General features: G+C 59.8%; 46 protein-coding genes (2 of these 46 cut by a window edge). 24 read left to right on the top strand and 22 right to left on the bottom strand.

The genetic code is table 11. From position 1 onward, the window contains the following. On the top strand, positions 1 to 45 hold the 3' end of the coding sequence (gene pcsA / locus LLY24_RS14340; protein WP_345799654.1) for a phosphatidylcholine synthase. Its footprint begins 681 nt before the window's first position; 45 of the gene's 726 nt are visible here — the last part of the coding sequence; its start codon lies beyond the left edge, outside the window; its stop codon occupies positions 43 to 45. 35 nt (positions 46 to 80) lie between these two features. Beyond that, positions 81 to 773 carry a uracil-DNA glycosylase family protein gene (locus LLY24_RS14335; protein WP_259036976.1) on the top strand — a complete coding sequence of 231 codons (693 nt, stop codon included), beginning with the start codon at positions 81 to 83 and terminating at the stop codon, positions 771 to 773. A gap of 483 nt (positions 774 to 1,256) precedes the next feature. Here LLY24_RS14335 and LLY24_RS14330 read toward each other — a convergent pair whose 3' ends face one another. Further along, a complete protein-coding gene (locus tag LLY24_RS14330) occupies positions 1,257 to 2,690 on the bottom strand; it encodes an aminotransferase-like domain-containing protein (RefSeq protein WP_259036975.1) in 1,434 nt (477 codons plus the stop codon). 154 nt (positions 2,691 to 2,844) lie between these two features. Between LLY24_RS14330 and LLY24_RS14325 the strand changes: the two genes are divergently transcribed. After that, the gene (locus tag LLY24_RS14325) at positions 2,845 to 3,036 is read left to right on the top strand and encodes a DUF1127 domain-containing protein (protein ID WP_259036974.1); all 192 of its coding nucleotides are present in this window, start codon (positions 2,845 to 2,847) and stop codon (positions 3,034 to 3,036) included. 77 nt (positions 3,037 to 3,113) lie between these two features. Next, entirely contained in the window at positions 3,114 to 3,740 is a 627-nt protein-coding gene (locus LLY24_RS14320; RefSeq protein ID WP_259036973.1) for a LysE family translocator, read from the top strand. Between the two features lie 8 nt (positions 3,741 to 3,748). Here the strand turns inward: LLY24_RS14320 and LLY24_RS14315 are convergent, their stop codons facing one another. The 4 genes from LLY24_RS14315 to LLY24_RS14300 all read right to left on the bottom strand — a co-directional run bounded on the left by LLY24_RS14315 (position 3,749) and on the right by LLY24_RS14300 (position 12,790). Further along, positions 3,749 to 4,939: an MFS transporter gene (locus LLY24_RS14315; RefSeq protein WP_259036972.1), complete on the bottom strand. Its 1,191-nt coding sequence runs from the start codon at positions 4,937 to 4,939 to the stop codon at positions 3,749 to 3,751. Positions 4,940 to 5,075: 136 nt separating this feature from the next. Continuing rightward, positions 5,076 to 10,034, bottom strand: a complete 4,959-nt coding sequence (locus LLY24_RS14310; RefSeq protein WP_259036971.1) for a DNA repair ATPase — start codon at positions 10,032 to 10,034, stop codon at positions 5,076 to 5,078. Positions 10,035 to 10,132: 98 nt separating this feature from the next. Further along, entirely contained in the window at positions 10,133 to 12,082 is a 1,950-nt protein-coding gene (locus LLY24_RS14305) for a hypothetical protein (RefSeq protein ID WP_259036970.1), read from the bottom strand. Positions 12,083 to 12,160: 78 nt separating this feature from the next. Further along, positions 12,161 to 12,790 carry a hypothetical protein gene (locus LLY24_RS14300; protein WP_259036969.1) on the bottom strand — a complete coding sequence of 210 codons (630 nt, stop codon included), beginning with the start codon at positions 12,788 to 12,790 and terminating at the stop codon, positions 12,161 to 12,163. Here LLY24_RS14300 and LLY24_RS14295 point away from each other — a divergent pair. Continuing rightward, positions 12,771 to 13,073: a hypothetical protein gene (locus tag LLY24_RS14295; protein ID WP_259036968.1), complete on the top strand. Its 303-nt coding sequence runs from the start codon at positions 12,771 to 12,773 to the stop codon at positions 13,071 to 13,073. The two genes, LLY24_RS14300 and LLY24_RS14295, sit on opposite strands and share 20 nt — an antisense overlap. 27 nt (positions 13,074 to 13,100) lie before the next feature. Here the strand turns inward: LLY24_RS14295 and LLY24_RS14290 are convergent, their stop codons facing one another. Together LLY24_RS14290 and aptA are read right to left on the bottom strand one after the other, a co-directional pair. Then, a complete protein-coding gene (locus LLY24_RS14290) occupies positions 13,101 to 14,597 on the bottom strand; it encodes a CoA-acylating methylmalonate-semialdehyde dehydrogenase (RefSeq protein ID WP_259036967.1) in 1,497 nt (498 codons plus the stop codon). Positions 14,598 to 14,615: 18 nt separating this feature from the next. Beyond that, positions 14,616 to 15,968 (bottom strand): omega-aminotransferase AptA, encoded by a 1,353-nt coding sequence (gene aptA, locus LLY24_RS14285; RefSeq protein WP_282563402.1) that lies wholly within the window; start codon positions 15,966 to 15,968, stop codon positions 14,616 to 14,618. 290 nt (positions 15,969 to 16,258) lie between these two features. Between aptA and LLY24_RS14280 the strand changes: the two genes are divergently transcribed. From LLY24_RS14280 to LLY24_RS14260, 5 genes are read left to right on the top strand one after another with little or no spacing between them, the layout of a single operon-like run. Beyond that, positions 16,259 to 16,507, top strand: a complete 249-nt coding sequence (locus LLY24_RS14280) for a hypothetical protein (protein WP_259036966.1) — start codon at positions 16,259 to 16,261, stop codon at positions 16,505 to 16,507. Beyond that, a complete protein-coding gene (locus LLY24_RS14275) occupies positions 16,504 to 18,015 on the top strand; it encodes a sodium:solute symporter family protein (protein WP_259036965.1) in 1,512 nt (503 codons plus the stop codon). The genes LLY24_RS14280 and LLY24_RS14275 overlap by 4 nt, the downstream gene beginning before the upstream one ends. Before the next feature lie 8 nt (positions 18,016 to 18,023). After that, a complete protein-coding gene (locus LLY24_RS14270; RefSeq protein WP_259036964.1) occupies positions 18,024 to 18,887 on the top strand; it encodes a FadR/GntR family transcriptional regulator in 864 nt (287 codons plus the stop codon). Continuing rightward, entirely contained in the window at positions 18,871 to 20,160 is a 1,290-nt protein-coding gene (locus tag LLY24_RS14265) for a Zn-dependent hydrolase (RefSeq protein WP_259036963.1), read from the top strand. Before LLY24_RS14270 ends, LLY24_RS14265 begins: the two co-directional genes overlap by 17 nt. Beyond that, positions 20,157 to 21,545, top strand: a complete 1,389-nt coding sequence (locus tag LLY24_RS14260) for an amidase (protein ID WP_259036962.1) — start codon at positions 20,157 to 20,159, stop codon at positions 21,543 to 21,545. Before LLY24_RS14265 ends, LLY24_RS14260 begins: the two co-directional genes overlap by 4 nt. A 105-nt stretch (positions 21,546 to 21,650) precedes the next feature. Here the strand turns inward: LLY24_RS14260 and hmuQ are convergent, their stop codons facing one another. The 7 genes from hmuQ to LLY24_RS14225 all read right to left on the bottom strand — a co-directional run bounded on the left by hmuQ (position 21,651) and on the right by LLY24_RS14225 (position 30,416). Next, the gene (gene hmuQ / locus LLY24_RS14255) at positions 21,651 to 21,953 is read right to left on the bottom strand and encodes a heme-degrading protein HmuQ (RefSeq protein WP_259036961.1); all 303 of its coding nucleotides are present in this window, start codon (positions 21,951 to 21,953) and stop codon (positions 21,651 to 21,653) included. Positions 21,954 to 22,087: 134 nt separating this feature from the next. Beyond that, a complete protein-coding gene (locus LLY24_RS14250; RefSeq protein ID WP_259036960.1) occupies positions 22,088 to 22,912 on the bottom strand; it encodes a peptidylprolyl isomerase in 825 nt (274 codons plus the stop codon). A 48-nt stretch (positions 22,913 to 22,960) separates the two neighbouring features. Beyond that, a complete protein-coding gene (narI, locus tag LLY24_RS14245; protein WP_259036959.1) occupies positions 22,961 to 23,653 on the bottom strand; it encodes a respiratory nitrate reductase subunit gamma in 693 nt (230 codons plus the stop codon). Positions 23,654 to 23,666: 13 nt separating this feature from the next. Next, positions 23,667 to 24,464 (bottom strand): nitrate reductase molybdenum cofactor assembly chaperone, encoded by a 798-nt coding sequence (gene narJ, locus LLY24_RS14240; RefSeq protein WP_259036958.1) that lies wholly within the window; start codon positions 24,462 to 24,464, stop codon positions 23,667 to 23,669. After that, positions 24,457 to 26,013 (bottom strand): nitrate reductase subunit beta, encoded by a 1,557-nt coding sequence (narH, locus tag LLY24_RS14235; protein ID WP_259036957.1) that lies wholly within the window; start codon positions 26,011 to 26,013, stop codon positions 24,457 to 24,459. The genes narJ and narH overlap by 8 nt, the downstream gene beginning before the upstream one ends. Beyond that, a complete protein-coding gene (locus LLY24_RS14230; protein ID WP_259036956.1) occupies positions 26,010 to 29,792 on the bottom strand; it encodes a nitrate reductase subunit alpha in 3,783 nt (1,260 codons plus the stop codon). The genes narH and LLY24_RS14230 overlap by 4 nt, the downstream gene beginning before the upstream one ends. A 207-nt stretch (positions 29,793 to 29,999) precedes the next feature. Beyond that, positions 30,000 to 30,416: a MarR family transcriptional regulator gene (locus LLY24_RS14225; protein ID WP_259037005.1), complete on the bottom strand. Its 417-nt coding sequence runs from the start codon at positions 30,414 to 30,416 to the stop codon at positions 30,000 to 30,002. A gap of 129 nt (positions 30,417 to 30,545) precedes the next feature. Between LLY24_RS14225 and LLY24_RS14220 the strand changes: the two genes are divergently transcribed. The 7 genes from LLY24_RS14220 to LLY24_RS14190 all read left to right on the top strand — a co-directional run bounded on the left by LLY24_RS14220 (position 30,546) and on the right by LLY24_RS14190 (position 38,071). Next, positions 30,546 to 31,112, top strand: a complete 567-nt coding sequence (locus LLY24_RS14220) for a YIP1 family protein (RefSeq protein WP_259036955.1) — start codon at positions 30,546 to 30,548, stop codon at positions 31,110 to 31,112. 15 nt (positions 31,113 to 31,127) lie between these two features. Continuing rightward, positions 31,128 to 31,478, top strand: coding sequence for a DUF488 domain-containing protein (locus LLY24_RS14215; RefSeq protein WP_259036954.1), 351 nt, complete (start codon positions 31,128 to 31,130; stop codon positions 31,476 to 31,478). A gap of 124 nt (positions 31,479 to 31,602) precedes the next feature. Continuing rightward, positions 31,603 to 33,504, top strand: a complete 1,902-nt coding sequence (locus LLY24_RS14210; protein ID WP_259036953.1) for a histidine kinase — start codon at positions 31,603 to 31,605, stop codon at positions 33,502 to 33,504. Further along, positions 33,501 to 34,169 carry a two-component system response regulator NarL gene (narL, locus tag LLY24_RS14205; RefSeq protein WP_427854564.1) on the top strand — a complete coding sequence of 223 codons (669 nt, stop codon included), beginning with the start codon at positions 33,501 to 33,503 and terminating at the stop codon, positions 34,167 to 34,169. The genes LLY24_RS14210 and narL overlap by 4 nt, the downstream gene beginning before the upstream one ends. Before the next feature lie 238 nt (positions 34,170 to 34,407). Then, entirely contained in the window at positions 34,408 to 36,000 is a 1,593-nt protein-coding gene (locus LLY24_RS14200) for an MFS transporter (protein WP_259036952.1), read from the top strand. A 54-nt stretch (positions 36,001 to 36,054) separates the two neighbouring features. Beyond that, complete coding sequence (locus LLY24_RS14195) at positions 36,055 to 36,513, top strand: universal stress protein (RefSeq protein ID WP_259036951.1); 459 nt, start codon at positions 36,055 to 36,057, stop codon at positions 36,511 to 36,513. Positions 36,514 to 36,583: 70 nt separating this feature from the next. Beyond that, positions 36,584 to 38,071, top strand: coding sequence for an MFS transporter (locus tag LLY24_RS14190; protein ID WP_259036950.1), 1,488 nt, complete (start codon positions 36,584 to 36,586; stop codon positions 38,069 to 38,071). Between the two features lie 137 nt (positions 38,072 to 38,208). Here LLY24_RS14190 and gabT read toward each other — a convergent pair whose 3' ends face one another. From gabT to LLY24_RS14175, 3 genes are read right to left on the bottom strand one after another with little or no spacing between them, the layout of a single operon-like run. After that, positions 38,209 to 39,480, bottom strand: coding sequence for a 4-aminobutyrate--2-oxoglutarate transaminase (gabT, locus tag LLY24_RS14185; RefSeq protein ID WP_259036949.1), 1,272 nt, complete (start codon positions 39,478 to 39,480; stop codon positions 38,209 to 38,211). Positions 39,481 to 39,492: 12 nt separating this feature from the next. Next, positions 39,493 to 40,944: an NAD-dependent succinate-semialdehyde dehydrogenase gene (locus LLY24_RS14180; RefSeq protein ID WP_259036948.1), complete on the bottom strand. Its 1,452-nt coding sequence runs from the start codon at positions 40,942 to 40,944 to the stop codon at positions 39,493 to 39,495. A gap of 29 nt (positions 40,945 to 40,973) precedes the next feature. After that, a complete protein-coding gene (locus LLY24_RS14175; protein ID WP_259036947.1) occupies positions 40,974 to 42,389 on the bottom strand; it encodes an APC family permease in 1,416 nt (471 codons plus the stop codon). 216 nt (positions 42,390 to 42,605) lie between these two features. On the opposite strand from LLY24_RS14175, the gene LLY24_RS14170 reads away from it, so the two are divergent. Genes LLY24_RS14170 through LLY24_RS14160 form a run of 3 tightly spaced genes read left to right on the top strand, consistent with a single transcriptional unit; the run spans position 42,606 to position 45,584 of the window. Then, entirely contained in the window at positions 42,606 to 44,069 is a 1,464-nt protein-coding gene (locus LLY24_RS14170) for an aminotransferase-like domain-containing protein (protein ID WP_259036946.1), read from the top strand. A 30-nt stretch (positions 44,070 to 44,099) separates the two neighbouring features. Beyond that, positions 44,100 to 44,816: a transglycosylase SLT domain-containing protein gene (locus tag LLY24_RS14165; RefSeq protein ID WP_259036945.1), complete on the top strand. Its 717-nt coding sequence runs from the start codon at positions 44,100 to 44,102 to the stop codon at positions 44,814 to 44,816. A gap of 27 nt (positions 44,817 to 44,843) precedes the next feature. Beyond that, on the top strand, positions 44,844 to 45,584 hold the full coding sequence (locus tag LLY24_RS14160; protein ID WP_259036944.1) for a sulfite exporter TauE/SafE family protein: 741 nt from the start codon (positions 44,844 to 44,846) through the stop codon (positions 45,582 to 45,584). A 67-nt stretch (positions 45,585 to 45,651) separates the two neighbouring features. Here the strand turns inward: LLY24_RS14160 and LLY24_RS14155 are convergent, their stop codons facing one another. Further along, on the bottom strand, positions 45,652 to 47,205 hold the full coding sequence (locus LLY24_RS14155) for a Fic family protein (RefSeq protein ID WP_259036943.1): 1,554 nt from the start codon (positions 47,203 to 47,205) through the stop codon (positions 45,652 to 45,654). Positions 47,206 to 47,595: 390 nt separating this feature from the next. Beyond that, entirely contained in the window at positions 47,596 to 48,303 is a 708-nt protein-coding gene (locus LLY24_RS14150; protein ID WP_259036942.1) for a metal-binding protein ZinT, read from the bottom strand. Positions 48,304 to 48,494: 191 nt separating this feature from the next. Here LLY24_RS14150 and LLY24_RS14145 point away from each other — a divergent pair, with 191 nt between their 5' ends. The 3 genes from LLY24_RS14145 to LLY24_RS14135 are packed head-to-tail and all read left to right on the top strand — an operon-like array spanning position 48,495 to position 51,068. Beyond that, positions 48,495 to 49,517 carry a CNNM domain-containing protein gene (locus tag LLY24_RS14145; RefSeq protein WP_259036941.1) on the top strand — a complete coding sequence of 341 codons (1,023 nt, stop codon included), beginning with the start codon at positions 48,495 to 48,497 and terminating at the stop codon, positions 49,515 to 49,517. Positions 49,518 to 49,547: 30 nt separating this feature from the next. Further along, complete coding sequence (locus LLY24_RS14140; protein ID WP_259036940.1) at positions 49,548 to 50,507, top strand: calcium/sodium antiporter; 960 nt, start codon at positions 49,548 to 49,550, stop codon at positions 50,505 to 50,507. Positions 50,508 to 50,516: 9 nt separating this feature from the next. Then, positions 50,517 to 51,068: a hypothetical protein gene (locus LLY24_RS14135; protein ID WP_259036939.1), complete on the top strand. Its 552-nt coding sequence runs from the start codon at positions 50,517 to 50,519 to the stop codon at positions 51,066 to 51,068. On the opposite strand, the gene LLY24_RS14130 is transcribed toward LLY24_RS14135, so the two are convergent. Together LLY24_RS14130 and LLY24_RS14125 are read right to left on the bottom strand one after the other, a co-directional pair. Next, complete coding sequence (locus LLY24_RS14130) at positions 51,065 to 52,855, bottom strand: TRAP transporter permease (RefSeq protein WP_259036938.1); 1,791 nt, start codon at positions 52,853 to 52,855, stop codon at positions 51,065 to 51,067. The two genes, LLY24_RS14135 and LLY24_RS14130, sit on opposite strands and share 4 nt — an antisense overlap. A 253-nt stretch (positions 52,856 to 53,108) precedes the next feature. After that, complete coding sequence (locus LLY24_RS14125; protein ID WP_259037003.1) at positions 53,109 to 54,056, bottom strand: TAXI family TRAP transporter solute-binding subunit; 948 nt, start codon at positions 54,054 to 54,056, stop codon at positions 53,109 to 53,111. Positions 54,057 to 54,540: 484 nt separating this feature from the next. On the opposite strand from LLY24_RS14125, the gene nhaD reads away from it, so the two are divergent. Continuing rightward, positions 54,541 to 56,049: a sodium:proton antiporter NhaD gene (gene nhaD / locus LLY24_RS14120; RefSeq protein WP_259036937.1), complete on the top strand. Its 1,509-nt coding sequence runs from the start codon at positions 54,541 to 54,543 to the stop codon at positions 56,047 to 56,049. Here the strand turns inward: nhaD and LLY24_RS14115 are convergent. Then, positions 56,046 to 57,671, bottom strand: partial view of a putative bifunctional diguanylate cyclase/phosphodiesterase gene (locus LLY24_RS14115; RefSeq protein WP_259036936.1) — the 3' portion only. Its footprint extends 600 nt past the window's final position; 1,626 of the gene's 2,226 nt are visible here — the last part of the coding sequence; the start codon falls outside the window, past its right edge; the stop codon is at positions 56,046 to 56,048. The genes nhaD and LLY24_RS14115 overlap by 4 nt on opposite strands.

Genomic DNA, 57,671 nt, shown 5'->3' with positions numbered 1-57,671 from the left:
GCGGGCATGTGCCTATGGCGCTCGGCACAGGAGTGGTTCGCCTAACAGGTAGCGATATTCATGGACGAAGGAGCAAGACGATGGCACTGACGCCAACGCAAGCCACACGCTTCAGAGAGCTTGCCGCCGAAACCGACGGCATCGATGTCGAGATCTACGCACGCTTCGAGCGCGACCCGCTTACCCCCATCATCGGGCTTGGGCGCCGCAACGTGCGCGTTGGCTTTTTTGGCCGCGACCCAGGCCGCGACGAAGTACGCTGGGGCGAGCCTTTCATCGGTGCAGGCGGCCAATTGGTACGCAAAGCGCTCTACCAACACCTTTACGGCGAAGAGATGCCAGACTTCGAAGCATCGAAAGCGGTAGGCGAGCACTTTTTCTGGATCAACACCGTGCCCTATAAGCCCATAGGCAACAAGGCGTGGTCAATGAAGGTCAAACGCCGCTTTCATGGGCTGATGAACGAGGTCCTGATCTCACACTGGGAGGGCCGCACACTGATTACTCTCGGACGCGAAGCCTTTCTATGGTTCGGCATCGATCGCCCAAAAGAGGAGCGCGACCGCCTTGAAGCATTCTGGAAGCGCGACGACCGCTTCGAAAGCCATATCGACGTCACTCTGGAAGACGACCAAGGCAAGGAGCAAACCTTCACGCTCTACCCACTCCCCCACCCCTCGCCGCTCAACCAAACGTGGTATGCCCGCTTTCCGGGGTTATTAAAGCAGCGTTTGGAGGAGCTGGATGTGCGGGAGGGGAATTTGATGCTTTGAGGGTGAGTGATGTACTAGCCCATCCAGATAATAGTGCCGATATGCATCAGAGGATGGCGCTGTTTGAATACTCGACGAATTTCTAACCTTGACGCCTAAAGCGAAAGGCATCCATGTCAGCCTCTAGCGTTACCTATCTACGGTTCATCCCCGCGCCTGCGGGGAACGGCATGGGCTAAGTAACCCCATAAGGCCGCCGAGCGGTTCATCCCCGCGCCTGCGGGGAACGGGTGGCCAGGCCGTCGAAGCTGATATCGCTCGACGGTTCATCCCCGCTGGCGCGGGGAACGGTCTAATTGTAGACGATTGATCTAGAAGGAAAAAATAGATGGCGTAAAAGCCACCAACGATTTAGATCATTTTTTGATCAGTTGCAAACTGTTAAAGAACAACGAAATCAGCACCTTACAAACAATCTTTAAAATGCCACCAACGTGATTTTATCGCCCGTATACACGCTGGTTTATATCCAGTTGGAGGCAATTACTCGAGCGGCTGCAAGGCCTCCTCGACCATCGTACCGGCGAGCGAGCCCACGCAGCGCACGGCCTCTTCAATGGCTGGTGTGAGCGTGAACGCGTAGTTCAGTCGCAAACATTGACGAAACTTGCCTGAGGCGGAAAACAGCGACCCAGGGGCCACGTGGATTCGATGCGCCGCGAGGCGTTCGTTGAGGCGTACGCAATCCACGGCGGCGGGCAACTCTACCCATAATAGAAAACCACCCTGGGGGTAGCTGATGCCAGTACTTTGTGGAAAGTAGCGCTGTACCCACTGGATCATGACATCGCGCTGCCGCTGGTACTGACGCGTCACGAAGCGCAGGTGGCGATCAAAATATCCTTTGGCAACGAACTCCGCCACCGCCAGTTGGGGCAGCGTGGCCGAGGCTCCAGTGGAGACGTACTTCATGTGCAGCGCCTGATCACGATAGCGGCCCGGCGCTAGCCAACCAACGCGAAGCCCTGGGCCCAACGTCTTGGAAAAACCACTGCACATCAACACTCGGCCATCGTCGTCAAAAGATTTTACAGTAGGGGGGCGGGGCGCGCTAAACGCCAGGTCGCCGTAGATATCGTCTTCGATGATTGCCACATCGAAGCGCTGCGCCAGTTGCACCAACGCACGCTTGCGCGCTGTCGGCATGGTATAGCCCAGTGGATTATTGAAGGTCGGGGTAATCTGTATCGCCCGAATCGGCCACTGCTCGAGGGCAAGTTCCAAAGCCTCCAGGCTAATACCGGTTTGGGGGTCGGTAGGTATTTCTAGCGCTTTCAGGCCATTAGCTTTGAGAATCTGCATGGTGCCGTAGAAGCTTGGCGAATCTACCGCGACCACGTCACCAGGCTGAGTCAGAGTGCGAAGCGCAATGGCCAAGGCTTCTTGGCAGCCCGTGGTAATCAGAATGTCATCCGGATGTAGCAGACAGTTGGAAGCCACCACCAACTTGGCCACCTGCTGACGAAGCTCAGGGCTTCCGCTGAGCTTGTCGTAGTTGAAGCCATTCAGTTCGGTTCGACGGTGCAGTCCAGCGAGAATTTTCGATAGCGGATTGAGCGTTGCATACTCCAGGTTAGGTATGCCTCGCCCCAACAGCAGTCGATGATCGTCGCGCTGAGTTGCCACCAATTCGAGTACCTGATCCCACTGGGAAACATCGAGCGGCCGTTGAGCTGGGCGCGATACCGAGGGCAGCACGCTTGGAGCGCCTCCCGAAAGCACGAAGTAACCCGACTTGGGCCTGGATTCGATAAGCGCAGCGTCCATCAACTGACGATACGCCGCCTGAGCCGTCGAGATCCCGACAGACATCTCCTGGCAAACGGCGCGGATGGAAGGTAGCCGATCTCCAGGGCGATAGAGACCGTGCTCGATACGTTCGCGCAATACAGCAGCCACTCGTTCATAGCGTGTCACGGCACGTTTTCTCCTTGGCCATACAGTTAGGCGTCAATGGCACCTTACAGCCCACTAAAATAGCGCAACTGTATCCTTAAAACACTTCTATCTATATCTGTATTGAAGCAGTGTCGCTGCGTAGCCTGAATGGACTTATCACGGAGGACTACCCATGCGCCCATTCAGCCTTTCTCGGCTTCTTTATCGACTGCGCGACTATCAGGAGCTTCGCCGTAGCCGCCGCCAGTTGCTGACTCTCAACGACCGACTCCTAAGAGACATCGGCATCAGCCGCGCCCAGGCTCACAAGGAGGGCCACAAACACTGTTGGCGCTCCACTTCTTTCGACAAAAGATGCCCATGACAAGCCCCAGTGGGCAGATCCTCACCCAATCGTTACAGTGAGGTGTAACGCTCAGAAATATTACTCAGGAGATGCTGATGCCCTTAACTACGTGGCTCGTTTTCATTGCGGCGGCGCTGGTGAGTATTCTAAGCCCTGGCCCGGCGTTTTTAGTGGCGGTGCGTAACGGGATGGCGGGAGGGTATCGGCGCGTGGCGCTGTCGTCGTTGGGCAATATCACGGGGCTTTTGCTGCTGGCGGGGGCGGCGGTACTGGGGCTTGGAGTGATGTTGAAGGCGTCGGAGGCGCTTTTCACGCTGCTCAAACTGGGCGGTGCGGGTTACTTGATCTATCTCGGTATTCGCCAATGGCGTAGCCGTTTGCCGCTGGTACCCACGAACGCTGAACGCGCGCCAGTTAGCGCCTGGCGCACGTTCAGCGAGGGGCTTTTGGTGGCGATGAGCAATCCCAAGGCCATCCTGTTTTTCACCGCGCTGTTTCCGCAGTTTCTCACTACCCAGCGCGCGCTGCTGCCGCAGTTCTCGATCATGGTCGGCACCTTCATGGCGCTCTCTTTTCTCACCTTGATGAGCTACGGCACGCTGGCAAAGCAGCTCGCCCGCTGGCTCGGCGCCGCGAGCCGCAGGCGGCTGGTCAATCGCGTGCTGGGCAGCGCCTTCATTGGGCTTGGGATGTCGCTACTTAAGCTGCGTCAGCCGGTGTAAACCTTTACTTACAGGCGACGTCCCTTGAGCAGAAGCCCCAACGCGATACAGCTAAGTAGCGCCACGATAAGAGCAAAGCTCAGCGCTGCGGTTTGCTGGCCTGCGATGCTACCCAGCAGGCCGATACCGACGACCGGCAGCGAAATGGCCACATAAGCGACGACGAAGAACGTCGATACCACGGCGGCGCGGTGGTTGCTCTCGCTGGCAGATGACACCGCCCCAAGGCCCGCACGAAAGCCGATGCCCTGCCCGATACCCGATACGATGGCCCCTAGCACGAAGCCCAAAAGCGCCTCGGCCACGATGCCCCAGGCAACGATCAAGACCCCCACCAACAGCACCGCACAGCCGATGGGCAAACGCTTGGCCTGAGGTAAGCGATCCTGCAGGATCTGCCCGACGGTCGAGGCAATGAACAAAAGCCCCACAACGAAGCCGATCAGCGCGTGGTTGGTGTAACCCAGCTCACCGCCCAGCATCGAAGGCGCCGAGGCGGTGAAGAAACCGCAGACCATAAAACCGGCAAAGGCAGCAATCGAAGCAGGCAAGAACACGGAACGCACTTCGGCTGGAATCCTCGGCGCCTGTATGCGCAGCCGAATCTTATCTGGGCGCTTAACCGTCTCCGGAGCGCGCCAAATACAGATCACGGCCACCAGGACGAGAACGAAGTGCACCGCAAAGGGCACCACCAGCGGCATAGGAAAGAGCGTGGCCAATACGCCAGCCACAATGGGTCCAAGGCCCAGTCCGCCCATGTTGGCAGCCGTCGCGATCAGGGTGCTGGCACGCCCCCAGGCAGGTGGCGCCAGCTCCATTACCGCAACCGTCGCGGTACCGGTGAAGATACCGGCGGAGAGCCCCGAAAGCACCCGTCCGGCTAGCAACATGCCGATTCCCTCGGCGTTCCAGAACACCACATCGCTGATCGCCGAGAGCGCGAGGCCAGCAAACAGCAGCGGTCGCCGCCCGAGCTGGTCGGACCAGCGGCCAGTCACCAGTAGTGCCGCGATGACGCCAGCGGCATAGACGGCGAAGATCACCGTCACCATCAGCTGTGAAAAGCCCATGGCGTCGCGGTAGATAGGATAGAGAGGCGTAGGCAGCGTGGTGCCCATCATGGTAGTCATGAAAGCGAGCGCGGCGCCTAGAAAGATGCTCGCCGAGCGCGCTTGCGTAGGCGGTGAAGTCGACATGAACGATCCTTTCCAAAAAACGACCCGCTGCCGGGGCAGCGGGTCATGAGTGCATGCATAGTGTAGCCTGAATTAGCAGACTAACTAGCCTGACATTATGGCGATTTCTAATAGCGCTCTTCCTATCGATGCGTACTCAATGCCCATCGCGCGCCACCGGCTCGACCGGGCGTAGATTACCCAGCCCCTCAGCAATCAAGCTCAGCTGGCGCACCACCAGCGCGCCGGTCTCCTCGTCGCCGCCGGTGAGCTGGCGGCGTTTGAACTCGCGCTTGATCGACTCCCAGCGGGCTTTCTCCTCGTCGTTTAGCGTGCCGCGAATCTCGCCTAGTTTGAGCAGGTTCTCCTCGGCGCCCTGGGTGAGAAGCTGCGCCTCGCCGACGTAGTGGTCGTCGATGATCGCTTCGAGCTCGGCGTCGCTCAGGATGGGCGAGATCTTCTCCGCCAGGCGGCTCATGTTGCGGTAGCTGCCCTGCAGGCGAAACGGCGGCTCAGTGCGGTAGCGATCGTCCTGGGCGCTAGAGGCGATGTACTGCTGGTTCACCTTGAGTACCACTTCGCGCACTTTGAACAGGTTGTTGAGCACGGCGATGATCTCTTCGCGCTCGGCGGCGCTGTAGTCGTGCTCGAAGTCGGTGCTGGGCACCTCGCGCCCTCGGGCAAGGTCGACGAAGCGGTAGAAATCGTCGAGCCCACGGGTGGCAAGCGGCGCCAACACCGTATTGGCGCTCATGGCGTTTTCGATATAGGAGAGCGCGAAGACCTCCTCCATGCCGCTGAGCACATCGCCCAGGTTGTAGACGTCGGCGCGGTTGGCGAGCATGTCCGGCACCTTGAAGACGTCGCCGCTTTCGGTATAGGGGTTGCCCGCCATGGCGATACAGAAGCGCTTGCCGCGCATGTCGTAGGTCTTGGTGCGCCCATTCCAGACGCCATCGATACGCCGACTGCCGTCGCACAGCGAGATGAATTTCTGCAAAAACTCCGGATGCGTGTGCTGGATATCGTCGAGATAGAGCATGACGTTGTTGCCCATCTCGAAGGCCAGGTTGAGCTTGACGAGCTCGGCGCGGGCGGTGGAGTGCGTGGCCGACTCCGGGTCCAGCGAGGTCACGTCATGCCCAAGGCTCGGGCAGTTGATCTTCATGAAGATCAGCCCCAGGCGGTTGGCGACGTACTCCATCAGCGTGGTCTTGCCGTAGCCAGGCGGCGAAATCATCATCAACAGCCCACTGTTGTCGCTGCGTCGCGTATCGCCCACGGTGCCCATCTGCTTGGCCAGGTTGTCGCCGATGATGGGTAAGTAGCTCTCGGTGATCAGCTTGTTGCGCACGAAGGAGTTCAAGGGTTTGGGCAGATACTCCTCGAGCCGCAGGCGTTCGCGCTGCTCGTTGAGCACCGTTTGCCGCCTCGCCTGGAGCGCCGACCAGTCACGGATGGCGATCTCTTCGTGCTGGCGCAAGCGCGCCTGGAAATCATCGAGCTGAAGCGCAAGCTGCTGCTGGTCGAGGCGCTCGTGCTGGCCCAAGAGCCCGCTCACAGTGAAGGCAAGCTCGACGCTGTGCGCGGATGTAAGTAAGCGATCACCTGCATTGAGCATGGCGATAGCCTCGGGCAGGTAGTGCAGCGCAGCCTGCTGACCAGCCTGATCAGCGTAGGCCTTGAGCCAGTGCGCGGTGATTGTCCAGCGGGCGCCGGGCTGCCCTTTCACCACGGCCAGCGCTTCTTTGAAGTGGGCGTAGTGCCCCTGGCGCTGCATGTGGGTGGTAAAGCCCTCGACCAGGCCGTAGGCGTACTGGGTCACCGGAAAAGCATCGCCCTCTTCGGCGAGCTGACGCGCGAGAAACTCGGCGGCGCTGGCCTCTTCGGTCGGCGTGCCCGGCAGGCCATGGACGGCGACGAAGGCGCTTAGCTGCGGACGGAGCTCGTCGATCAGCGCGTGCAATAGCTCCTCGCTTTGCATGATGCGGCATAAGATCCCCGCCGAAAGGCAGCGGGCGCGCAGGTTACGCGCCGCCTCATCGTCGCTTTTACGATCCGCCCAGAACAGCATGGCCAGCGCCCGCGACTGCGGCGCCACGGCCAGCAGCCCCGCGCTTTGGCGTGCAGGCCAGAGGGTGCGCACGATCAATGCGGCGTCATGATCATGAATGCCCTTCTCGTAGCCTTCGCGGTAGCGCGGCGAGGCAAAGGCGGCGATCTGACGCTGCAGCTCCTCCAGGTCTTCGACGTTGAGCGGCGTAGCACCCGGCCGTGAAAGTTCGGCCATGAACAGATAGGCCAGATATTCGGCGCGGTAGACGGTGCGGCTTTCGGACGGCAACGACATCGTCCAGTAGGGTTTCAACGCGCTCAGGCGCTCGTCATCGAGGGGCTCGAAGTACTGGGTGCCGGTCAGGTGCAGCATGATGCGCTCGTCGCGCGGCACCAGGGTCAAATCCAGATGCTGCTGGTTCACGCTGAAGCGGTGGCGCGGCCCCAGGCGAATGACATTACCGCCCTCTTCGTAGATATCGGCGCGGTCACGGACGCTGCGCAGGGCGGCGTCCTGAGCGGCGCGCAGCCGCCCGGCGATATCGTCGGCGTCGAGGTTGGCATTGATGCCGCGCAGCTCCTCCACCATGCTGCGCACCTTGCCCACCATGGCGTCGGCGGCGAAGAAGCTGTGCAACTCTTCTAGGGTGTCGAAGCGCTCGGTGCGTCGGGTGACGTTAGCCAGAATGCGTTGGCTTGCCTCGGTAAGCGTGGTGACACGGCGCTGGCGAGCATCTTGAAGTTGCTGGCGACGGCCTTCGATGCTTTCGTGGGCGCTCTCGCGCTGCTCTAGGATAGCGTTCAAAAACTCGTCGAACTCACCGAACTGGCTCTCCAGCTCCTGGAGCTGGTCGAGCATGCGCGTCATCAGCTGATCGCACTCCTCGGGCTCGTGCAGTGCGCCCACGCCGTTGGCCAAGCTCTGCTCGAACAGGCGCATCTGGGCGGCGAACTGCGCTTTGGCTTCGGCACTGCCCTGCTCGCGCAGGCGAATTTCAGCCTTCGAGCGCTGCTGGTTGATCGCCGCGTAGATGCTCGAGAGATTCTCGGTGATACGGGTCTGCTCGACGGCATCGCCTCCAGGCATGGAGGAGATCAGCCCTTGGATCATATCGAGCCCTGCGGTGAGTTCGCGGTAGCGCTCGACGCACGAAGCCAGCGCCTTGCGGTTCTCCGCCTCGCTCACCTGGGTCTGAATCTCTTGGATCGTCTCGCGGTAGCCCGCCAGGGCCTCGGGCTGGGCGAGGAAGCTAAACGTCTGCTCGGTGAGCGCGGCCTCGGCCTTGTCCAGCGCCGCTTGCAGCTCGGCCAAACGTGCCTGGTCGAGATAGCGGCGCTCACCCAGCGCCATCAGTCGGCCGCGATGATCGCGCAGCTTTTTAAGATAGGTAACGAACAGGTCCGGCGTTTTCCAACTGCTCGGCTTTAGCTCACGCAGTAGCGTCGCCTGGGCGCTGTCGACCTCATCGAGCGCCTGGGCGGTCTGGGCGCGAATGGCCTGGACTTTCTCGTACTCATCGAGCATCAGCTCGGCGGTGTGCTTGAGCTGTTCGAGGGCTTTCTGGATGGCGGCGAAGTCGTCCTCGCCCACCCAGTGGAACTGGTTCAGCGCGCGATCTACCCGGCGGATGATGGCGTTGAAGTGACGCTCGGTCGCCTCGCGCTCGGCGGCGAGCTGAACGATGCCGTTGAGCTCGGCGATGCCGCGCACGAGTTCTGGATTACCGATACGCCCAAGTGGGGTATCGTTGCGCACCGCCTCTTGGGCGTGGAAGCGCTCGGACATGAAGGGCGTGGCCCACACTTGAATCGGATGCACCAGCGTTGGCTCATCCTCGGCGTAGAAGATCGCCAGATGGCCATTTTCCAGCACCGCCGCGCCGTGGCCCACCATGGGCGTATCGACCTGCTTGCGAATCAGGTTGTAGCGATAGAGTACTACCTGCCCCGTGCTCACCGCATAGAAGGCGTAGAGCACGTCTTCGCCGTTGGGCGAGCGTATCATGCGCTTGAAACGCAGATCCTCCTCGGGCACGTCGAAGGTGGTTAGCTCACCGCTGTTGAGGTAGTAGCCGTTGGGGAAGATGAGGCCGTGGTTTTCGGGTAGCTCCACCACCGAACCCGCCATGGCGTCGAGGCGTTTGACGTGCTGCTCGCTGCGGTTGAACAGGTAGTAGCGCCAGATGGATTCGTTAAAAGGCAGAATACGCACCAGCACCACCGCACCGAGATCGGCGTACTCGAAGGTGGCGTCATCCAGCGACTGCGAGTCCGACTCGACCGGGTCGGTGAAGATACCCTCACCGCTTTTGGTGTTGTTCTCGATCTTGAAGGTGATGTTGCCGCCGAGGTTGTCGACGAACACCGTATCGAGAATATTGAGGTGCGGCGCCCGCCCCTGCACCTGTAGATCGCGCCCGGCGCTCTGCCAGGCGAAGGCGAAACGCTCCGGCAGCACCAGGTCGCGCTCGCCGCGGTTATCGATATAGCGCACCACCTCGCCCCGGCCGCTGAGCTCCCAGCGAAACACGCGCAGGTCGGTGAGCTTTTCACCAATCTGAAACGCCACCAAGAGTTTGCCGTTAAGCGTTACCAGCTGTGACAAGGTGGCGTGGCTGTAGTACTGCTGTAGCTCACGGAAATCGCGCAGGAACTGCTCGTCGGTGAGAAAGCTTCCCTCGAGCGACGCTTCGGTCAGTTCGAGCCCGTCGTCATCGTCTTTGAGGTGGTAGAGCGCAAAGACGTCGCTGGCCGCCAGCGCCTTGCGCAGGCCGAACTGGACGTTGAAGCCGAAGAGTATCTGCTCGCCGATGCGCACCATGTCGCGCGCTATGGCGTTGTTCTCAGTGCGCACCCGGGCGCGGCCCAAAAGCGCCATGTTGCTGGTGCCGAACACCTCGGCGCGCTCGGCGTTGAGCGTAGCCACCGCTGCCCCAAGCTCGCTGCCTTGGCTCGCCAGGCGCCGCTTGATGGTCTCGAACGCAGTACTCTCCTTGACCAGGTTCTCGACGTCTTGGGGCGTCGTATCGGAAGACTCGGCATTCGAGGATCGGGTATCCATCGATCTCGCATCCTTTGGCATCGTATCCGTCCTGAAAAGTGGAAGACCGCAAGCAACAACGCCTGCGGTCTTGGAAGGGAGCGTCTAAGCGGCCAGCATCACGCCGATTCCGACGGTGCGCCGTTAGTGGTCGAGCTGGTGGTGCTCAAGGCGCGCTCGGCAAGGCCGGCAAGCGTTGCTTGCAGCGCCGGTGACTGGTCGAGCACACCCTGGGCCATTTTGCCGTATCCAAGGCCGGAGGCGAACTTGTCGAAGATGCCACCGTCGCCGCCGATCAGCTCGAACTTGGCGTTCTGCAGTGCGGCAGCCATGACCTTGCCGTTCTCCAACATGCCGGTACGCTGGGCGTCGATCTGGGCTATGATCTGCTTCTCGCTGACTTCGAGGTTCATGCGGAACTCCTCGAAGCGGCGCGCCTCTTCGGACATGTTGTCGTAAGCGCGCAGCTTCTCGACCAAGCCGTTGGCTTCGGCCTTGGCCATCGCCTCGCGGGCCTGGGCGCGAGCGCTGCCCAGCTTCTCTTCGCCCATCGCTTCGGCTTCCAAACGCTGCTCGAGTACTCGTACCTCGGCCATGCCGGCCTCTTCGTCGGCCTTCGCCGTGGCGGTTTTGACCTCCGCCTGGGCCAGGCCTTCGCTACGCTGAGCGTGGGCGCGGGCTTCGAGCACCTGCGCTTCGGCCAAGCCATCGGCGGCGGCCAGGGCCTGGTGACCACGCGCCTGCTTCTCTTCGGCGGCGGCGCGCTTCTCGGCGGAGTCCAGCTCGGCCTGGGCGCGCAGCACGGTCTCTTCGGCTTCGAGCTTGGAGCGCTCGAACGCAGCCTCGGCGGCGCGCACTTCCTTGACCTTGCTCTCCTCGGCCTCGGCCTGAGCAGCGGTCAGGCGAGTGACCTTCTTGCGCTCGGCTTCGGCGCGGTTACGCACGTCGTTGATGTTCTCCTCTTCCTCAACGACGCTACGCTCCACCGCGATGCGCTGGCTGGTGATATCGGCAATCTCTTTGCGCTCCTCTTCCAGCGCTTTTTCCATACCGATGCGCTCGATTTCGACCGCCCGTTCGCGGTTGACGTCTTCGAGCTCCTTGGCTTGGCGGATACGCACGTCTTCGATCTGCACGGCACGCTCGCGGGCCTTGGTGGCCATCTCGATCTGACGCTGCTTGTTCTCTTCGGCAATGGCCAGCTCTTCGTCGGTTTTGATCCGCGCCGCTTCGCTTTTGGAGCGCTCTTGTTGGCGCACCTGCTCAGCTTCAGACTCCTCACGCGAGCGCAGGCTGTCGACCTCTCGCTTTTGACGCGCTTCGGCGTCGGCTTGGGTACGCTCGAGCTCGAGCGCCGCTTCCCGCGCAGAGACGTTCTTACGCTGGATTTCGAGCTCTTGATCGCGCTCGAGACGGTTGGTCTCGACATTGTGCGACGCCGTAATCTCGGTGATGCGCTTGATGCCCTCGGAGTCGAGGATGTTATTTGGGTCGAGCGAACTCTTGGGCGTCTGCTCCAGGTAGTCGATGGCGACGTCATCGAGTACGTAGCCGTTTAAGTCCTCACCGATGGTTTCGACGATGGCATCGCGAAACTTCTGGCGCTCATCGAAGAGCTGCATGAACTCCATCTTCTTACCGACGGTTTTCAACGCCTCGCTGAACTTGGCATTGAACAGCTCATTCACGGCTTGACGGTCGGAGGCACGCCCCGCACCCACCGATTTGGCCACGCGCAGCACGTCTTCGGTGGTGGCGTTGACGCGCAGGTAGAAGGTAACGCCAATGTCGGCGCGCAGGTTGTCACCGCAAATCAGCCCCTCTTTGCCCGTCCGGTTGAGCTCAAGGGTGATAACCGAGATCTGCATGGTCTCGGAGCGGTGGATGACCGGCAGCACCATCGCCCCGGTGAAGTACACCTTCGGCGTAGTGGAGAGATCGTTGACGATCAACGCCTGGCCTTGGTCGATCTTGCGATAGAACGCTTTGAACAGCGACAAAATCGCCAAAATGACGATGATGATGACGCCGATGCTCACCAGCACGGGCATGAGCCACGAAAAATCCATCTTTCTCTCCTTGTTTGCGGGCTATTTAGGGCGGTTGCTTAGAGACGATTACGTTAGGGGCGATGACGCTAAAAGCGCTCAGGCCGCCGGACCAGCCTGGAAATCATCCTCGGGGATGACCCAGTAGGCGTTCTCCTCGGCTAGGTAGTGAATCAAAATGGCGCGGTCGCCGCGGGCCAGCGGCTTGTCGCTACGCACTTGTAAAATCAGGTGATCGCCCTCGATGTGCGCATCGGCGCGGCCACGGGTGCGGTCGACGCTGCCCGAACGTACCGTGCACAGCGTGCCGGTCAGGCGTTTCTCGATGGGCAGGTGTTGGGCCGGCTTGAATAGCGGCCGCAGCGGGCGAATCAGCTGCGCCGTCACGATGACGCCAACGGCGAAACTCGCGATTAGCACTACGCCACCATAGAGCCAGTGCAAGAGCCCACCGCCCATATGGATACCCAGCAACAGTTCGGCGAAGTAGCTAAATAACCATCCACATAGCGCCACGAGCGTGATCGCCAGTGGCAGCGGCACGCCATGCAGCCCAAGTGTGGCTAAAAGACCACCCAGATCTGCCACGCCGTCGCTAAGATCGCCATCGGGAACGTCGCTATCGACCATCCCCGAGAGCGAAATCAACCAGTAAACGACAGCAACGCCGAGCAGAACGGTAAAGATGACCGTGGGAAAGGTGGTCACGATGGCAATAAATAGTGACATGAGCCCTCTATTCCTTGTGAATGCAGGCCTGAGCGGAGAGCGGGTAAAAGGTGCCACCAAAGAGAATGGCACGCATTTGAGAACCTATAAAAACTACAGACTTAGCCAGCAAAATCAAGACACCAAGGCCATTTTCCGAAATAGCTTACAAAAACTATGGCGAATGTCTTACATGGGAAAAGAAGTCGCTACTGAAAAAAACAAATCGGCACCGCTAAGAATTGATATCGCTAGTGATAAAAAAACACCACCGAGCACGGGCCCGGTGGTGTTAAGTCGATAATTGAGACGGTACTTACAGACCCTGTCGTCAACTCTGATTGGCAGGAAACGAGAACTCCGCGCGAGTGGCTTCGCTCACCGAGGGCCAGCGCTGGGAGACCGCTTTGCGGCGGGTATAGAAGCGCACGGAATCAGGCCCGTAGGCGTGCAAGTCGCCAAACAGCGAGCGCTTCCAACCGCCGAAGCTGTGATAGGCCACCGGCACAGGCAGCGGTACGTTGACGCCGACCATGCCAACCTCGATGCCATCGGTGAAGCGTCTGGCGGCCTCGCCGTCTCGGGTGAATAGGCAAGTACCGTTGCCGTACTCGTGGTCGTTGATCAGCGCCATGGCGTCATCCAAGCTGCCTACACGCACGATGCAGAGCACCGGGCCAAAGATCTCTTCCTGGTAGATACGCATATCGCGGGTGACGTGATCGAACAGGCAGCCGCCAACGAAAAATCCCTCCTCGTGCCCAGCGACCGAAAGGTCTCGCCCATCGGCCACCAGCTTGGCTCCGGCGCTAACGCCCTCCTCGATATAGCCCAGCACCTTGTCGCGATGTGCGGCGGTGACCAGCGGACCCATATCGAGTCCCTTATCAGTGCCGGGGCCAACCTTAAGCTCGGCGATCTTGGGCAGCAAGGTTTCGACCAAGCGGTCGGCGGTTTCGTCGCCCACGCACACCGCGACCGAGATCGCCATGCAGCGCTCACCGCAGCTGCCATAAGCGGCGCCCATCAGCGTATTGGCGGCGTTTTCAAGGTCGGCATCCGGTAGGACGACGGCGTGGTTTTTGGCTCCGCCCAAGGCTTGCACGCGCTTGCCGGTCGAGGCGCCGCGCTGATAGATCGTCTCGGCGATGGGGGTCGAGCCAACAAAAGAGATCGCTTTCACCTCCTTGGCATCCAGCAGCGTCTCGACCGCTTCGCGTCCGCCGTGCACCACGTTCATCACGCCCTTGGGCAAACCTGCTTCCTGCAGCAGCTCAGCAACGGCCAAGGCGGCGCTGGGGTCTTTCTCCGACGGCTTGAGAATGAAAGTGTTACCACAGGCGATGGCCATGGGGTACATCCATAGCGGCACCATGGCCGGGAAGTTGAACGGAGTAATACCCGCCACCACACCCAGCGGCTGAAAATTGGACCAGGCATCGATGCCAGACCCCGCGTTGTGGGAGTACTCACCTTTCAGCAGCTCCGGCACGCCGCAGGCGTATTCGACGTTCTCGATGCCGCGCTTGAGTTCGCCCAGTGCATCTTCGACGGTCTTGCCGTGCTCTTCGCTAACGAGCTGCACGATACGCTCGGCGTGCTCTTCGAGCAGTTGCTTGAAACGGAACATCACCTGGGCGCGCTTGGCTGGCGGCGTATCGCGCCAGGCAGGAAACGCGTCTTTGGCGGCGGCGATGGCGCGCTCGACATCGGCGGCGCTGGCATCGGCAACTTGACCCGTCACCTGCCCCGTAGAGGGGTTGGTGACCGCCAAGGTGCGCTGGCTGTTGACCGCTTCGCCGTTGATCAAATGGGCAATAGTACGCATAGAAGACTCCAAAACAGGTTACGCCAGGGCGTCGAGAGTGGTGGCGACCGCATCGAAGAGCCGTTCGAGCTCTGCCTCGGTGGTGCCGAAAGGAGGGCCAAACTGCAGGCTATCGCCGCCGTAGCGCACGTAGAATCCAGCCTCCCAAAGTGCGAGGTGGGCATCGCGCGGGCGTAGGCCCGGGTCACCATTGCGCGGGGCGAGCTGAATGGCACCCGCTAAGCCGTAGTTGCGAATATCGACGACGTGGGCACAGCGTTTGAGTGCATGCAGTTTTTCTTCGAAGACCGGCGCAATGGCGCGCACCTGTCCAGGAAAGTCTTCACGCTCGAGCAGATCCAGTGCGGCGATGCCCGCAGCACAGGCCACCGGGTGGGCGCTGTAGGTGTAGCCATGAGCGAACTCGATGGCGTGCGGCGCGCCCCCTTGGTGCATGAAGGTATCGAAGATCTCGCGCGAGGCGATGACCGCGCCCATAGGCACGATGCCATTGGTGATCTGTTTGGCGACGTTCATGATATCCGGCGTGACGCCGAAGGCCTCGGCACCGGTACGCGCGCCGCTGCGCCCGAAAGCGGTGATGACCTCATCGAAAATCAACAGGATGTCGTGGGCATGACAGATCTCGCGCAAGCGCTCGAGATAGCCCTTGGGCGGCACTACGACACCCGCCGACCCCGACATCGGCTCGACGATGACCGCCGCAATGGTCGAGGCGTCGTGTAGGGCGATTTGGTCGAGCAGCGCATCGGCAAGCTCGGCCCCGGTTTCGGCCTGACCGCGCGTGAAAGCGAGCTTGGGCTGCAGGGTATGCGGAAGATGACTTACGTCCATCAGCGGGCCGAAGTGCTTACGGTTGGGCCCGATGCCTCCTAGACTGGTGCCACCGATATTGACCCCGTGATACCCCTTGGCGCGGCCGATCAAACGGGTCTTTTCCGGCCGCCCTTTCAGGCGCCAATAGGCCTTGGCCATCTTCACCGAGGTGTCGGCGGCTTCGGAGCCTGAGTTGGTGAAGAACACGTGCTCGAGCCCTGTAGGCATGAGACTGGCTACTTTTTCGGCCAGCTGGAACGCTAGCGGATGACCGAGCTGAAAGCCGGGGGCGTAATCCAGCGTGCTCAACTGACGGGTGATCGCCTGGTTGATCTCGGCGCGATTGTGCCCAGCGCCGCAGGTCCAAAGCCCCGAGAGCGAATCGAAGAGCTTGCGCCCCTTGTCGTCGGTGAAATAGCGCCCATCCGCGCCGGTGATCATCCGCGGATGCTGACGAAAATCACGGTTGGCACTGAACGGCATCCAGTAGTGATGGTTGAGTACGGCCTCGGCAGGCACGCGTTCGGTAGGCGAAGGTTGTTGTAGTTCGAACATCGTAGGCTCCTATCAGGTGACCAGAACGCCCAGCATGCGCGCGCTTTCACGTTGATAAAATCTTATTTTTCTTTTCTTCAGGTTAGTAAATCTATACGTAAATAGGCGATATACCCACATGTTGGCTATTGACCGCCACGCTGAAACTCTTTATTGATTATATTTATACGAATAAATACAACTTCACATCGACATCATGGATTACGCCCTCACTGCGGTTTAAGCGCGTTTTTTTCGCCTTTAAGTCGTAATGACCAATAACACTAATAGCCACCATGAAGGGTCTTCTTATGTCCACGCATTCGTCTGGTCTCAAGGTGTTGGGTGCGTACCTAACACCCCGAAAACTCTCGCTCTACGTCAGTATGATGGTGTGTTTTGTCATGCTGGAAAGCCCGCTGATTCTTATCGCCAATAGTATCGAGCCGATGTTATTCGGCTTGCCGTTCTTTCTGGTCTGGAATCTCTTCTGGTGGTTCGTACTGACGATGACGTTCCTCGTCGCCTATCTCACCAACTGGGGGAGCCCTACACCATGAGCCTAACGATCATTGCGGCCTTCATGATCATTCCCTTGGTCGTGGGATTGATGTCGGCCCGGCAGTCCCAGGAGACCAGCGAGGACTTCTTCGTTCAAGGCCGCGCTATGGGAAGTATCGCCGTGTTCTTCACCGTTGCGGCTACCTGGTGGAGTGCATTTGCATTCCTCGGTTCCAACGCGACGTTCTATACCAATGGCCCGGTCTACCTTACCGCGCTGGCCTGGAACCTACTCTTCGGCTTCATGTATTACTGGATCGGTAAGCGCGTGTGGTACTTGGGCAAGCGTTTCAACTACCTGACGCCGTCGGATTTGCTCGGTGATTTTTATAATAGCGAGACGCTGCGGATCGTCGTGGCGGCGATTACACTGATCTTTACCGTTCCCTATTTGCAAATCCAGCTCACTGGCGGCGCCTATCTCATCGAAGTAGCCTCTAATGGCGCCATTCCCTTCTGGCTTGCCGCGCTGCTGTTCTACTTCGTGATCATCGTTTACGTCTGGGTGGGCGGCATACGTGCCATCGCCTGGACCGACGTCATCTACGGCGCCCTTCTGTTCTTCGGCATGATGTACGCCGGTTATTACATATCCACCCACGTCGGTGGGCCAACGGCACTCTTTGCCCAGCTACAAGAGAGCTCACCCGCTCATCTGACGCTACCTGGCCCCAATGGCACCATGGGGTATCCCATGTGGTTCTCGCTGTTCGTCATTACGGCTATCGGCGCGTTCATGGGGCCACAGATATGGCTGCGAATGTACTCGGTCAAAAGCGGTCGATTATTCAACCTGATGCCGTTTTTGCTCGGTTTGGCAGCCATTGCCTATATGGGCTCGGTGCTGTCGGGCTACTCTGGTGTGCTGCTCGAACCCGGCATCGCCAACGCCGATCAGATTTTGCCGGTCATGCTGATGAACTATGCCCCTTATCTGCTTGCGTCACTGATCATGGCAGCGGGCGCGGCGGCCGCCATGTCCACTGCCAACTCGCAGATTCATGCGGTCTCGACCGTAGTCACCATGGACATCTACCAGCGCTATGTGAATCCCAGCGCTACCCAAGCCCGTATCGTCTTCATTGGGCGACTGTCACTGGTCGGGTTCTCGTTGGCGGCTTACATCATGGCGCTGACGGTTCCGGGCGTATTGGTCACCATCGGCATTGCAGCGCTAGCCGGTACCGCACAGTTGGTAGTGCCAACCCTTGGCGCCATCACTTGGAAGCGAGCTCACCCCACGGCGGCACTCGCAGGGCTTTTGGGCGGTGTTGGCTGCGTTCTGCTGATGACGTTTGGGCCCTTGAGCGCCCCCTTAGGCTTTCATGCTGGAGTATGGGGGCTGCTGCTCAATACGCTGCTCTTCATTGGTTTGAGCCACGTACTCACGCGCGGCGACGCCGATGTAGTGGAACGCTTTGCCAAGGCGCGACGCGATTACGACGGCGAGTACCACCCTGAGCGTACCACCTGCGCGGCTTCCGCACCCGCTAGCCTCGGTCAGTAGACGTCATCATGCCCCGAGACCAGCCACGTCGCCCCAAGCTTGCCGAACTGATCAGCAGCGATATCAAACGCTGGATCGCTGCCGAATCACTTGGCGAAGGCGACCGCTTACCCAACGAGAAAGCATTGATCGCGCTCTACGGATGCGCCAAAGGTACCATTCGTGAAGCGCTCAAGATTCTCGAGGTCGAGGGGCTGATCACACTGAAAACCGGCCCCGGCGGCGGTGCCGTGATCAGCCAGCCCGGCATGGAGCCCGCTAGCCGAATGCTGCGTAACTTTCTCCACTTCCAGACGATCGACAGCCAGCAGGTCTATCAACTGCGTAAACTGCTGGAGGTGGAGCTTGCCGTATCGGTAGTGGGCCTGCTCAGCGACGCCGATTTCGCTGCACTCGAAGCCAACGTAGCGGCATGCCACTGCCATCACGATGACATCGACCAGCGGCGTCAGCGCTTCTTGGAGCTAGGCTTTCATCAGCTTTTGGCCCAGGCCTGCCCTAACCCACTACTCGCTTTCGTTTGCCATTTTCTCAACGACATGCTGCGTGACCTAGTGGTGGTCAAAAAGGCCTACCTTCCTGAACGCAAGCAGTTCGACCACGCCAACTGTACCTACCACCGCCAGCTCATCGACGCCTATCGCGCCGAAGATACCGCTCGTGTTCGTCACCTCATGCGCGAGCACATGGAAGATGCCGAACGGCATATGGCCGCGCTGGAAGCCGAAATGGCAGCCCAGATGTTGGTCAGCGATGACGTTGCTGCTCAAGCTACCTCTTCGCCGCTGGATGCACTGACCCACGCCGACAGGCTGGTGTCTTCCAACGCCCTTATCACCTCACGAGGAAGTGATCATGACCGTAACCAATGAGTCTCGCCCAAGTGAAGACGCCGCCACCGGGAGCGTCTTCGCGGCACTGCACACCGATAGTGACCGCTTGTGGCAAGCGTTGATGGAGATGGCCAAGATTGGCGCCACGCCAAAGGGTGGCGTCAACCGCCAAGCGCTGACCGAACTGGACCGCCAGGGCCGCGAGCTCTTCATTCAATGGTGTCGCGCCGAGGGCTGCACCATTCGCGTTGATCGTATCGGTAACGTTTTTGCCCGCCGCCCTGGGCGCGTGGATGGCCCAGCGGTGATGATGGGCAGCCATCTGGACAGTCAGCCCACCGGGGGCAAGTACGATGGCTGCTTTGGTGTACTCGCCGGCCTGGAAGTCATCCGCACGCTCAACGCCCATAACATCACGACCGATGCGCCGGTCGAGGTCGTCGCCTGGACCAATGAAGAGGGCTGCCGTTTCGCACCTTGCATGATGGGCTCGGGCGTATTTACGGGCGAGCTCGACTTCGACACCATGCTCGCCCGTACCGATGCCGAAGGCGCCAGTGCGGGCGAGGCGCTAGACGCCATTCACGCCCGTGGCAGTGACAACGTCAGCATCGATGAAATCAAAGCTTATTTCGAGCCGCACATCGAGCAAGGCCCCATCCTGGAAGATACCGATACCACCATTGGCGTGGTGATCGGCGCGCTCGGCCAGAAGTGGTTCGACCTCACGCTCACCGGGTTGGAAGCGCACGCAGGCCCCACGCCGATGCACCTACGTCGCGATGCGCTTCTGGGCGCGGCCGAGATCATTCAGGCGCTCAACCATATCGCCAGCGAGCACGCGCCCCATGGACGTGGCACGGTGGGTTGCATCACGGCGCATCCGGGGTCGCGCAACGTCATCCCTGGCGAGGTCACGATGACGTTGGATATGCGCCATTGGGAGCCCGAAGCGCTCGCCACCATGAGTCAGACCCTCGCCACGTCCATCGCCAACATCAGCGAACGCCATGGCCTCGACTACACGCTGACGCCAACCGCCGACTTCGCCCCAGAATTCTTCGACGAGCGCTGCGTCGAAGCCGTGCGCCGAGGCGCAGAGCGTCTTGGACTATCGCACCGAGAGATCATCAGTGGTGCCGGGCACGACGCCATTTTCATTGGTCGCGTGGCACCTGCAGCGATGATCTTCATTCCCTGCAAAGACGGCATCAGCCACAACGAAGCCGAGAGCGCCACCCCCGAACACGTCCACGCGGGCGCCAATGTCCTATTGCACGCAGTCCTCGACGCCGCCGGAGTTGCCGCATGAACCTCGCATCGATCACCGCGACCCAGGCGCTGGCACGCTTTCGTGAAGGCTCGCTCTCACCGGTCGAGTTAATCGACTCCTGCCTTACGCGCATCGAACACTACCAATCACTCAATGCCTTTAGTTGTATCAATGCCGCCCAGGCACGCCATCAAGCAGAGGCAGCGGCCAAGCGCTGGCAAGCGGGAACCCCATGCGGGCCACTCGATGGCATTCCCATCACCATCAAGGATTTAACACCCACCAAGGGGCTGCCAACGCGGATGGGGTCGACCTCGACCGATGCCGATGGGCCCTGGGACGTCGATGCGCCAGTTAGCGCACACCTGAAGGCCGCGGGTGCCATCGTCATTGGCAAGACTACCTCGCCGGAGTTTGGGTGGAAGGGGGTGACCGACAACCCGCTGCACGGCATCACGCGTAACCCCTGGAACCCTGCGCTAACTCCAGGCGGCTCTTCGGGGGGTGCAGGAGTGGCGGCAGCGCTCAACCTCGGGCTTTTGCATCAAGGCAGTGATGCGGGCGGCTCGATCCGCATTCCTGCGAGCTTTACCGGCACCTTTGGTATAAAACCAACCTTCGGCTGGGTCCCCCAATGGCCTGCCAGCGCCATGAGCACGCTTTCGCATCTGGGGCCAATGACACGTAGCGTGGCCGATAGCGCTTTGATGCTCAGCGTAATGGCCCAACCCGATGCGCGCGACGGCTACGCAGGCAACCCACAAGGCCCAAACTGGCAAACACCGCCACCCGCCGACCTGCGCGGCTGGCGCATCGCTTTCAGCGCCAACCTTGGCTATGTCGATGTAGCGCCGGATATCGCCCGATGTGTTGCCAAAGCAGTTGCCCAGCTGGAAGCGCTGGGCGCCACGGTGGAGCATATCGATCCTGGTTTCGACGACCCGCTGACCACGTTCAATACGCTCTGGTTCAGCGGCGCAACGCAGGTGCTCGAACGCTTAAGCGATGCCCAGCTAACGCATATCGACCCGGGGTTTGTCGATATCGCTCGACGAGGACAAGCGCTCGCGCTTGCAGATTACCTCGCGGCACGACGGCAGCGCAGCGAACTAACCGCCACCATGGCCGCGTTCCATCAGCGCTATGATCTACTCATCACGCCCATGATGCCCATCGCACCCTTTACTGCCGGGCACAACGTACCACCGGAGGGGCCTTACCATGATTGGATGGATTGGACGCCTTTCAGCTATCCCTTCAACCTCACCCAACAACCCGCCGCCTCGCTCCCCTGCGGCCTGGATGATCAGGGGCTGCCTGTAGGACTTCAGCTAGTGGCAGGTAAATATCAGGATATGAAGGTGTTGCATGCGGCGCAGTTGTTAGAGCGGGCGTTGCCAAGGCTAGCGCCGCCTATATTTTGAATACCCACGATGATGGAGCGCTTATCGGCTTTTCATAAAAGCCCAGTACAACCCTGCCGCTCGTAAGCGGCAGGGTTGTACTGAAGAATGGCAGGGGCTCAAACGTTAAAGCACCACGGCATATCCCTCGAACTTTGGTGGTCCGAGGTAGATGCCTTCCGGTGTTTTGGCGCCTGCGTGGGCTTTGCGAAAGGCATCGGATTTGGTCCAGGCGCGGAAAGCGTCTTCGCTTTCCCAGATGCTATGAGAAATGAACAGGGTGTGATCTTCCTGCTTTTCGCCCTGGAGCATTTTGAACTGCTGAAAGCCGGGGACGGAATCAAGGTGTGAGTCGCGGTTGCGCCACACCTCGAGAAAGTCCTCTTCCCGGCCCGGGGCGATACGAAAACGGTTCATAGCGATATACATGGCGCTCTCCTAAATGGTCGAGCTCCGAGCATAATTCACCCAGGCACCGGTTTCATCTCTCGGGCTCTTCCATCTTTATATCTGAAGTACTTGCCCCTACTCGTAGGCAACGCCAACGTGAATGAAAGTCGCGGTTACTGCATGAGGCTGGCGCTGGCATCGTCGTCTAGCGCGAACCCTTCGACGCCGAATTCGGCTTCCAAGGCGAGTAGATAGTGGCGCACGGCACGGCGTGACGACTGCTCGCGAAGGAGATGGCGCACGCTATCCGCCACCTGCTCGAAGGCTAGCACCTGCCCTTCCCGCCGCTCATCGATACGCACGACATGCCAGCCATAGCGCGACGCGAGCGGGCGGCCATGGAGCCCTAGGGGTAAATAGCGTAGCGCCCGGTCGAGCTCTTCCACGGTCTGCCCTGGCGCCAGCCAACCAAGATCGCCACCGCTCGTTTTGGAGGGGCAGGCAGAGTAACGGCTAGCCATTTCATCGAACCGCTCCGGTGCGAAGGTGAGCGTATCGATAAGATACTCGCCCTGCTGGTAGGCAGTATCGCGCTCTTGTGAATCATCTGGCGCGGCGGCAAGCAGAATATGATGAACCCGCATCACGTCAGGCTCACTAAAGCGCTCGGGGTGCGTGGCATAAAAACGTCGGCAATCGTCGTCATTGGGTTCGGGCACGGTGAGCTCCTGCTCTAACAAGGCCGTAATCGCCGATGTTTGCTCCTCCTCCGTGACAGCGTCACGCTCGGAAAGAAGGCCAAGTTGCTCGGCCCGCTGCGTCAGCAATGCCCGAATGACCAGAGCGCGCGCCGCCTGCTGCTGCGCCTCTTCAAGCGTTGGCGCCGTGTGGTGCTGCACTTCACGCGCCACGCTCTCTTCATCGATGGCGGTGCTCCCCACTCGGATCAAAGCCGCGTGAGCGCTCCCCGGGAGCTGTTCGATCTCTATTCGCTGCATGTCATGTCCTCTCGCTTTACACCTCGTGTTGAGTGGCTACCGCCGAACTCAACCACGGCGCCGAACCAGTTGATAGCGTCGGGTCAGGTAGCCCAGCGGTGCGCTCCACACGTGTACCAAGCGGGTAAAGGGGAAAAGCAGGATGATGGTCAGCCCAAGGAAGATATGCAGCCGATAGATCCAGGGCACTTCCTGCATGTAGTCGGCCGCGCCGCCGCCAAAGAAGACGATGGCTTGCGCCCAGCTCGAGAGCGTCAGCATCATTTCGCCATCCATGTGTCCTAGCGAGAACAGAATGGTGATCATCCCAAGGCCTGCCTGGGTGACCAGGATGGCCAGTATCAGGGTATCCATCAGGCTGGACGATTGCCGCACGCGCAGGTTGAAAAGGCGCCGATAGAGCAACATGGCGCCACCTACCAGGCACATGGCCCCGGCAATGCCACCTACCACGATGGCAAGCAATTGCTTGTTGGCTGCAGCGATGAAGGGCTCGTAAACCCAGTGTGGCGTCAACATGCCCACCAAATGGCCAAAGAAGATGGTGATGATGCCGATGTGGAAGAGATTGCTCGCCCAGCGCATGTGCTTGGTGGAAAGCATCTGGCTGGAGCCGGTTTTCCAGGTGTACTGGCCATGGTCGTAGCGAACCAGGCTACCGATCAAAAATACCGTGCCCGCCAGATAGGGGTAGTAGCCGTAAATCAAATGTGTGAGGTAGTGCGCGAAAGCGTCATACATGAGAGCTCTCCCGTTAGCGACCGGTGCGAGGGGTGGAGGAAATATCGGGCATGATGCGTACGACCTGGGCGTGCGTGGCGTGCTTGCGTTCAGCCAAGCGCCGCCCTTCTGCCGACTGCAAGGCACAGTCTTCATCGGAGGTGGCGGAGAAGCGCACGGCTTCCTCCTCCCACACCGCATCGAGTGCTTCGGGCGTGTCGTCGGGTTTCTCCTTCTCGACGTGCGAGCGATGCATGGCGACATCTGCCTCTGCACCGATCAGCGCCAGCAGCGCCAGAGGCGCCAACGCCTGGTCGGCGCTACGCTCTTCCAGGCGCGCCGTGAGCAGGGCCAAGATATGGCGTATTTCGCCTAGCCAACGGCCAATGGCCGCATCGCTGCATAGCGATAGATACTCCAGAAAGACCGGCAGGTAGTCAGGTAGCTCACGGGCATCCAGCTCGAAGCCGGCAGCGCTGTACTCGGCCAATAGATCCACCATGGCCTGGCCGCGATCACGCGATTCACCGTGCACGTGCTCGAACAGCAGAAGCGACGTGGCGCGCCCTTTATCGAACAGCGCGACGTAGTCGGCCTGTAGCTCGAGCAGCTCTTGGTCGTGAAGGCGCTGGCACCAGGCCATCAGGGCGGCTTTCATCTGGCGCGACCAGCGTGGCTCGGCATCGATGATCTCGATCATTTCGCCACAGGCTTGCTGCAGCGGCGCCGTGGGGTAATCGAGCAGTCTCGCCAGCACGCGTAAACTGCGCATACCGCTGGTGGCTACACGGCTTGACGCAACCGGCGGCGCATCGATGGTCTCGTTAGTCATGACGCATATCCTCGAGCTGGGGGTCGAACATACCGACCGGCTCGACCAGTACGCTGGTCTGTTTACGCCCGTTGAACAAATTAGGCTGACTCTCACCTTGGCAACCGTCGCCAAAACTGAAGCCGCAGCCGCCCCGTTCGGGGAAGGCGTCGATGGCGATTTCTCGATGGCTGGTGGGAATCACGAAGCGGTCTTCGTAGTTGGCGATGGCCAGATAGCGATACATCTCCTCTACCTGCACCCGACTCAGGCCCACTGCGTCGATCACGGTGTCGTCGATCACGCCGTCGACGTGCTTTCCGCGCATGTAGAGGCGCATGGCGAGCAAGCGTTTGAGCGCCAGCACTACCGGCGCTTCTTCCCCGGCAGTCAGCATGTTGGCGAGATACTTCACCGGGATGCGCAGCGATTCGATCTTCGGCAGCACGCCGTCAAACTCGATATGCCCTGCCTCGGCGGCAGACTGGATGGGCGAGAGCGGCGGCACGTACCAGACCATGGGTAGCGTGCGATACTCCGGATGCAGCGGTAGCGCCAGCCCCCAATCGATGGCCATTTTGTAGACTGGCGAGGCCTGGGCGGCTTTGATGACATTATCCTGCACGCCATCACGTTTGGCCTGAGCGATCACCTCAGGATCGTGAGGGTCGAGGAAGATATCGCGCTGACGGTGGTAGAGATCGCGCTCATCCGTGGTGCTGGCCACTTCTTCGATACGGTCGGCATCGTAGAGCAGCACGCCGAGATAGCGAATACGTCCCACACAGGTCTCGGAGCAGATGGTTGGCTGGCCGGATTCGATGCGCGGGTAGCAGAAAATGCACTTCTCCGATTTACCGCTTTTCCAGTTGTAGTAGATCTTTTTATACGGGCAGCCAGAGATGCACATCCGCCAGCCGCGGCACTTGTCCTGATCGATCAGTACGATACCGTCCTCTTCGCGCTTGTAGATCGCCCCGCTCGGGCACGAGGCCACACAGGTTGGGTTGAGGCAGTGCTCGCAGAGCCTTGGCAGATACATCATGAAGGTGTTTTCGAACTGGCCGTAGATATCGGCTTGCACCTTGTCGAAGTTGGCATCACGACGGCGCTTAGCGAATTCGGTACCAAGAATCTCTTCCCAGTTGGGGCCCCACTCGATCTTCTTCATGCGCTCGCCAGAAATCAGCGAACGTGGCCGCGCCACGGGCTGATGCTTGCCGATCTTGGCGGTATGCAAGTGCTGGTAGTCGAAAGTAAACGGCTCGTAGTAGTCGTCGATCTCGGGTAAATCGGGGTTGGCGAAGATATTCGCCAGCACACGCCACTTGCCACCGATGCGCGGCTCTATTTTGCCATCGGGGCGGCGCAGCCAACCGCCCTTCCATTTGGCCTGGTTCTCCCACTCTTTGGGATAACCAATGCCAGGCTTGGTCTCGACGTTGTTGAACCAGGCGTACTCGACGCCTTCACGACTGGTCCAAACGTTTTTGCAGGTCACCGAGCAGGTATGGCAACCAATGCACTTATCGAGATTCAAGACCATGCCAACCTGGGAGCGAATCTTCATTTCACGGCCTCCTGAACGCTGTCGTTATTCTCGCCATCGAGCCAGTCGACGTGTTTCATCTTGCGCACCAGCACGAATTCGTCGCGATTGGAGCCGACGGTGCCGTAGTAGTTGAAACCGTAAGAGAGCTGGGCGTAGCCGCCGATCATGTGGGTCGGCTTGGGGCACACGCGAGTCACCGAGTTGTGAATGCCGCCGCGGGTGCCGGTGATTTCCGAGCCAGGTACGTTCACCTGACGCTCCTGGGCGTGGTACATCATCACCATGCCATCCTTGACCCGCTGACTGACGACCGCTCGAGCGGCGATAGAGCCGTTGGCGTTGTACACCTCGATCCAGTCGTTGTCCTCGATGCCGATCTCACGCGCATCGTTTTCGGAGAGCCACACCACCGGGCCACCACGGTTGAGGGTGAGCATCAGTAGATTGTCGGAGTAAGTGGAGTGGATACCCCACTTCTGGTGCGGAGTAAGAAAGTTGAGCGCCTTACTCTTGAAACCATTGTCTTCGGGTAGAGTGAAGCCCTTGGCCGCTTTGGTGTCGATGGGCGGCCGGTAGACCAGCAGGCTCTCGCCAAAGGCGCGCATCCAGGCGTGATCCTGATAGAACTGCTGGCGACCGCTGACGGTACGCCAGGGGATCAGCTCATGCACGTTGGTATAGCAGGCGTTATAGGAGACGTGTTCGTCTTCCAATCCTGACCATGTGGGGCTCGAGATAATCTTGCGCGGCTGGGCAACGATATCGCGAAAGCGAATCTTCTCCTCATGCTTGGGCGTGGCGAGATGCGTATGATCGCGCCCGGTGATCTTCGACAGCGCCTCCCAAGCCTTCACCGCTACCTGGCCGTTGGTTTCCGGCGCGAGCGTCAAGATCATCTCGGCGGCATCGATAGCCGTATCGATCTTCGGGCGCCCGGCCATCGGCCCAGCTGTCTTGCGATGGTTGAGCTTGCCCAAAAGCTCGACCTCACTCTCGGTCTTCCAACTGATGCCTTTACCGCCGTTGCCGATGCTCTCCAGAAGCGGCCCTACCGAGGTGAAGCGTTCGAAGGTTTGCGGATAATCGCGGGTAACTTCGATCAGCGAGGGCATGGTTTTGCCAGGAATGGGCGCGCACTCGCCCTTTTTCCAGTCCAACACATCGGGCTGAGCGAGTTCCCCGGGAGAGTCGTGCTGCATGGGCAGCGTGACCAGGTCAGTCTCTTCCCCCAGGTGCCCTTCACAGGCCTTCGAAAACGCCTTGGCGATGCCTTTGTAGATTTCCCAGTCGCTGCGCGACTCCCAGGCGGGGTCGGTCGCGGCGGTCAGCGGGTGGATGAAGGGGTGCATATCCGAGGTATTGAGATCGTCCTTCTCGTACCAGGTCGCCGTGGGCAAGACGATGTCCGAATAGAGACAGGTGGTGGACATGCGAAAGTCCAGCGTGACCAGCAGATCGAGCTTGCCTTCCGGGGCGTCGTCGCGCCATACCACTTCTTCGGGTTTCGGCCCGCCGAAATCACCCAGATCCTTACCTTGGATACCGTGGCGAGTGCCGAGCAGGTACTTGAGCATGTACTCGTGGCCCTTGCCGGAACTGCCCAGCAGGTTCGAGCGCCAGATGAACATGTTGCGTGGGAAGTTTTCTGGCGCGTCCGGGTCTTCGGCAGCAAAGCGTAGGGCACCGCTTTTTAGCTGCTCGACGGCGTAGTCGGCCGTACTCATACCGGCGGCTTCGGCGCGGGCTTTCAGGCGCAGCGGGTTGGTATTGAGCTGCGGCGCCGAGGGTAGCCACCCCATGCGTTCGGCGCGCACGTTAAAGTCGATCAAACTGCCTGGGTAGTCGGCGACTTTGGCCAACGGCGAGAGGATCTCCTTGACCTCGAGCTTCTCGTAGCGCCATTGGGAAGAGTGATTATAGAAAAACGAGGTGGAGTTCATGTGACGCGGCGGGCGCTGCCAGTCCAGGCCAAAGGCCAGCGGCGTCCAGCCGGTCTGCGGACGCAGCTTTTCCTGACCCACGTAGTGCGACCAGCCACCACCGCTTTGCCCGATACAACCGCACATGATCAGCATGTTGATCAAACCGCGGTAGTTCATGTCCATGTGGTACCAGTGGTTCATTCCGGCACCCACGATGATCATGCTGCGCCCTTGCGTCTTGGCAGCGTTATCGGCGAATTCACGAGCAATGCGTGTGCACTGCTCGGCGGGCACGCCCGTGATCTTCTCCTGCCAGGCGGGGGTATAAGGGCGAACCTGATCGAAGGCCGTGGCGCCGTCATCAAAGCCGCTTTCGCCAAAGCCGCGGTCGATGCCGTAGTTGGCACACATCAAGTCGAATACCGTAACAGCGAGGATCTCGCCCCCATCGGCCCGCGCTAGCCGTTTCACGGGCAGATGGTGAAACAGCAGATCGTCGGCGGCGCCGATACCTTCACCTTTCACATGGTTGAAGTGCTCATGTTCGATGCCGCCAAAGTAGGGGAACGCGACCCGCGCCACGCTATCGTGGTGGTTTGCCAAGCTCAGTAGCGGTTTGATCTCGACGCCGTCGGCATCCAGCGGCTCGAGGTTCCATTTCCCGACGTTGTCGCCGGTCTCGCCCCAGCGGAAACCGATGGAGCCGCGTGGCACGACGAGTTGATCGCGCGTTTCATCCCAGGCCACGGTTTTCCATTCGGGATTGTTCGTTTGACCGAGGGCTGCATCGAAATCACTGGCGCGCAGCTGGCGGCCCGGCGCGTAGCTGCCGTCCTCTCGCGGTTCGAGTTCGACCAGAAACGGCATGTCGGTGTAGCGGCGCACGTACTCGGTGAAGTAGGCATTGGGCGCATCGAGATGAAACTCTTTGAGAATCACATGCCCCATGGCCATGGCCAGCGCCGCATCGGTACCCTGCTTGGCCGAAAGCCACTCGTCGGTGAGCTTGGAAACCTCCGCATAGTCCGGGGTGATCGAAACGGTCTTGGTGCCCTTGTAACGCACCTCGGTGAAAAAGTGCGCATCCGGGGTGCGCGTCTGGGGCACGTTGGAGCCCCAGGCGATGATATAGCCGGCGTTGTACCAGTCGGCAGACTCGGGCACGTCGGTCTGCTCGCCCCAGGTCATCGGTGACGCCGGGGGCAAGTCGCAGTACCAGTCGTAGAAACTCATGCAAACGCCGCCAATCAGCGAGAGATAGCGGCTGCCTGCGGCATAGCTCACCATCGACATGGCGGGAATCGGCGAGAAGCCGATGATGCGGTCAGGGCCGACGGTCTTTGCGGTATAGACGTTGGCGGCAGCGATCAGGGCGTTGAGTTCGTCCCAATCGCCCCGCACGAAGCCTCCCATTCCGCGGGCACGTTTGTACTGTTTCGTTTTGGCCGGGCTCTCGACGATCGAGGCCCAGGCATTCACGGGGTCCGGGTGCTCCTTGAGCGCCTCACGCCACAGTGCCAGAAGCGGTTTGCGCACCAGCGGATATTTCAGCCGGTTGGCGCTATAGAGGTACCAGGAATAACTCGCGCCGCGTGGGCAGCCGCGCGGTTCGTGGTTGGGTAGATCAGGACGCGTACGCGGGTAGTCGGTTTGCTGGGTTTCCCAGGTGACCAAGCCATTTTTGACGTAGATCTTCCAGCTGCAGGAGCCGGTGCAGTTGACGCCGTGAGTGCTGCGCACCACCTTGTCATGCTGCCAGCGCGAGCGGTAAGCATCCTCCCACTGGCGCGACTCGCTACGCAGCTCACCATGCCCGTCGGCATAGGGTTCGCGGGTTTTACGAAAAAAATTCAGCCGATCTATGAAGTGACTCATGGTCGCTCTCCAGGCTTCTCGGAAAGTGGGCGGCCCCACTAGGCGGGGTTCCATGACGTCGATTCTGAGTGATCGGCCAGCGAATTACTGTGTGGTTACCTCCATATACCCCCCACCTACCCCCAAGGTGATAGACGCCTTGGCGCCGCCGGTATAGCAATGGTCAGCGATGAGTGTTCGGCCTTAACGGCGAGGCGTATCACCTCGCTAGGATAGGCCAGGCAGATCCAGTGCCTGATCCAAGTGTTGAAGCTCCGGCTGGTGCTGGGTGGCAATCTTTTCGGCAAGTTGCGCACCCCTGGGTAGAAGATGGATCTCGATGCGGCGACCGTCGTCGCGCCCCGTACGCCGCTCGATTAGTTCCAACTGAGCACAGCGGTCCACCAGCATCACCGCAGCGTGGTGTTTCGACTGCAGTCGCTCGGCCAACTCCCCAACCGTTGCCCACTCCCGTCCTTCAAACCCTCTCAGATGCAACAGCAGTTGGTACTGCAACGATGTCAGGCCGTGTTGACGGCAGATATCCTCGCTCTGTCGGAGAAAACAACGCAGTTGGTAGCGAAACCGCGAAAGCTTCTGAAAATCCTGTTTGGATAAAAGGGGGGCGTCTGGCTTATCTGGCATAGGTTCTGGCATAGGTGCAGGCCTCTTGACAAATATTGGCAATCGTCTTAACTCTAAAAATATCACATCATGATATAAAACCGCATATCACTCTTGAAACGTTCGTGAGACACGACAAGCGAGGCGATCATGGCACCCCTAGGGCTTCTTCGATTACCCTTCACACCCGGCTCAGGTTGGCAAGCGCTACAACGGCAGCGCCCTTCCATCGCCGCCCTGGCATGGGGCTTGGTGCTTCCCATGTCGCTTTTGCCCCCTCTGCTGTTCTTTTATGCGGGCACCCACTATGGGGATGCCTTCGTTGCCGGGTTTGCCGAGCGTCAATGGCGCTTCATCACCACGATTTTATTCTTGGCCGAGTTGCTCACGTTCTTCGTCATGGGCTGGCTAATCCATGCCGTGGTCAACGCCAACGACGAATTGACCCTTAGTTATCACGACGCTTATCTGCTTGCAGCCTTTGCGCCGCTGCCCTTGTGGCTGGCCTCACTAGCCCTGTTGGTGCCCAACTTAATGTTCAACCTATTGGTAGCGCTGGCAGCACTGGGGCTTTCTTGCCGCTTGCTCTATCACGGTCTACAGGCTCTTTGTCAGCGCGGTGCCAACGACGTCGCGCTCATGTCGGCAACCTATACCATCATTGCCGCTGGCGTACTGGCTTGGGGGCTTCTGATGGCAATTGTATGGGCCTATTGAACACGGGAGATCACTATGGATATCGCACTCAAACGCGCCTATGACAAACCCGCAAAACAAGACGGCCATCGCGTTCTGGTGGATGGCCTCTGGCCTCGCGGCGTCTCCAAAGACGAGGCCAAGATCGCCGAGTGGCGCAAGGAGATCGCGCCCAGCCAAACCATACGCAAGGCATTTCATGACGGCTCGTTAGCCTGGGGTGAGTTTCGACGGCGCTATCTGAAGGAGTTGATGTCTCATCGCGACCTTCTACGCGATTTGGCTAAGCGTGCTCAGAAGGAGAAAGTGACGCTTGTGTTCGCAGCTAAAGACGAGGATTACAATAACGCCGTCATCGTGCGCCAATATCTCAAGATGCTCGGCTGAACCCGGACGAATCATAGACAACACTTGTTGACGTTATCTCACCCAATCGCTACGGACAGGTGCTCGTTTAAGCTGGGGGATGGTGCCACAATAGCTCACTCTGCTTTGTGCTTTCGGGATTGCCATGAAACTGCTCCAACGTTCACTGGTGACGCGCATCCTTGCGGCGTTGATCGCCATCAGTGGCATCGCGTTCATCAGTATTATCTTGACCATGGCTATCTCAAACAGCACCCGCGGCTATGCCTCGGCCATCAACGTGGCCGGGTCGCTGCGCATGAGCGCTTACCGGCTGTTGGGTGAACTCCAACACCTGCACTACGGCGCAACAGCGCGCGATCACGCAACGCTCGAGAACATGACCGCTCAGTTCGACGAGCGTCTTTTCAGTCAGATCCTGATACAAAGCGCCCCCCAGACCCAACATCACGAACGCCATCAACAGCTGGCCGCGCTTCAAGACTATTGGCAACGCACGATGCAGCCCGCGCTCGAAGACGTCACCGCAGGAGGCGAAATAAACGTAGAGGGCTTCGAGGCCATGACCGCCACCATGGTGGGCGAGATAGAAACCCTGGTCGAACAGTTGGAACGAAGCACCGAAGCCAAAATGCGATGGCTCGGCATCGTGCAGCTACTTTTTTTGTTGCTCATTGCGCTCGTGGTCACCGTTTCGCTTTTCGATCTTCGCCGCAACCTCATTGGCCCCCTGCATCGCCTCGTGATCCTGGCCAGAGAGGTCTCTCAGCGCAATTTTGCACATCGCGTACAGCTGGCAGGTAGCGACGAACTGGCACTGCTCGGGCGCACCTTCGACACCATGGCCGCCGACCTTGCCGCCAGCTACGCGGCGCTTGAAGATAAAGTCTCGCGCAAGGAACAGGCGCTGGAGCGTAGCAATCAGGCCATGCAGGTGATGCACGAGGCGAGCCGCACCCTGTTTGGCGGCGGCAACGACCTGTGCACCAGCGCCGCCCCCATGCTGCGCGAGCTTGAAACGCTGCTGGCGATAGGCCCCATCCGTTTGTCGCTCAATGACCCCTTCGACCAGCGCAGAATGCCTGTCTTGCAAACACGCTCCGTCGCCCGTCCTCCCTACTGTCGCGATAGCGCCTGCGATGCCTGCTTGGTAGATCCTCTCCCAGATGATCGCGACGCCAACGATAACCTGGACGTTTTACAACTCTCGATACGCGCAGGCGGCACACTGTTGGGACATCTCGAGGTGTGGTATCCAAAGAATGAGCTGGACGACACGAGCCGTCGCCTGCTCAATATCCTGGCGGATAAGCTCGCGACTGCCGTGTACCTGCAGCGCCGCATCGAAGAGCAGCAACACATTACGCTGATCAACGAACGCACCATCATCGCGCGCGAACTCCATGACTCCCTGGCCCAGTCGCTCTCGTATTTGAAGATGCAGGTGGCACGACTCGAACGCATGCAACAAAAAGAGGCACCGCGTGAAGCCCAAGCCACGGTCTTCGACGAACTCCGAAGCGGCCTGAACAGCGCCTACCGTCAGCTTCGCGAGCTACTCTCCACTTTTCGACTCAAGCTCGAAGGCCCAGGGTTGCAGTTCGCGTTGCATCAGACGGCCGAGGAGTTCTCCCAACGTATGGGGCTTAGCGTTGCATTGGATTATGCCGTGCCACCCTATTTGCTCAACCCCAATGAAGAGATCCACGTTTTACAGATCGTTCGCGAGGCGCTGGCCAATACGCATAAACATGCCCAAGCGCACTGGGTCAGCGTCACCGTACGCTTTGCCGATACTCGCTTGCAGTTGAAAGTCGAAGACGACGGTATTGGCCTGGAAGATGCAAGCTCACCGCCCATGCATTATGGGCTCGTCATCATTCGCGATCGCGTCCACACCCTGAATGGCGAACTCTCCATCGTTAATCGACCCACCGGCGGCGTCTGCGTCGATGTTAGCTTTACGCCCCTGACCGCGCGCTTGAACCAACTGCAACCAACGCCGACTACCGATGATGTGCCGGTACATAAACGGAAACGTTCATGATGTCCCAAATACCTCACGATACCCCCGCCACGCTGCTTCTTATCGATGATCACCCGCTACTGCGACGCGGTGTGGCGCAGCTGCTCGAGCTGGAGGACGACTTGCAGCTGGTGGGTGAAACCGGTCACCCCGAAGAGGGCATTCGACTGGCGGTTACGCTCGAACCCGACCTAATACTTCTCGACCTCAACATGCCGCACGTCGATGGATTGGAAACCCTTCGCCGCCTACGGGAAAACGGCTTTAGCGGGCGCGTGGTCATGTTTACCGTCTCCGACCACGAAGAGGATGTCGTTGCGGCCCTTCGCACCGGCGCGGACGGATACCTATTGAAAGACATGGAACCCGAAGACATGGTAAGGCAGCTACGTCAGGCAGCCTTAGGCCGAATGGTCATTAGCGAAAGCCTGACGGCGCTTCTGGCAGAAGCACTGCGCAATCAACGTAGTACACCCGCTGCCCCCGATATTCATAGCCTGACGCAGCGCGAACGCGAAATTCTCCAACAGCTAGCGGCAGGACTCTCCAACAAGCTGATTGCCCGCAAACTGGATATCACCGAAGGCACGGTCAAAGTGCACGTTAAACATCTGCTCAAAAAGCTCAACTTACGCTCACGCGTCGAAGCCGCTGTTTGGGCGGTGCAGTCCGGGATCACCCATTAACGGAACAATGTAGATACCTCTAAATATCAGGCTTACCTGAACATCGTGCTGCACAATGTTCTCTTCTCAGTGCTTCTTCAATCCAATCAATAATCTAGGGACAGACCTCGCCTACCTCAAAAGAGGTAGGCGATTGATTTATCTATTTTTTAACTGACATCGCGCGCTATTTCACCGCTCTTTCCACGCGTATCTTGGCCCTATCCACCTGTCAGGGTGATGCATAGGAAAAACCATCATGGCCAAGAGAAACGCCGATATCGACGTCTGGGATGTCGAAGACCAACACTTCTGGGAGCAGCAAGGCAAGCGAATTGCCAACCGCAACCTGTGGATATCCATCCCAAGTCTTTTAGCTGGGTTTGCGGTGTGGATGATGTGGGGAATGATCACGACTCAGATGCAGAACCTGGGCTTTGCGTTTTCCGTCGATCAGCTTTTCACCCTCACTGCCCTGGCCGGTTTGTCGGGCGCTACCTTGCGCATTCCCGCCTCGTTCATGATCAGGATCGCCGGTGGCCGTAACACCATTTTCCTAACCACCGCACTTTTGGCCCTGCCTGCCGTCGGCACGGGCTTCGCCCTCATGAGTACCGAGACGCCTTTTTGGGTCTTCCAGGCGCTGGCGCTGCTCTCCGGCATCGGCGGCGGCAACTTCGCCTGCTCGATGAGCAACATCTCTACTTTTTATCCCAGCAAGCAGCAGGGGTATGCGCTGGGTATGAACGCCGGGCTCGGCAACTTCGGCGTGACCACCATGCAGATCCTCATACCACTCGTCATGACCGTGGGGCTCTTCGGGTCGCTGGCGGGTGGCCCCATGGCACTGAAAAGCGCCAGCGGCACCTTGATCGGACGTATCGAGGCAGGCACCGATACCTGGATTCAGAACGCCGGATTCGTCTGGCTGATCATGCTGATCCCGCTGGCCTTCTTCGGCTGGTTCGGCATGAACAACATCCGCGCGATCACGCCCAACCCGGGTGCCCCGCTCACCGCCTTCGGCAAGATCCTGGGGCTCTACGCCGTGGGCCTTTTCACCTCCATCATCGGCATGCTCGCCCTCGACTGGCTCAACATGTGGGTCGCCCTACCGCTCACCATCGTCATCACGCTTGCGCTTTTGCGACTTATTCCCGGTGATATCAAGCCCAACATCCAGAAGCAGTTCGCGATCTTCTCCAACCACCACACCTGGGCGATGACCCTCCTCTACATCCTGACCTTCGGCTCCTTCATAGGCTTCTCTGCGGCGCTTCCACTGTCGATCAACGTCATCTTCGGCAACATGATGGAAACCGCCGCCGACGGTAGCCTCGTGCGGGTAGTCAACCCGGAGGCGCCAAGCGCGCTCACCTGGTCCTGGATTGGTCCGTTCGTTGGTGCCCTCATTCGCCCGGTGGGCGGCTGGATCTCCGACAAGGTGGGCGGCGCCATCGTCACCCAGATCATTTCCGCGATCATGGTGGTGGCTTCCGTAGCAACCGGCTACGTCATGATGCTGGCCTATAACGCCGCCGACCCTAACCAGTACTTCTGGCTGTTCCTTTTGCTGTTCATCGTGATGTTCGCTGCCAGCGGCATTGGCAACGGCTCCACCTTTCGCAGTATTGGGGTGATCTTCGACGCGCAGCAAAAAGGCCCGGTGCTCGGCTGGACCTCGGCGGTGGCCGCCTACGGCGCCTTCATCGCCCCCAGCATCATCGGTGAACAGGTCCAAGCGGGCACTCCGGAGCTTGCCATGTACGGCTTTGCTGCCTTCTACGCTATCTGCTTGGGCATCAACTGGTGGTTCTACCTGCGCCGCGGCGCGGCCATTCGCAACCCGTGATTCATCTGTCCCGGGGTGCCGCCCCGGGCCTTGACCTCCATTCACGAGGCTACCATGAAGATAATGATCGCCTACGACGGCTCACGGAATGCCAAGCTGGCGCTGGCCCAGGTCGTCGAGATGTTTCGCTGCAATCACCCCCTCGTCATCTTGGTGGGCGTCGCCGAGAATCCCCTCGACGCCACCGATCATAACGAGACGCTCTTTCAACAGGCGCAACAGCAGCTGCGCCGTCATCTGGAAGAAGGCGTGACGTTCGCCCAGAAGGAGGGGTTTCAGGCCGATCTTTTACTGGCAGAGGGCGATGCGCGCAAGATGCTGCTCGCCGCCACGCGAAAGCTGGCCCCGGATCTGTTGGTCATCGCCCGCCACAGCCATCGTCCCGATGGAGGCATCATCGCCAGCTCACTGACCTACTTCGTCGACGAACTCGACTACATGACCTTCGGTAGCGTCAGCGCCTTCCTGGCACGCCGGGCTGAGTGCCCCTTGTTGATTCTTCCCAGCCCCTAATTTTCCGTCTCGGTGAAATTCTCCCTCCCCGGAGCGGCCTCCCGGCACCATCACACAGGATGACATGGCCATGAAAGTAGCTGCTGTATTCCAGTTCAAGCACCCTGAAATAAGGGCGCTTCACCTCACCTGGATCGCCTTTTTCATTACCTTCTACGTCTGGTTCAACATGGCCCCGCTGGCCTCGAGCATGTTGAAAAGCGTCGACTGGCTGACGCCGGACGATCTCAAGCTGTTTGCCATCTGTAACGTTGCCTTGACCATACCGGCACGTATCGTGGTGGGCATGGCGTTGGACCGCTTCGGCCCACGGCGGGTTTTCTCGGTGCTGATGGTCAGCATGTCACTGCCGGCGCTGGCATTTGCCTTCGGCAACAGCTTGACGCAACTGCTGGTGGCACGGCTGATCCTGAGCTCGGTTGGCGCCAGCTTCGTGGTCGGGATACATATGACCGCCTTGTGGTTCAAGCCGCGGGACATCGGCTTTGCCGAGGGGTTCTATGCCGGTTGGGGCAACTTTGGCTCCGCCGTAGCGGCCATGTCGCTGCCCACCATCGCGCTCACACTGTATGGCGGCGCCGACGGCTGGCGCTGGGCTATCGCGCAAAGCGCCATCGTCATGGCGGCCTACGGGGTCTACTACTGGTTCGCGATCAGCGACGGCCCCAATACCGGCACCCACCGCCGGCCGCGCAAGGCAGCGGCGATGGAGGTCAGTAGCTGGGCCGACATGATCAAGCTGATCATCTGGACCATTCCCTTAGTGGGCGTACTGGCCATTCTCGTCTGGCGCGTTCAGCAGATGGGTTACCTTTCGGTGGTCTGGGCCGCGGTAGCCTACGCCGTCATCGTCGCCATAGTGATCTATCAGATCATCCAGATTCTTCGGGTCAATCTGCCGATTCTGCGCCAGGGCGTCCCCGAGGATGACAGGTACTCCTTCAACAGCGTCGCGGCGCTTAACACGACCTATTTCGCCAATTTCGGCGCCGAGCTTGCCGTGGTGTCGATGCTGCCGCTCTTCTTCGAGCAGACCTGGGGGTTGAATGCCGCCACTGCAGGGCTGATCGCCGCCTCCTTTGCTTTCGTCAACCTGGTGGCCAGACCGATGGGCGGCCTGGTGTCCGACCGTTTTGGCAATCGCCGTTTTGTCATGCTGAGCTACATGCTGGGCATCAGCGTCGGATTCGCCGCCATGGCCCTGCTGGATGCCCGCTGGCCGCTGTTTCTGGCCGTGGCGGTCACCATTACCACCTCGCTCTTCGTGCAAGGCGCCGAAGGGGCCACCTTTGGCATCATTCCCTCGATCAAGCGGCGCATAACTGGTCAGATAGCTGGCATGGCGGGGGCTTACGGCAACGTGGGCGCTGTGATCTACCTCACCATCTATACTTTCGTCACTCCCACCCAGTTCTTCATGCTGATCGCCCTGGGAGCATTCATCAGTTGGCTGGTCTGCCTGATCTGGCTCAAAGAACCGGAAGGCGCCTTTGACAGCGAGTACTACACCTCCTCGGTCGATCGCGCTCTGGACACCCAGGCGGACACCTCGGCATAGATAGCAAGCTCGCCCCGCCTGAATGTTTTAGCCTGTTTTGGAGCCAGAGAGGCTACCTGCCCACCCAGGTGGGCAGGCTTGCCGTGGGAGTCTCTTCGATGATCCTGCTCATCAGCTGAAGCGACCTCCCTAGAGCGCTAGCCAAGCGCTTCGAGGGACGCCTCGATGATCTCGAGCCCCTCTTCCAGCACCGACTCGGGCACGGTAATCGGCACCAGGATGCGGATGGTGTTGGCGTAGAACCCGCACGACAGCAGGATCAATCCCTTTTCGCGCACCTTGGCGCAGAGCGCTTGGGTGAGTGCGGCATCCGGGTTGCCGTTTCCATCGAGGAGTTCGAACGCCGCCATGGCGCCGAGGTGGCGGCCATGCGCCACGGGCGCAAAGCGGCTTTCCCACGCTTTGAAGCGCTCGCCTAAACGGTGGCCCAGTTGCTCGCTGCGCGCCAGGATATCTTCTTCGTCGATGGCTTCGATGACGGCCAAGGCCGCCGCACAGGCCAGCGGGTTGCCGCTGTAGGTGCCGCCGAGCGAGTTGGGGCCAGAAGCATCCATCACCTTGGCCGACCCTACCACCGCAGAGAGCGGCATGCCGTTGGCGAGGCTCTTGGCGGTGGTGAGAATGTCGGCTTCGATGCCGCTGTGTTCGAGCGCGAACAGCTTGCCGGTACGCGCGAAGCCGGACTGCACTTCGTCCGCAATCAGAAGGATACCGTGCTCGTCACACAGCGCCCGCAGCGCGTTTAGATAATCCGGCGAGGCAATGTAGAAACCGCCTTCGCCCTGTACCGGTTCGATGACGATGGCCGCCGTACGATGCGGGGCGATATCAGTCTTGAACAGCGTGCGAATGGCATTGAGGGACGCCTCTTCACTAATGCCGTGGATTGGGTTCGGGAACGGCGCGCGAAAGACATCGCCCGGCATGGGGCCAAAGTCGTTCTTGTAGGGCAACACCTTGCCGGTCATGGCAAGCGTCATCATGGTGCGCCCGTGGAAAGCGCCATCGAAGGTGATGATGCCACTACGGCCAGTGGCGGCGCGAGCGATCTTGACCGCGTTCTCCAGCGCCTCGGCACCGGTGTTGACCAGCATCGCCTTACGCTCGGGGCCGCGCACCGGGCTTAGTTCACAAAGTTTCTGGCACAGCTGGACGTAAGGTGCGTAGGAGATCACTGCCGCGCTTGTGTGCATTACCTTCTTGAGTTGCGCCTCTACTGCCGCGACGACCTTGGGGTGGCGGTGGCCAAGGTTCAATACGCCAATGCCGCCGGCGAAGTCGATCCAGCGTTGGCCATCGGCATCCCACAGTTCGGCATTTTCAGCGCGCTCGGCGAAGGCCGTGTTGGGGGTGGCCGCGCCGTTAGCGACGAAGCGGTTCTTCAGCTCGTTAAGTTCTTGATTAGTCATTTTCTTTTCTCCTCACAGACCGCCGACACAGACGTATTTCAGTTCGGTAAATTCATCGAGCCCATGATGCGAGCCTTCACGGCCAAGCCCGGACTCCTTGACGCCGCCAAAGGGCGCAAGCTCGGTAGAAATGAGCCCTTCGTTGACGCCGACCATGCCGTACTCCAACTGCTCCATGGTGCGCCAAATGCGCCGATAGTCGGTGGCATAGAAGTAGGCGGCGAGACCAAAAGGCGTTGCGTTGGCCATGGCAATGGCCTCGTCGTCGTGGGTAAAGCGGAAAACCGGCGCCAGGGGGCCAAAGGTCTCCTCTTCGGCTACCGCCATCTTGGACGTCACCTCGGCCAGCACGGTGGGGGTGAAGAAGCGCTCACCGGCGGCGTGGGGCTCACCGCCGCAGACGACCCGAGCGCCGTGACGCTTGGCGTCATCGACATGGCGCTGCACTTTTTCTACCGCCGCCTGATTGATCAGCGGGCCGATGACGCTGCCTTCACTCAAGCCATCGCCCACCTTCAGCGCGGCTACCCGCTCGGCCAGGCGGCTGACGAAGGCGTCATAAACGCCGTCCTGGACGAGAAAGCGGTTGGTACAGACGCAGGTCTGCCCGGCGTTACGGAACTTCGAGGCAACGGCACCCTCAACGGCCGCTTCGATGTCGGCATCGTCGAACACGATAAAGGGAGCGTTGCCACCAAGCTCCATGGCCGTTTTCTTCACCGTGCTGGCGCACTGGGCTAGTAGGCGCTTGCCTACCGGCGTAGAGCCGGTGAAAGAGACCTTGCGTACGCGCGGATCAGTAGTCAGCACCTCACCGACCTCGACGGGTTTGGAGGCCGTCACCACGCTAATGACCCCACTCGGAAGCCCCGCCTCCAGAGCCAAGCTCGCGGCAGCCAGTGCCGTCAGCGGCGTGGCTTCGGCGGGTTTGATCACGACCGTACAGCCCGCTGCCAGCGCCGGGGCACACTTGCGGGTAATCATCGCGAGCGGGAAATTCCACGGCGTAATGGCCGCGACCACGCCGATCGGTTCGCGCAGCACCAGCAAGCGCTTGTCGGAACCGTGGCTCGGCAGTGTCTCGCCCGCCATACGCTTGGCTTCTTCAGCGAAGAACTCGATGAAGGAGGCGCCATAAACGACTTCGCCTTTAGCTTCGGAAAGCGGCTTGCCCTGCTCCAGCGTCATCAGCCGTGCCAGGTCATCAGCATGCTCGTTGATCAGCTCGAACCAGCGGCGCAGCAGAGCCGCGCGCTGCTTGACCGGCGTGGCACGCCATTCACTACCGGCAGCGTAGGCAGCGGCAACCGCATCGCGCGCGTCGTCGGCACCAAGCTCGGCAACGCGCGCTAGCGTTTCGCCGGTCGCCGGGTTATCCACGGCGAACGTTTGTGTGCCCTGGCGCCACTCACCACCGATCAAACCGGGAACGGCGTCGTGGCACCACTGTTGAATGAAGCTCATGAAAGACCTCCTCTTGGGAGCAAGTGCAGTTATAAATCTGCCAGCATGTGACGGTCGCTATAGGCGCGGCCGTAGGTGCGTAGCGAATGGGCGTAGAGCGCTAGCCCAAGCAGCGTCCAGCCGGCAAAAATGCCCCACTCGGCGCCACTGAGCGCGGCCGGGCTACCCGGCAAATAGAGACAGGCCATACCGAAGGAGAGCAAGATGGCCAGGGTGCCGCAGAGCTTGCCGTGACGAATGCGGAAGGGACGCTCCATCTCGGGTTCACGAACCCGCAGTACGACGAAGGAAACGGCAACGAAGAAGTAGGCGATGACGATGCCAAGCCCTCCGGCGTTGACGATCCAGACCAGCGCCGGACGGCCAAAGAAGGGGGCGATGCAGGAGAGAAACCCCATCAAGAAGATGGCATTGGTCGGCGTTTTGTAACGCGGATGCAGCTTGGCAAAAGGAGCAGGCAACATGCCCGCCCGGGCCAGGGCGTAAATGGCACGCGAGCCGCCGATGTAGAACGCATTCCAACTGGTAATGATACCCGCGATACCTGCCAGCACCATGAGGTTACTCGCCCAGGCGGCATTGAAGAGATTGCCCATGGCGTCGGGGACGCTTAGCGAGCTGGCTGCGAGCTCGGTACTGTTCAGTGCCAGGCTCGTCGCCAGAATGATCAGCGCGTACCAGACCACCGCCAGCGCGACCGACATCATCAGCACCTTGCCGATCGCCTTGTAGGGAAGATCGATCTCTTCGGCGGCCTGAGGAATGACGTCGAAGCCGACGAACAGAAAGGGCACCATGACCAGCACCGCCATGATACCTGCCACCACGCCCGTATCGGCTTCGGTGAAAAGCGGCGACATGTTGACCACCTCACCCTCGAAGAGCGCACCGGTGACGAACATCACCCCGACGACGAGGATCATCCCAGTGACCACTTTTTGCACCAAAGAGGCTGTGGTGACGCCGAAGTAGTTGATCAGCATCATGGCGAGCGAGCCGCCCACGCCTACCGCGACCCAGGTGGCTTTTACGTCCCACCCAGCGATGGTCCAGAGATGTCCTACGGCGTAGTCGGGTGCCAAATGCTCGACGACGGTAGGTAGCGCCACGGCCTCGAAGGCTACCACGCTCAGGTACCCAAGGATGATCGCCCAGGTACAGATGAACGAGGCGAAGTGGCCCAGCGCCCGATAGCTATAGACGTGCTCGCCACCGACCTTGGGCATGGCCGAGGCGAGTTCGGCGTAGGTAAGCCCGACCAATACGATGGCAAGACCGCCGATGACGAAGGCAATGATGGCGCCGAGACTACCGGCAGACTGGATGGCGGTACCGGTTAGAACGATCCAGCCCCAGCCGATCATGGCGCCGAAGGCCAGCGCCAGTACGTCGCCGCGGGCCAGCACCCTAACGAGTTTATCCTGTTGCGTCGTTGGAGTATTCATGAGGAGTTTCCAGCAAGTTATTGGCTATTGTGTAGCGCTTTCGGCGCCGGAACGGTCGCTTCGACCGGACGCTTTAACGCTATCAGTCTGGGTAAAAAAGACGAATGCACCACTTTTAGGTTCGACCAGACCACTTTTTGCGTGCACACTCGCCAGACCAAAAAATTCAATGCACTAGACCAGCCAATCACGTTAGAAAATGTGCAAGTGACGACGATGAGTGAGCAAAGAAACGACGTGACGATCGAACACTGTTTGGGTCAGTTGGAGGAGCTCTATGCCCTTCAACCCGAGCGGTTGAGCAAGCAAGTGCGTATCGAAGAGAGCTTGCGCCGGGCGATCAGCGAGCGCTGGCCCAGCGGTACGCGCTTGCCCTCACATCGCCGTCTGGCCGAGCGTTTGGGCGTGGCGCGCCATACCCTGGCGCGTGCGGTGGCCACGTTGATTACCGAGGGGTTGATCGTGACCGGTCACGGCCAGGGCAGCTGGAGTGCGCGCCCGCCCGCACCGCGGCCTGCTGTCGAGACGATGAATGCGGGTGACGCGCAAGCCTCTGACCTGTTATCTCAGCGCGCCCAGCGCGTGCTCCAAGGCCCCGGGGCGAGCCTGATCCAAACCGGCTCGTTCGTGCCGGGAATTCCCGACATTGCCCAATTTCCCATGCGCAAGTGGCGCCAGCTCTATACCAGCGCTACCGTGCCGCAGAATGCGCTGCTGCTGTCTTACTCCACCGGCGGCTATGGACCGCTCAAGCGCGCCATCCGCGACTTTCTCAAGCGCTGGCGACACATCCACTGCGACACCGAGCAGATCATCATCACCGACGGCACCCATAACGGCCTGGGCCTTTGCGCCATGGCGCTGGCCGACACCGGCGAGCGCGTGGCGATGGAGTCGCCCTGCTATTGGGGCGCGCGCAACGTTTTCACCGCCGCGGGGCTCGAGGTCGAGATGCTGCCTTGGCACCCCCATCGCGGTCATACGTTTTCGCCAACGCCGCGCCCGGTACGGCTCGCTTATCTAATGGGCTCGCACCACTATCCGCTGAGCGTACCTACCCGTACCGAGGAAAAACGCCGACTTTGTGATACGTTACAGGCGGCTTACGTCATCGAAGATGACTACGAGTTCGCTCAAGGCGACCACGAGGCACTGCTGTTCAATGCCGACTCGGAGCGCCATCTGCTCGTCGGCTCTTTCTCCAAGATGATGTTTCCGGGGCTGCGCTTGGGCTATCTGGTAGTGCCGCGCGGGCTAGCGGGGGCGATCAACCGTCTGCGCAGCGAGCTCTACCGCGAAGGGCGCATGGTGGATCAAGCGGTACTGGCGCAGTTCATTTTCGACGGTGACTTGGATACGTGGTGCCGCCGCATTCAGCGCGACTACCTGGGGCGCCAGCAGGTGGTGCACGATCACTTGATCACGCACCCCCGCATTCAGCGCATCTCCACGCCGAGCCGGGCGATCAGCCTTTGCGTGGAATTTTCGCCTGGGGTCAACGATGTGCTCCTTGCCCAGGCGCTGCGTAAGGAGCATCTCATCGTGCGCCCCTTGAGCCCGGTGTGCGCGCGCGGCGATGAGCGTACCGGGCTCGTGCTAGGCGTAGGGCTTTTATCGGGGGAGACGTTGCAGCGCGAAGCCATGCGTCTACGCCGCTGTTTGGATCGGCTACTGCGTTGAGCATTGACGTTTACCCACAAGGACACTGGCATGCACTGCCCTGTTGATAAGTTCTACTGTGATAAGTTCTTTTTTAACACACTCTCTCGCGGGCGGTTTTATCGGCGTTTTCGGCACGTTTCGCTGCGCACAGCCGCCCTGCTGTTTGCCGTCCTCTTGAGCGGCTGCGCCACCTTCGCGCCAACGCCGCCGTCGGATCAGAGCAATATATGCGAGATTTTCCGCGAGCAGCCTAGCTGGTATGACTACGCGCGCGATTCACAGGCGCGCTGGGGCACGCCCATCGCCACTCAAATGTCCTTCATCCAGCAGGAGTCCTCGTTTCGAAGTCACATCCGCCCGGATAGAAAGTACTACCTTGGCTTCATCCCCGGCCCCCGCCCTTCGTCGGCCAAGGGCTATGCCCAAGCCCAGGATCCAGTGTGGGACGAGTACCGCGCCCAAGCGGGCAGCCTGTTCGCTCGGCGTACCCATATGAAGCACGCCACCGATTTCATCGGTTGGTACAACGCTCGCACCCACGCCCAGACGGGTATTCCACTTACCAACCCCGAACACCTCTATTTGGCCTACCACGAAGGCGCGGGCGGCTATCAGCGCGGCACCTACCGAGGCAAGCCCGCGGTGATGCGCTCGGCGGCCCAGGTGGCCAGCCGCGCGGGGCGCTATCAGGCGCAGCTCAATAGCTGTGAGGCCGAGTTTCAGTGTCGGCATTTCTATCAAATCTGGCCGTTCTGTCGTGCCTGATCGTTATCACTGCGCAGGAACGTGCCTATGACCTTTTCTATAGCGGCCATTTTCGTTGCCGTCGTCTTTTCGACCTCTCTGCTGTCGGGTGTTTTCGGTATGGCGGGCGGGCTGGTGCTGCTGTGGTTCTTGCTTTTGATCTTCCCCGCCGCCACGGCGATGGCGGTGCACGGCGTGATTCAGCTCACCGCCAATGCCTCGCGCGCCTGGCTATCCCGCCGCTTCATTCGCTGGCCCACCGTCGCGCTGATGACGCTGGGGGTACTCGGCGCCGCAGGCCTGCTCTTGATTTTCGACTACGCGCCCAATGCGGCCAGCGTCTCGCTGCTGATCGGTTTGATGCCGATTTTGGTGTGGATGCCCAAGCGCTGGTTTCACTTCGATGCCAGTCGCGCTAGCCACGCCATCGGCTGCGGCCTGCTGTCTGGTGGTCTGACGATTGCAGCGGGCGTTTCCGGGCCACTGATCGATATCTTCTTCGTGCGCTCGCAGATGGATCGCCGCGAGGTGGTGGCCACCAAAGCGATGATTCAGGTCGTCGCCCACAGCATCAAGATTCTCTTCTACCTTGGTTCGGCGCTGGCGCTCAGCGCCGGTGAGTGGGGCATCGTCGCGCTCGCCGCCCCGTTTGCCATGCTAGGCACCCAAACCGGCAACCGCATCCTCCACCGCCTCACCGACGCCAACTTCCGCACCTGGACACGCTGGATCGTCACCGCTATTGGGGTATTTTATTTTATACAGGGGGTTACGTTGTTGGCCTCGTAGCCCATACCATCGCCACTCAATATGGCGCAAAGACTTCAGGCGCTAGAGGTCATCGAAGCCGTGTTACTTAATAGGTATCTTTGGCGGCCAGTGCTCGTTGGCCTACAACGGTTAATCGGTACTTTTGCAGACGACTGCGGGGCCTGTCAGGGATCGTCATCTCGATTAATCCCTGCTGAATGGCGTTTTGTAGATAGTGCTCTCTAAAATGCTTTTCATCTTGCAGCCCTAAGGCCGCCATTAAACTCACTCTCGTCATCTCTCCCTCCAACACGCCCAGCAGGCGTAATAGTTCGGGGGCGACTTCGGGGGCGACTTCGGGGGCGACTTCGGGGGTAGTCTCACCAACTCCCTCGGGACCACGTCGAAACCCAGGGTGAGCAGGCAAACGAATTAAAAAGTAACTGCGCTCCTCATCCGTTTCGAATACGGGCGCGGGGGAACCGTTGGCGTTCATCACACGGAGAATCTTAGGCACCCCCGTTGAGCGGCCTTCGGTCAACTCCAGCTCTTTTAAAAACTCGCCAATGCGCCGATTGCGGTAACGCCGACTAACGGCTTTGCCTGCCTGTAGGTCTTGCAAACGAATGGAGCGATCGGGTCCCGGGAAGCTCAGCACTACCAACTCTTGCCCATCAATACGTATCTCGATGGGCTCGCGAATTTCATAAGAGCGATGGTAGACCGCATTCACCACGGCCTCTTCGACGGCTGCCAATGGAAAATTCCAGAAACGCTCGGCCTGGGCTCTATCAGCATGCTTAGTAACGCCTTCCTTTAGGTAGTGACGACCAATGTACTCCAAAGCGTCGCGCGTAATGCGGCCAAGTGGCCCCTTGAAGACCTTTTCCTCGAAGTGGTCACCACCAGCACCGTCTGGAAAATACACTACGTCAATCTGCGTGGCTGGAAAGAAGCGCTCGGGGTGTTGATTGAAAAAAAGCAGGCCGACATTTTTGGGAAAGGCCATCTCACTTGGGCCACCCACCACGTTCATGCGGCGACCTAGCGTCTCTATATCTAGCCTGTGGGCATCAGCCAATAGTTCGCTGCCGATCTCATGTAAAAAATCACGCAGTAAATAAGCAGAGAGATCGTCTAGCGTAGCCGTTGGGCAATAGCGATCATCAAAGGGCACCGTAGCCGCTAAACTAAGTAGCTCTCGCTCATCCTGTCCTGTGGCTTTAACGGTACTGGTGTGTTTACGCAAGTAATAGGCCCACTCGCCCTTCTTGCTTAAACTGGATTTGGCTTTATAAGGGCGCGTTTCTCCACCGGGCGCCCATAGCACTAAGATGGTTCTACCCTGAACATCGTAGGTAGCGGTAAGCGGATGGTAAGGCGGCGCCATGGCCGAATGTCCGAGATTCAGCAGCTCTTTTTGAATGGCATCGATTTGTTCAGGCTGCAAGCCAGCAGGTGGCAGTTGCGGTAGCCCTTGCTCTTCGGCAACCCCGACCAGCACATAACCACCGCCCAGGTTGTGGAAGTCGTTAGCGAAGGCACACAAGGTATGCAGGATGGACTCAGGATTCCAGCCCCCTTTGTACTCAATTCGCTCACTTTCTACAGCGCGATGATGGAGCAAATCATCGATATTGATAGGTAGCTTAGGGATCATGCCCGCTTCCGTTCCGTCACTTTCGCTGCCATTGTCTGCATAACCTTCTGCGTCTTTGTAGTGAACGTGCGAGCACCGCACGCCAGCAGAACTCGTCTATTTTGATCACAAGCGGCGGCACTTGATTGGCCGCATAGATCATGAGCAACATCTTGCGACGTCAGGATGGCTCAATGATCTCGAATGGTACACATGAAAGCAATTGCGTAAGTACTCGCGCAGAAAACACAGGAGGCGGGCAAGTAGTTAGGGTATCGAGCTCTCATTATCGAAGGAAGGAGAACCAAGCGATTGGCAAAGCAGCTAGACGAGCGTGACACCAGGCAGAGGATGGGACGAATGCCATTTCTCGTCCCCACCGGGCGGTGAGGACGAGGTGCTAGCGCTTTATCAGTGCGCCTTCATTTCACTGACGATGCCGTCGGCGTCGAGCTCGGACGGGTAGTAGGTCGGCCAGTGGGTGACTTCTTCCAGCAGCGCTTCGCGGTCGTCGCCCCAGTAGAGGTGGAAGTGGTGGGCGTCGGTTGGATAGATGTCGTGATCACTGAACTGGATGTAGCGTGGCATGCCTTCGTCGGTGTCTTCGGTTTCGAAGATGAAGCGCACGCCGCGGTTGCCTGCTTCGTAGGTCAGGATTTCGTAACCGTCGGAGTGGTAGTCGGCGCTGCGCGCTTGGCCATCCTCAAAGAAAGTGACGGTGTCGCCGTCAATGACGATACGCTCGACGTCGGTTTCGTAGCCTGTGGTGTAGTACTCTTTGTACTCGTCGGCACTCATCTTGCCGGTAGTGTCGGCCTTGTGCTCGAACACTTCATCCAACGTGCCGTCCTGCAGGTAGGGGTAGACGGACTGCCAGTCGCCTTCCCAATCGGAGAGCTCGCGTTCCTGAACCTGCTCGTCTTCGAAGATACCCTTGTGGATATCGCTATTGTGCTCGTGGCTGTGCGAATGCTCGTGGTCATGGCCATGGTCGTGACTATGTTCATGACTGTGATCATGGTCGTGGCTATGATCGTGTGCCGCAGCCACTTGAATCCCTGAGAACATCAGCGCGCTTACTGCTAATGCGCTGGCACCTTTGCGTGTCAGTGATGACATGACGTGCTTCCTTTTGTCGATGGCGAAGTGTCTTTCGCAACGAATTGCGACTCCAAACAAAGTTACAATATAACGTATCACTAAGTAAATGCATTTAGTTCTCAGCTTGCGTTTAAAGCGCGGCCTAAGCGCTATTGACAGGGTCTAGCCGTGGGCTATATATAGCCTTGAACCCCTCACTACGAGCTACCATGTTCCTGCTTGCGACGACCGTCGTTATCGCCATCGCCATCTCCTTTCTCTGCTCCGTCCTCGAAGCTGCCCTACTCTCGATCACGCCTAGCTATATTGCTCAGCTCAAAGACGAGCGACCCAAGACCCACGCCGCCCTGAGTGCGCTGAAGGGCAATATCGACCGCCCGCTCGCGGCCATTTTGACGCTCAACACCATTGCCCATACTGCCGGTGCTACGGGCGTGGGCGCTCAGGTGGCCACGGTGTTCGGCGATGCCTACATCGCGGCCGCCTCGGCGATCATGACGGTGTTGATTCTGGTGCTCTCGGAAATCATTCCCAAGACACTGGGCGCAACGCACTGGCGCCGCCTGGCCCCTTGGCTACCGAGTACGCTTAAAGTCATGATCACTCTGCTGCTGCCCTTTATCTGGCTGTCGGAAATGATCACCCGACGCATGGGCAGGGCCGAGCACGATGTCGATCTGCGCAGCGAAATCAAGGTGCTTGCCAAGGTGGGGCTGGAAGAGCAGGTCATGGATAGCGACGAGACACGCACCATCATCAACATCCTCAACCTGCACGAGATTCCCGTGACCAACGCCATGACGCCGCGTACCGTGTGCGAAACGGTGACGCCGCACATGACGGTGGCCGAATTCGATGCGCGCTACGGTAAGCACGCTTTTACACGCTTTCCGGTCATGGATGGCGCCGAGCAAGCGTTTGGCTACGTTCACAAAGCCGATACCTACCACGCCGACGATGAGCGCACCATGCGTGAGCTGATGCACCCCATTCGCGCGGTCAACGACAGCGCCACGGTCGAGGAAGTCTTCACCGACATGTTGGCGAGCCGTCATCACATGCGCGTGGTCTACGACAGCCACGGCACCTGGCTTGGATTGATTACCCTCGAGGATATTCTCGAAACCATCCTTGGTCAGGATATCGTCGATGAAACCGACAGCGTTCAAAACTTACGCCACGACGCCCGCCAGCGTTGGCTCAAGCGCTTGAAGCGCGACGGCGCAGTGTAATCGCCGCTCACCACGCGAAGAGGTAGCCCCATGCTCTACGGATTGAGTCTATTGGCCGGTATCGTGCTGTTGACCTTGGGGGGCGAGGGACTCATTCGCGGCGCGGTGGCAGGCGCCAAGCGGATGGGTGTATCGCCACTGTTCACGGGGCTGGTGATCGTCGGTTTCGGCACCTCATCGCCTGAGCTGGTGGTCTCGATTCACGCGGCGATGAACCAGCAGCCCGATATCGCCATTGGTAACGTGGTGGGCAGCAACATCGGCAACATTCTGCTGATTTTGGGGCTCTGCGCGCTGATCTGCCCGCTGACCGTACAGCCGCAAGCACTCAGGCGTGATGGTTTGGTGATGATGCTGGCCACGGGGCTGTTCTTGCTCTTAGCCTGGGATGGCGCGCTGGGGCGCGTCGATGCACTCATCTTTCTCGTCGCCCTGGCGGGCTATCTTGGCTGGGCTTACTGGAGTGAAAGTCGCCACGTAGCCCCCGCCGCAGAGCTACACGCTGCCGAGGCCGATGAGGTTCAGCACCTGCCCTCCTCGGCCCTGTTCATCGTCGCGGCACTCGTCGGCGGTTTGGTACTGCTCATCGGCGGGTCGCAGCTACTGCTCTATGGCGCCATCGGTATCGCTCAGGCCATGGGCATTTCGGAGGCGGTGATTGGCCTTACCATCGTGGCCGTGGGCACCTCGCTGCCCGAACTTGCGGTTTCGGTCATTGCCGCGCTGCGGCGTCACGCCGACGTCGCCGTGGGCAACATTCTAGGCAGCAATATCTTCAACCTGCTCGGCATTCTCGGTATCTCGGCGTTTTTGCAGCCGCTTCCGCTAGTCGAACGCATGGCGCACTTCGACCAGTGGGTGATGCTCGCAGCCTCCGCCGTGCTCATCGCCTTTCTCTATACGGGGCTTCGCCTGTCGCGCGGGGAAGGGCTCTTACTGCTGATAGGCTACGCTGCTTACATCATTGCAAGCTTCACTCTGATTGGCTGAGTTTTTTCTATGATCCTGGGTACTTTAGGCCCTGCAGGCAGCAACCACGCCCTCGTCGCCAAGCGCTATCTTGCGCGCCACGCCGTTGAAGGTGGCGAATGCGTATTTTTCGATGCCTTCGAGGCTGCCTTCGAGGCGCTGCTCGAAGGGCGGCTCACCCATGTACTGCAGTGCACGGCGCACTTCAGCCATGCCGACTGCGTGGGCCGCTATATGCACCGCGTCTTTCCCGTCGATGCGGTGATCGCGGGCAGCAAGCCGCTCGCGCTTCTGGCCCGGCGCGACGCACCGATAAGCCCCGCGCGCGTAGCGCTTCAGCCCGCGACCCGCCACTACACCGACCTGGGCGCCTACGCGCAGATCATCGAGGCCCCCACTACCGTGGCCGTGGCCGAAGGGCTGATCGATGGGCGCTACCAGGTAGGCATCTGCGCCGAGGAAGCGCTGGCTCAGGCGCCCGACACCTTGCGTCTGGTACGCGCGCTCGGCCCGGCGCTGGATACCTGGGTGGTCTACGCCACCACGCCGCTTTCCGCCTCCTCTTCCCTAGTGTTGCCCTAGACGAGAAAGACCACCAGCGCGCCCACAGCCACCAGCGCCAAGCGCAGCCACAGCGCCTTGCGGGCAATGACGCCGAATGAGATGCATCCTAACCCCAGCGCCACCTTGGCGGTATCGAACAGCGCGCCTGTTGGGTCGAACGCCAAGGCGATCATATCGGGGTTGGCCACCATGGCAAGCGGGATCAGATAGAGCCCGATACCCAGCGCCATGGCCTTGAACGCCACCTTGAGCCAGTTCTCCCCCACCATGCCAGCAGCAATGAATACCCCACCGCACACCGGCGGCGTAATGGTGGAGAGCAGCGCATACCAGAAAACGAACAGGTGAGCGAGCAGCGGTTCGAGCCCGAGCGAGGTGAGCGCGGGCCCTGCGACCGACACGCAGATGACGTAAGCCGCCGTCGTCGGCACCTCCATCCCCAGAATCAAGCAGGCCAAGGCCGTGAGTAACAGCGCAGGCCACAGCATGTCGTTGGAGAGCGAGAGAATCCCCGAGGTGATCTTGACCCCGAGCCCGGTGAGCGACAGCACGCCGATCACCAACGAGGCGCAGATGATGATCGCCCCAATCACCGCGATTTGACGCCCTGCCGTCACCGCCGCCTCCGCAAGGCGATGGGCAAAGCCGCGCGCCGAGAAGCGTAGGGTCACGTCGAAGAACAGCAGCGCCATCCCGGCGAAGATAGCGACGCTGGCGGCGTACTGCGGCGTATAGCCCCCTACGAAGATACGCTCGAGTAAAAGCACGAAGGGCACGGCGAAGAACAGCGACGTAATGGCCACCTCACGGCGCGTAGGGCGCTCGCTCTCGTCCACCGGCTTGAGGTCGTGGCGCGTGGCGTAGGCGTTGATACCGATCCAGACGGTAAAGAAGTAGAGGAACGCAGGCAGCAGCGCCGCAGCCATGATCTGGGTGTAGGGCGTGCCGGTCAGCTCGACCATGACGAAAGCACCCGCCCCCATCAGCGGCGGCATGATCTGCCCGCCCGAGGAAGCCACCGCTTCTACCGCGCCTGCCAGCGAACGTGGGTAACCCAAGCGCACCATGGAGGGAATGGTGATTGCCCCAGTCGAGGCGACGTTGGCCGAGGCCGAGCCCGAGATCGACCCCATCAGCGCCGAAGAGATCACCGACACCTTCGCCGCGCCGCCGGTAAAGCGCCCGGCCACCACGCTTGCCAGGTTCATGAAGCCGCGCCCCGCCTCTCCGGCGTTGAGCACGGCGCCGAAGATGACGAAAATCGCCACGACGCCCACGCTCACTCCGGTCAACGAGCCCCAGAGCCCACCTTCGGCGATGGTCAAGGAGCCGACCATGCTCTGCATCGGTAGGCCCGGATGGCCAAAGGTGCCGGGCACGTACTGGCCTAGGGCGCCATAAAGCAGCGCCAGCAGCGCCACTAAGGGCAGCGGCCAACCGATGGCACGCCGCGCCGCTTCCAGCACTAACGCCATCAGGAAAACACCAATCGCCATCTGCAGATGGGTATCGATGAAGCCGTACTGGTCGGCCAGCGCCGCTTCGTTCCAGGCGATATACACGCAGGCCGCGATTCCCAACGCCGTAAGCACCCAGCCGCTAACGCGCTGCCAGGGTGTCTTGGCCATGAAGATCAGCACCCACGGCAGCAGCAGCGCCATATGCAAGGGGCGGCTGACCAGCGCCGGCGTTAGGCCGTAGAAGATCAGCCCCAGGTGAAATGCCACGCTCGCAGCACCCAGCGCTACCCAGCCGGGGGCGATACGCGCGTCGTCACTTGGCACCGAAGGAGTTGAAGGGGTCATATCGTCGTTCACCTGCACCACATCGATCACTATGAAATGACGACGCCACGGGCTCCCGTGGCGTCGAGAAGAAAATGCATTAATTCAGCCCAAGCGCTTATCCCAGAGGCCTAGGGTCTGTATGAAAAGTCGTCGAGCGAAGACAAGACAAGGCAAAAATTGACGAAGAAACGGAGTTTACACGTGGTAAATGAGTATTCTGAGTCAATTTTTAACGCCGTATTGTCGAGCGCAGGCACTTTACATACAGAGCCTAGCGCAGCGCGTCAGGCACCTCGATACCGACTTCGTCATAGTAACGCAGCGCACCGGGGTGCAGAGTGCCCGCCATGTTGGCCAGCATATCGGTGGTGATACCACCCCACCAGGCGGCTTCTTCGGCCATGGCGTCGCGCCGCTCCCAGAAGGTCTTGGTCAGGGCGTAGGCGGTGTCGTCATCCATTTGCGTAGTGGTGTAGGCCATCACCGGCAGCGAGGTGGTCTCTACGTCTTCGTCGATGCCGGGGTAGGTGCCACCTGGAATGGTCTGGCGCGGCGCACCAGTCTGCTCGATCTGCTCGTCGCTCAAGCTGACCAGAGCGATCGGCATGCTAGCGGCGACTTCGATGATGTTCGGCGTGGGGTAGGAACTTGCAGTCACGAAACCATCGATCTGGCCGTTTTTCAGCGCGTCCGGACCGCTGCCTAGCGCCGCGTCGGCGATACGCACGCGGCCATTCAAGTCGAAGAGTTCGAGGTAGCGCTCGGCTTCACGGGCGCCGAAGGTGCCACGCCCGATCAGCACGTGTTTGTCGGCCAGCGCATCGATGCCCACCACGCCCTGGTTACCGGCAACGATGAAGTGCATGGTGATTGCGGGAATGGGAAACAGGCCTCGGATGTCCTGAAAACGCGGGCTCTGGCGCTGCGAGAAAGCGCCTTCACCGGCCATGGCCTGCTCGACCAATGCAGGCGGCGTAGTGAACACATAGTTGCCTTGACGCGCCATCACTTCCATGACGTTCTGCACCGAGCCCTGGCTCTCCTCGAGGGTAAGCACGATGGCGCCATCGCTGCCCTGGCGAATCGCTTCGGAAAGCTCGACACCCATCTGGTAATAGGCGGTACCGGCAGAGGCCGATTTATAGGTCACTCGCGTGTCGGCCTGGGCCGATAGGCTAAGGGTGAGCGCCGTTATCGTCATCACGGCAGACATCGTCATTCGAGAAAGAGGACGTAGCAAGGAGCGCATGGTTCTATTCCTGATATCCAGCGGCCAACGGCCTGTTAGAAGTAGGGCTTTCCGCCCTTATCGTTAGGCAGGGCGCGCCAACATAGCATGTTCGCCGCCGAGCAGGAATGCGTGGTCATAGGAGGCCTGCATTTAAGCGATCGCTAATAAAGCCGCACGGTTATTAACTTGATGCAGTCGCATCAAATTAAAACACGGTGTGCTGCTACTAAAATTTATATAACCGCTTTAAACCAATGGCTATTAGCCAAACGATTAAGACGTTTTCATCACTCATCATTTAATATTTTTACTTACTATTACCCAAACGTTTAACTTACTAAAAAAAGACGCTTTAACACCTATCTAGCGCAAATCTCGTTCGCTTTAATCACATATTGCATTGCAATACAAAGCATTAAAATGGCGGAGTTTTCAAACCCTTCCTTTCCTTTGATCGAGGAGACATGTTGCCATGTCCGCCTTCATATCCCAACGCCAGCATCGAACCTCATCGAGCTGGCGTTTTTTATGCGCTCATCTCACTCGACGCAGGCTCCTCCTAGCGGCGGGGCTATCGGCATTGACGCTAAGCCCAGCGGTCGTGGCCGCCGTGGGCGAGCTCGATATGACCCGCTCCCTTACCGGGGCCATCGCTATTGCCATTTTCGTGCTGGCCTACGCCCTGGTCATGGCCGAGGAAAAGCTGCACATGCGCAAGTCCAAGCCGGTGCTGGTCGCGGCCGGGGTCATTTGGAGCTTGATTGGCTGGGTCTACGTGCAAAACGGGCTTTCCGAGGCGTCGGAATATGCCTTTCGCGTCACCCTCTTGGAATTCACCGAGCTCATGCTCTTTCTGCTCGTGGCGATGACCTATATCAACGCCATGGAGGAGCGGCGCATCTTCGATGCCTTGCGCTCGTGGATGCTGCGCAAGGGCTTCGACTACCGCGCGCTCTTCTGGCTGACCGGAGGGCTTGCTTTCATGCTCTCGCCGATCGCCGACAACCTCACCACGGCGCTCCTGATGTGCGCCGTCATCACCAAGGTGGCCGAAGGCGACAAGCGCTTCATCAACCTCGCGTGCATCAACATCGTGGTCGCCGCCAACGCTGGCGGTGCGTTCAGCCCCTTTGGTGATATCACCACGCTGATGGTATGGCAGGCGGGCATGGTCGAATTTCAGGCGTTCTTCATTCTATTCGTTCCCGCGCTGGTCAATTTCCTCGTACCTGCGCTCATCATGAGTTTCTTCATCGACAACCGTAAACCAGCTAGCGTATACGAAGAGGTCTCGCTCAAGCGCGGCGCCCGGCGCATCGTGCTGCTGTTCTTGATCACCATCGTGACCGCCGTTCTCTGCCATACCGTGCTCCATCTACCACCAGTGCTGGGCATGATGACCGGCCTTGGCTACCTGCAGTTTTTCGGCTTTTACCTGCGCAAGAGCCTGTCGCGTTCGCTTGCGCGCAAGCGCGAGCGCTACAGCCGTCGCGGCGACGTGAAAAAGCTCGAACAGCTCGGCAGCGTCGTGCCTTTCGACGTTTTCAACCGCGTCGCCCGCGCCGAGTGGGATACGCTGCTGTTCTTCTACGGCGTGGTGATGTGCGTTGGCGGGCTTGGTTTCATGGGCTACTTGGGGCTTTTGTCCGAGGCGCTCTACAGTGGTTGGAGCGCGACCTGGGCCAACGTAACGCTAGGGGTGATCTCGGCGGTGATCGATAACATCCCGGTGATGTTCGCAGTGCTGACGATGCAGCCCGACATGAGCCACGGCCAGTGGCTGCTCATTACCCTCACCGCTGGGGTCGGCGGCAGCTTGCTATCGATTGGGTCAGCGGCGGGGGTGGCGGTGATGGGGCAAGCGCGCGGCCAGTATACCTTTATGGGGCATTTGCGCTGGGCACCGGCGATCTTACTAGGCTACGCCGCCAGCATCGCCGTTCACCTATGGCTCAACGCCGAGAGCTTCATGGTAGGTTAACGCGTTACCTCGGGAGGGGCGAACAGCGCATCGAGGGGCACGGGGCGACCAAAGAGATAGCCTTGATAACGGTAACAGCCGTGCCCCTTGAGCCAGTCGAACTGAGCCTGTGTCTCCACCCCTTCGGCCACCACGGTCAGCCCTAAGCTAACCGCCAGCAAAATCGTGGTATCGACGATGGCGGCATCGGCCTTATCGTTCAACAGATCGCGGATGAAGGACTGGTCGATCTTGAGCTCATCCAGCGGCAAGCGTTTTAGATAGCTCAGCGACGAAAAGCCGGTACCGAAATCGTCGAGGGCGAAGCGCACGCCTTGGGAGCGCAGTCGTAGCATGACGTTGCGAATACGCACCGGCTCGCGCATCAGCAAACTCTCGGTCACCTCCAGCACCAAGCGTCCAGGCGGCGCTTGGTGCTGGGCCAAGAGGCCTTCCAAGTCGCGCACGAAATCCGTCTGCTGGAACTGTACGGCGCTAACGTTGACCGAAACGCTCAATCCCGCATGCGTCGGTGACTGCGCCCACTGACCAAGCAACTGACAGGCCGAGGCCAGCACCCAGTGGCCTATCGGTACGATCAGCCCGGTCTCTTCGGCCAGTGGCACGAAGATATCGGGCGCCACCCAGCCACGTCGCGGGTGCTGCCAGCGCAGCAGTGCTTCGACGCCAACGGTCGCGCCCTGATGATCCACCTGCACTTGGTAGTGCAGGCTGAGCTCGGCGCGCGCCAAGGCGTGGTGCAGATCCGCTTCGAGGTTCGCGCGCTCCAACACACTGGCCTGCATCTCACCATTGAAGAAAGCAAAGCGGTTGCCACCAAGGCGCTTGGCCTGCTGCAGGGCGATATCGGCCTGCTGGAGTACGCTATCCGTGGTCGGGTCATGGCCGTTGAATAGGGCAATGCCGATACTCGCCCCAACGGGCACGGCTTGGCCGTTGCGCAGTTGTGAGACGGCCTCTAGTACCTGACCGGCCGCCCGCTCGGCGGCTTGCATCGCGCTATGCTGCTCGGCACCGAGCTCACTAATCAGCACGGCGAATTCGTCGCTGCTCAAGCGCGCCACTGTTCCCTGATCAGCCAGGCGCTGGCGTAGCTGCTCGGCGACGCTGACCAGCAGGCAGTCGCCGCTGTCGTGGCCTTGGGTATCGTTAATACGGCTAAAGTTATCCAGATCGATGACCAACACGGCGCTGAAGCTCACTACCCGTGCGTCGCGGTCGATGGCGGCGCGCAGCGAGTCGATCAAGAACCGGCGGTTGGGCAGACCAGTCAAGGCATCGTAGTAGGCCAAGTAGTGCGTACGCGACTGCATCTCCAGAAACTCGGGCGAGGGCTTCTGGGAGAGCCCGCGCCGCCGAATCGCCCACACGCCAAGCGCCACGGCCGCTAGCAGCGCAAAGAGCGCCAGGGCCCACCAGCCCCAGTGAAAATGCGTCGCGCGTGGCGCTTGGCGTTGGCCGTTCCACGCGCTCATGATCTCGAAATAGATCGACTCGGGGTTTTCCTTCCAGCGCACGAGATGGGCGTCGATACGCGCGAGAATCTGCGGGTCGATGTTCGGCGCTCCCAAATAGAAAAGACGCATGGGCTGAAAGATGACCGAGGTCTCGTGCAAACCGTA

The organism is Halomonas dongshanensis (assembly GCF_024790395.1).
Lineage (GTDB): Bacteria > Pseudomonadota > Gammaproteobacteria > Pseudomonadales > Halomonadaceae > Vreelandella > Vreelandella dongshanensis.
Note: the sequence above shows the minus strand (reverse complement) of the source record. Positions and strands in the feature narration are given on the sequence as shown.

Bases quoted from the DNA above. Each gene is read 5' to 3' on its own strand.
- LLY24_RS14170 (WP_259036946.1), top strand. From the start codon at position 42,606: ATGAGTGAGCAAAGAAACGACGTGACGATCGAACACTGTTTGGGTCAG.
- LLY24_RS14210 (WP_259036953.1), top strand. From the start codon at position 31,603: ATGAAACTGCTCCAACGTTCACTGGTGACGCGCATCCTTGCGGCGTTG.
- LLY24_RS14180 (WP_259036948.1), bottom strand. From the start codon at position 40,944: ATGAGCTTCATTCAACAGTGGTGCCACGACGCCGTTCCCGGTTTGATC.
- LLY24_RS14270 (WP_259036964.1), top strand. From the start codon at position 18,024: ATGCCCCGAGACCAGCCACGTCGCCCCAAGCTTGCCGAACTGATCAGC.
- LLY24_RS14175 (WP_259036947.1), bottom strand. From the start codon at position 42,389: ATGAATACTCCAACGACGCAACAGGATAAACTCGTTAGGGTGCTGGCC.
- narI (WP_259036959.1), bottom strand. From the start codon at position 23,653: ATGTATGACGCTTTCGCGCACTACCTCACACATTTGATTTACGGCTAC.
- LLY24_RS14155 (WP_259036943.1), bottom strand. From the start codon at position 47,205: ATGATCCCTAAGCTACCTATCAATATCGATGATTTGCTCCATCATCGC.
- narJ (WP_259036958.1), bottom strand. From the start codon at position 24,464: ATGACTAACGAGACCATCGATGCGCCGCCGGTTGCGTCAAGCCGTGTA.
- LLY24_RS14195 (WP_259036951.1), top strand. From the start codon at position 36,055: ATGAAGATAATGATCGCCTACGACGGCTCACGGAATGCCAAGCTGGCG.
- hmuQ (WP_259036961.1), bottom strand. From the start codon at position 21,953: ATGTATATCGCTATGAACCGTTTTCGTATCGCCCCGGGCCGGGAAGAG.
- LLY24_RS14225 (WP_259037005.1), bottom strand. From the start codon at position 30,416: ATGCCAGATAAGCCAGACGCCCCCCTTTTATCCAAACAGGATTTTCAG.
- LLY24_RS14215 (WP_259036954.1), top strand. From the start codon at position 31,128: ATGGATATCGCACTCAAACGCGCCTATGACAAACCCGCAAAACAAGAC.
- LLY24_RS14335 (WP_259036976.1), top strand. From the start codon at position 81: ATGGCACTGACGCCAACGCAAGCCACACGCTTCAGAGAGCTTGCCGCC.
- LLY24_RS14200 (WP_259036952.1), top strand. From the start codon at position 34,408: ATGGCCAAGAGAAACGCCGATATCGACGTCTGGGATGTCGAAGACCAA.
- LLY24_RS14135 (WP_259036939.1), top strand. From the start codon at position 50,517: ATGATCCTGGGTACTTTAGGCCCTGCAGGCAGCAACCACGCCCTCGTC.
- LLY24_RS14275 (WP_259036965.1), top strand. From the start codon at position 16,504: ATGAGCCTAACGATCATTGCGGCCTTCATGATCATTCCCTTGGTCGTG.
- gabT (WP_259036949.1), bottom strand. From the start codon at position 39,480: ATGACTAATCAAGAACTTAACGAGCTGAAGAACCGCTTCGTCGCTAAC.
- narL (WP_427854564.1), top strand. From the start codon at position 33,501: ATGATGTCCCAAATACCTCACGATACCCCCGCCACGCTGCTTCTTATC.
- LLY24_RS14315 (WP_259036972.1), bottom strand. From the start codon at position 4,939: ATGTCGACTTCACCGCCTACGCAAGCGCGCTCGGCGAGCATCTTTCTA.
- LLY24_RS14190 (WP_259036950.1), top strand. From the start codon at position 36,584: ATGAAAGTAGCTGCTGTATTCCAGTTCAAGCACCCTGAAATAAGGGCG.
- LLY24_RS14295 (WP_259036968.1), top strand. From the start codon at position 12,771: ATGGCAATAAATAGTGACATGAGCCCTCTATTCCTTGTGAATGCAGGC.
- LLY24_RS14125 (WP_259037003.1), bottom strand. From the start codon at position 54,056: ATGACGATGTCTGCCGTGATGACGATAACGGCGCTCACCCTTAGCCTA.
- LLY24_RS14150 (WP_259036942.1), bottom strand. From the start codon at position 48,303: ATGTCATCACTGACACGCAAAGGTGCCAGCGCATTAGCAGTAAGCGCG.
- LLY24_RS14130 (WP_259036938.1), bottom strand. From the start codon at position 52,855: ATGACCCCTTCAACTCCTTCGGTGCCAAGTGACGACGCGCGTATCGCC.
- LLY24_RS14145 (WP_259036941.1), top strand. From the start codon at position 48,495: ATGTTCCTGCTTGCGACGACCGTCGTTATCGCCATCGCCATCTCCTTT.
- LLY24_RS14280 (WP_259036966.1), top strand. From the start codon at position 16,259: ATGTCCACGCATTCGTCTGGTCTCAAGGTGTTGGGTGCGTACCTAACA.
- LLY24_RS14260 (WP_259036962.1), top strand. From the start codon at position 20,157: ATGAACCTCGCATCGATCACCGCGACCCAGGCGCTGGCACGCTTTCGT.
- LLY24_RS14250 (WP_259036960.1), bottom strand. From the start codon at position 22,912: ATGCAGCGAATAGAGATCGAACAGCTCCCGGGGAGCGCTCACGCGGCT.
- LLY24_RS14305 (WP_259036970.1), bottom strand. From the start codon at position 12,082: ATGGATTTTTCGTGGCTCATGCCCGTGCTGGTGAGCATCGGCGTCATC.
- LLY24_RS14310 (WP_259036971.1), bottom strand. From the start codon at position 10,034: ATGGATACCCGATCCTCGAATGCCGAGTCTTCCGATACGACGCCCCAA.
- LLY24_RS14325 (WP_259036974.1), top strand. From the start codon at position 2,845: ATGCGCCCATTCAGCCTTTCTCGGCTTCTTTATCGACTGCGCGACTAT.
- LLY24_RS14265 (WP_259036963.1), top strand. From the start codon at position 18,871: ATGACCGTAACCAATGAGTCTCGCCCAAGTGAAGACGCCGCCACCGGG.
- LLY24_RS14290 (WP_259036967.1), bottom strand. From the start codon at position 14,597: ATGCGTACTATTGCCCATTTGATCAACGGCGAAGCGGTCAACAGCCAG.
- LLY24_RS14220 (WP_259036955.1), top strand. From the start codon at position 30,546: ATGGCACCCCTAGGGCTTCTTCGATTACCCTTCACACCCGGCTCAGGT.
- LLY24_RS14160 (WP_259036944.1), top strand. From the start codon at position 44,844: ATGACCTTTTCTATAGCGGCCATTTTCGTTGCCGTCGTCTTTTCGACC.
- LLY24_RS14300 (WP_259036969.1), bottom strand. From the start codon at position 12,790: ATGTCACTATTTATTGCCATCGTGACCACCTTTCCCACGGTCATCTTT.
- LLY24_RS14230 (WP_259036956.1), bottom strand. From the start codon at position 29,792: ATGAGTCACTTCATAGATCGGCTGAATTTTTTTCGTAAAACCCGCGAA.
- LLY24_RS14140 (WP_259036940.1), top strand. From the start codon at position 49,548: ATGCTCTACGGATTGAGTCTATTGGCCGGTATCGTGCTGTTGACCTTG.
- LLY24_RS14320 (WP_259036973.1), top strand. From the start codon at position 3,114: ATGCCCTTAACTACGTGGCTCGTTTTCATTGCGGCGGCGCTGGTGAGT.
- narH (WP_259036957.1), bottom strand. From the start codon at position 26,013: ATGAAGATTCGCTCCCAGGTTGGCATGGTCTTGAATCTCGATAAGTGC.
- aptA (WP_282563402.1), bottom strand. From the start codon at position 15,968: ATGTTCGAACTACAACAACCTTCGCCTACCGAACGCGTGCCTGCCGAG.
- nhaD (WP_259036937.1), top strand. From the start codon at position 54,541: ATGTCCGCCTTCATATCCCAACGCCAGCATCGAACCTCATCGAGCTGG.
- LLY24_RS14165 (WP_259036945.1), top strand. From the start codon at position 44,100: ATGCACTGCCCTGTTGATAAGTTCTACTGTGATAAGTTCTTTTTTAAC.